Annotated in this window: 45 protein-coding genes (1 of these 45 running past the window's edge); 20 read left to right on the forward strand and 25 right to left on the reverse strand. The window is 73.7% G+C overall.

The window, feature by feature from the left end; genetic code table 11:
• Positions 1-293: 293 nt before the first annotated feature.
• Positions 294-743, forward strand: coding sequence for a PTS glucose transporter subunit IIA (locus OG462_RS09615; protein ID WP_406056396.1), 450 nt, complete (start codon positions 294-296; stop codon positions 741-743).
• Positions 744-823: 80 nt separating this feature from the next.
• Positions 824-2494: a phosphoenolpyruvate--protein phosphotransferase gene (ptsP, locus tag OG462_RS09620; RefSeq protein WP_406056397.1), complete on the forward strand. Its 1671-nt coding sequence runs from the start codon at positions 824-826 to the stop codon at positions 2492-2494.
• A gap of 72 nt (positions 2495-2566) precedes the next feature.
• Here the strand turns inward: ptsP and OG462_RS09625 are convergent, their stop codons facing one another.
• A complete protein-coding gene (locus OG462_RS09625; RefSeq protein ID WP_406056399.1) occupies positions 2567-3466 on the reverse strand; it encodes a hypothetical protein in 900 nt (299 codons plus the stop codon).
• A gap of 23 nt (positions 3467-3489) precedes the next feature.
• Positions 3490-4776: an MFS transporter gene (locus tag OG462_RS09630; RefSeq protein WP_406056401.1), complete on the reverse strand. Its 1287-nt coding sequence runs from the start codon at positions 4774-4776 to the stop codon at positions 3490-3492.
• Positions 4777-4822: 46 nt separating this feature from the next.
• On the opposite strand from OG462_RS09630, the gene OG462_RS09635 reads away from it, so the two are divergent.
• A complete protein-coding gene (locus tag OG462_RS09635) occupies positions 4823-6142 on the forward strand; it encodes an aminotransferase class I/II-fold pyridoxal phosphate-dependent enzyme (protein ID WP_406056403.1) in 1320 nt (439 codons plus the stop codon).
• A gap of 99 nt (positions 6143-6241) precedes the next feature.
• On the opposite strand, the gene OG462_RS09640 is transcribed toward OG462_RS09635, so the two are convergent.
• A complete protein-coding gene (locus tag OG462_RS09640) occupies positions 6242-7849 on the reverse strand; it encodes a serine protease (protein ID WP_406056405.1) in 1608 nt (535 codons plus the stop codon).
• A 121-nt stretch (positions 7850-7970) separates the two neighbouring features.
• On the opposite strand from OG462_RS09640, the gene OG462_RS09645 reads away from it, so the two are divergent.
• Both OG462_RS09645 and OG462_RS09650 read left to right on the forward strand, forming a co-directional pair.
• A complete protein-coding gene (locus OG462_RS09645; protein WP_406056407.1) occupies positions 7971-8852 on the forward strand; it encodes an RNA polymerase sigma factor in 882 nt (293 codons plus the stop codon).
• Positions 8849-9937, forward strand: a complete 1089-nt coding sequence (locus OG462_RS09650) for a CU044_5270 family protein (RefSeq protein ID WP_406056409.1) — start codon at positions 8849-8851, stop codon at positions 9935-9937. The genes OG462_RS09645 and OG462_RS09650 overlap by 4 nt, the downstream gene beginning before the upstream one ends.
• Positions 9938-10085: 148 nt before the next feature.
• Here the strand turns inward: OG462_RS09650 and OG462_RS09655 are convergent, their stop codons facing one another.
• Positions 10086-12056, reverse strand: a complete 1971-nt coding sequence (locus tag OG462_RS09655; RefSeq protein ID WP_406056411.1) for an acetoacetate--CoA ligase — start codon at positions 12054-12056, stop codon at positions 10086-10088.
• A gap of 215 nt (positions 12057-12271) precedes the next feature.
• Between OG462_RS09655 and OG462_RS09660 the strand changes: the two genes are divergently transcribed.
• Positions 12272-14731 (forward strand): TIM-barrel domain-containing protein, encoded by a 2460-nt coding sequence (locus tag OG462_RS09660; protein ID WP_406056413.1) that lies wholly within the window; start codon positions 12272-12274, stop codon positions 14729-14731.
• 198 nt (positions 14732-14929) lie between these two features.
• Here OG462_RS09660 and OG462_RS09665 read toward each other — a convergent pair whose 3' ends face one another.
• A complete protein-coding gene (locus tag OG462_RS09665; protein WP_406056415.1) occupies positions 14930-15466 on the reverse strand; it encodes an NUDIX domain-containing protein in 537 nt (178 codons plus the stop codon).
• A 60-nt stretch (positions 15467-15526) separates the two neighbouring features.
• Here OG462_RS09665 and OG462_RS09670 point away from each other — a divergent pair, with 60 nt between their 5' ends.
• The 3 genes from OG462_RS09670 to OG462_RS09680 all read left to right on the forward strand — a co-directional run bounded on the left by OG462_RS09670 (position 15527) and on the right by OG462_RS09680 (position 18081).
• Positions 15527-16348 carry a M15 family metallopeptidase gene (locus tag OG462_RS09670; protein WP_406056417.1) on the forward strand — a complete coding sequence of 274 codons (822 nt, stop codon included), beginning with the start codon at positions 15527-15529 and terminating at the stop codon, positions 16346-16348.
• 84 nt (positions 16349-16432) lie between these two features.
• Positions 16433-16897, forward strand: a complete 465-nt coding sequence (locus OG462_RS09675; protein ID WP_406056418.1) for a Zn-ribbon domain-containing OB-fold protein — start codon at positions 16433-16435, stop codon at positions 16895-16897.
• A gap of 26 nt (positions 16898-16923) precedes the next feature.
• On the forward strand, positions 16924-18081 hold the full coding sequence (locus OG462_RS09680; RefSeq protein WP_406066447.1) for a lipid-transfer protein: 1158 nt from the start codon (positions 16924-16926) through the stop codon (positions 18079-18081).
• Between the two features lie 136 nt (positions 18082-18217).
• On the opposite strand, the gene OG462_RS09685 is transcribed toward OG462_RS09680, so the two are convergent.
• The 4 genes from OG462_RS09685 to OG462_RS09700 all read right to left on the reverse strand — a co-directional run bounded on the left by OG462_RS09685 (position 18218) and on the right by OG462_RS09700 (position 22829).
• Positions 18218-18823, reverse strand: a complete 606-nt coding sequence (locus OG462_RS09685; protein ID WP_406056420.1) for a GTP-binding protein — start codon at positions 18821-18823, stop codon at positions 18218-18220.
• Positions 18804-19220: a DUF742 domain-containing protein gene (locus OG462_RS09690; RefSeq protein ID WP_406066448.1), complete on the reverse strand. Its 417-nt coding sequence runs from the start codon at positions 19218-19220 to the stop codon at positions 18804-18806. The genes OG462_RS09685 and OG462_RS09690 overlap by 20 nt, the downstream gene beginning before the upstream one ends.
• 91 nt (positions 19221-19311) lie before the next feature.
• The gene (locus OG462_RS09695; protein WP_406056421.1) at positions 19312-19761 is read right to left on the reverse strand and encodes a roadblock/LC7 domain-containing protein; all 450 of its coding nucleotides are present in this window, start codon (positions 19759-19761) and stop codon (positions 19312-19314) included.
• Positions 19758-22829 carry a nitrate- and nitrite sensing domain-containing protein gene (locus tag OG462_RS09700; protein WP_406066450.1) on the reverse strand — a complete coding sequence of 1024 codons (3072 nt, stop codon included), beginning with the start codon at positions 22827-22829 and terminating at the stop codon, positions 19758-19760. The genes OG462_RS09695 and OG462_RS09700 overlap by 4 nt, the downstream gene beginning before the upstream one ends.
• 435 nt (positions 22830-23264) lie before the next feature.
• On the opposite strand from OG462_RS09700, the gene OG462_RS09705 reads away from it, so the two are divergent.
• Positions 23265-23633, forward strand: a complete 369-nt coding sequence (locus OG462_RS09705) for a hypothetical protein (protein ID WP_406056423.1) — start codon at positions 23265-23267, stop codon at positions 23631-23633.
• A gap of 143 nt (positions 23634-23776) precedes the next feature.
• Here the strand turns inward: OG462_RS09705 and OG462_RS09710 are convergent, their stop codons facing one another.
• The 5 genes from OG462_RS09710 to OG462_RS09730 form a co-directional block, all read right to left on the reverse strand.
• Positions 23777-28498 carry a hypothetical protein gene (locus OG462_RS09710; RefSeq protein WP_406056425.1) on the reverse strand — a complete coding sequence of 1574 codons (4722 nt, stop codon included), beginning with the start codon at positions 28496-28498 and terminating at the stop codon, positions 23777-23779.
• A gap of 62 nt (positions 28499-28560) precedes the next feature.
• Positions 28561-29517 (reverse strand): hypothetical protein, encoded by a 957-nt coding sequence (locus OG462_RS09715; RefSeq protein WP_406056427.1) that lies wholly within the window; start codon positions 29515-29517, stop codon positions 28561-28563.
• Positions 29514-30239, reverse strand: a complete 726-nt coding sequence (locus OG462_RS09720) for a hypothetical protein (RefSeq protein ID WP_406056429.1) — start codon at positions 30237-30239, stop codon at positions 29514-29516. The genes OG462_RS09715 and OG462_RS09720 overlap by 4 nt, the downstream gene beginning before the upstream one ends.
• Positions 30236-31780 (reverse strand): hypothetical protein, encoded by a 1545-nt coding sequence (locus tag OG462_RS09725; protein WP_406056431.1) that lies wholly within the window; start codon positions 31778-31780, stop codon positions 30236-30238. The genes OG462_RS09720 and OG462_RS09725 overlap by 4 nt, the downstream gene beginning before the upstream one ends.
• 136 nt (positions 31781-31916) lie before the next feature.
• Positions 31917-32627: a GntR family transcriptional regulator gene (locus OG462_RS09730; RefSeq protein WP_406056432.1), complete on the reverse strand. Its 711-nt coding sequence runs from the start codon at positions 32625-32627 to the stop codon at positions 31917-31919.
• Positions 32628-32739: 112 nt separating this feature from the next.
• Between OG462_RS09730 and OG462_RS09735 the strand changes: the two genes are divergently transcribed.
• From OG462_RS09735 to OG462_RS09745, 3 genes are read left to right on the forward strand one after another with little or no spacing between them, the layout of a single operon-like run.
• Complete coding sequence (locus OG462_RS09735; RefSeq protein WP_406056434.1) at positions 32740-33528, forward strand: LamB/YcsF family protein; 789 nt, start codon at positions 32740-32742, stop codon at positions 33526-33528.
• Complete coding sequence (locus OG462_RS09740) at positions 33525-34160, forward strand: allophanate hydrolase subunit 1 (RefSeq protein ID WP_406056436.1); 636 nt, start codon at positions 33525-33527, stop codon at positions 34158-34160. The genes OG462_RS09735 and OG462_RS09740 overlap by 4 nt, the downstream gene beginning before the upstream one ends.
• Positions 34157-35026: a biotin-dependent carboxyltransferase family protein gene (locus OG462_RS09745; protein WP_406056438.1), complete on the forward strand. Its 870-nt coding sequence runs from the start codon at positions 34157-34159 to the stop codon at positions 35024-35026. The genes OG462_RS09740 and OG462_RS09745 overlap by 4 nt, the downstream gene beginning before the upstream one ends.
• Before the next feature lie 102 nt (positions 35027-35128).
• Here OG462_RS09745 and OG462_RS09750 read toward each other — a convergent pair whose 3' ends face one another.
• The 6 genes from OG462_RS09750 to OG462_RS09775 all read right to left on the reverse strand — a co-directional run bounded on the left by OG462_RS09750 (position 35129) and on the right by OG462_RS09775 (position 44627).
• Complete coding sequence (locus OG462_RS09750; RefSeq protein WP_406056440.1) at positions 35129-38788, reverse strand: hydantoinase B/oxoprolinase family protein; 3660 nt, start codon at positions 38786-38788, stop codon at positions 35129-35131.
• Positions 38785-39603 (reverse strand): SGNH/GDSL hydrolase family protein, encoded by an 819-nt coding sequence (locus tag OG462_RS09755; RefSeq protein WP_406056442.1) that lies wholly within the window; start codon positions 39601-39603, stop codon positions 38785-38787. The genes OG462_RS09750 and OG462_RS09755 overlap by 4 nt, the downstream gene beginning before the upstream one ends.
• 224 nt (positions 39604-39827) lie before the next feature.
• A complete protein-coding gene (locus OG462_RS09760; RefSeq protein WP_406056444.1) occupies positions 39828-41051 on the reverse strand; it encodes a glycosyltransferase in 1224 nt (407 codons plus the stop codon).
• Complete coding sequence (locus OG462_RS09765; RefSeq protein ID WP_406056446.1) at positions 41048-42169, reverse strand: glycosyltransferase family 4 protein; 1122 nt, start codon at positions 42167-42169, stop codon at positions 41048-41050. The genes OG462_RS09760 and OG462_RS09765 overlap by 4 nt, the downstream gene beginning before the upstream one ends.
• Before the next feature lie 393 nt (positions 42170-42562).
• A complete protein-coding gene (locus OG462_RS09770; RefSeq protein WP_406056448.1) occupies positions 42563-43978 on the reverse strand; it encodes a HEAT repeat domain-containing protein in 1416 nt (471 codons plus the stop codon).
• Positions 43979-44234: 256 nt separating this feature from the next.
• Positions 44235-44627, reverse strand: a complete 393-nt coding sequence (locus tag OG462_RS09775; protein WP_406056450.1) for an ankyrin repeat domain-containing protein — start codon at positions 44625-44627, stop codon at positions 44235-44237.
• A 310-nt stretch (positions 44628-44937) separates the two neighbouring features.
• Between OG462_RS09775 and OG462_RS09780 the strand changes: the two genes are divergently transcribed.
• Both OG462_RS09780 and OG462_RS09785 read left to right on the forward strand, forming a co-directional pair.
• Entirely contained in the window at positions 44938-45132 is a 195-nt protein-coding gene (locus OG462_RS09780; RefSeq protein WP_015032212.1) for a hypothetical protein, read from the forward strand.
• 37 nt (positions 45133-45169) lie between these two features.
• Positions 45170-46795, forward strand: coding sequence for a hypothetical protein (locus tag OG462_RS09785; RefSeq protein ID WP_406056452.1), 1626 nt, complete (start codon positions 45170-45172; stop codon positions 46793-46795).
• Positions 46796-46878: 83 nt separating this feature from the next.
• Here OG462_RS09785 and OG462_RS09790 read toward each other — a convergent pair whose 3' ends face one another.
• Positions 46879-48378: a PLP-dependent aminotransferase family protein gene (locus OG462_RS09790; RefSeq protein WP_406056454.1), complete on the reverse strand. Its 1500-nt coding sequence runs from the start codon at positions 48376-48378 to the stop codon at positions 46879-46881.
• A 64-nt stretch (positions 48379-48442) separates the two neighbouring features.
• Here OG462_RS09790 and OG462_RS09795 point away from each other — a divergent pair, with 64 nt between their 5' ends.
• The 4 genes from OG462_RS09795 to OG462_RS09810 all read left to right on the forward strand — a co-directional run bounded on the left by OG462_RS09795 (position 48443) and on the right by OG462_RS09810 (position 51982).
• Positions 48443-49150, forward strand: a complete 708-nt coding sequence (locus OG462_RS09795; RefSeq protein ID WP_406056456.1) for a YitT family protein — start codon at positions 48443-48445, stop codon at positions 49148-49150.
• Positions 49147-49911 carry a glycerophosphodiester phosphodiesterase gene (locus OG462_RS09800; RefSeq protein ID WP_406056458.1) on the forward strand — a complete coding sequence of 255 codons (765 nt, stop codon included), beginning with the start codon at positions 49147-49149 and terminating at the stop codon, positions 49909-49911. The genes OG462_RS09795 and OG462_RS09800 overlap by 4 nt, the downstream gene beginning before the upstream one ends.
• A gap of 70 nt (positions 49912-49981) precedes the next feature.
• Positions 49982-51352, forward strand: a complete 1371-nt coding sequence (locus OG462_RS09805; RefSeq protein WP_406056460.1) for an MFS transporter — start codon at positions 49982-49984, stop codon at positions 51350-51352.
• Positions 51353-51607: 255 nt separating this feature from the next.
• Entirely contained in the window at positions 51608-51982 is a 375-nt protein-coding gene (locus tag OG462_RS09810; RefSeq protein WP_015032218.1) for an RNA polymerase-binding protein RbpA, read from the forward strand.
• A gap of 216 nt (positions 51983-52198) precedes the next feature.
• Here the strand turns inward: OG462_RS09810 and fxsA are convergent, their stop codons facing one another.
• From fxsA to OG462_RS09830, 4 genes are all read right to left on the reverse strand, one after another.
• Positions 52199-52792, reverse strand: coding sequence for an FxsA family membrane protein (gene fxsA, locus OG462_RS09815; protein WP_406056461.1), 594 nt, complete (start codon positions 52790-52792; stop codon positions 52199-52201).
• Between the two features lie 98 nt (positions 52793-52890).
• Positions 52891-53667: a polyprenol monophosphomannose synthase gene (locus tag OG462_RS09820; RefSeq protein ID WP_406056463.1), complete on the reverse strand. Its 777-nt coding sequence runs from the start codon at positions 53665-53667 to the stop codon at positions 52891-52893.
• 503 nt (positions 53668-54170) lie between these two features.
• Complete coding sequence (locus OG462_RS09825; protein WP_406056465.1) at positions 54171-55814, reverse strand: amidohydrolase; 1644 nt, start codon at positions 55812-55814, stop codon at positions 54171-54173.
• Between the two features lie 100 nt (positions 55815-55914).
• Positions 55915-56355 (reverse strand): Lrp/AsnC family transcriptional regulator, encoded by a 441-nt coding sequence (locus tag OG462_RS09830; RefSeq protein WP_073818744.1) that lies wholly within the window; start codon positions 56353-56355, stop codon positions 55915-55917.
• A gap of 225 nt (positions 56356-56580) precedes the next feature.
• Here OG462_RS09830 and OG462_RS09835 point away from each other — a divergent pair, with 225 nt between their 5' ends.
• On the forward strand, positions 56581-56805 hold the 5' portion of the coding sequence (locus tag OG462_RS09835; RefSeq protein WP_406056467.1) for a hypothetical protein. 144 nt of this gene lie beyond the right edge of the window; 225 of the gene's 369 nt are visible here — the first part of the coding sequence; it begins with the start codon at positions 56581-56583; its stop codon lies off the right edge, out of view.

Genomic DNA, 56805 nt, shown 5'->3' on the forward strand with positions numbered 1-56805 from the left:
GTCCCCCTGACCACGTCCCCTGCGAGCATGCAGAGGTGTAGACCACTGGGGTTAGGATCTGGCTTGATAGGTGCTGCCGACCCGCGACTCAAGGCCGCGTTGGGGTCAGGCAGGAGTACGACAGTACATCCCACCGTCAGTCGAGGCAAATCGTTTCCGGTAGTCCCTAGCTCCGCCCAACTGGTACGTCTCGTGCGGAACTAGGACTTCTTATGACTTACGCTTCAGAACAGTACGCCGTCCAGGACAGGTAGTGACGGCGCCACACAATCTCCGCCCCTGGGAGGCTTCCCATGACAACCGTGACGTCGCCGCTTGCTGGACGCGCCATCGGTCTCGCCGCAGTTCCCGACCCGGTCTTCTCCGGTGCGATGGTCGGTCCCGGTACCGCCATCGATCCCGTACGTGAGCCCTCTGAGGCCGTCTCCCCCATCGACGGGGTCATCGTCTCCATGCACCCGCACGCGTTCGTCGTCGTCGACGGCGAGGGCCACGGTGTGCTGACCCACCTCGGCATCGACACCGTTCAGCTCAACGGGCAGGGCTTCGAGCTGCTCGTCCGGAAGGGTGACACCGTGACGCGCGGACAGGCCGTCGTGCGCTGGGACCCCTCTGCGGTCGAGGCCGCCGGTAAATCCCCCATCTGCCCCATCGTGGCCCTCGAGGCCACTGCGGACTCGCTCTCCTACGTCGTCGAAGACGGCGACGTGAAGGCCGGCGACAAGCTCTTCGGCTGGAGCTGAGCCGGTTCGTCCCCGTGACGACCGCGAGTTCGACATTCAACGCGGCGGCAGGTGCCGCCGCTCTATCGGAGACGGGTGAGATGGAGACAACGCTGCGAGGCGTCGGCGTCAGCCACGGTGTGGCGATCGGCGAGGTCCGGCACATGGGCACGGCGGTTCTCGAGCCGCCGGCCAAGCAGATTCCGGCGGACGAGGCGGAGCGCGAACAGGGGCGCGCCCGTCAGGCCGTCGAGGCTGTCGCTGCCGACCTCAATGCACGCGGCAACCTGGCCGGAGGCGAGGCTCAGCACGTGCTCGAGGCCCAGGCGATGATCGCCCAGGACCCGGAGCTCATCGCCGATGTGGACCGCCGGATCGCCGTGGGCAGCACGGCCGAGCGCGGTATCTACGACGCCTTCTCGCACTATCGCGAGCTGCTCGCCGGTGCCGGTGAGTACATGGCCGGCCGCGTCGCCGACCTCGACGACGTACGGAACCGGATCGTGGCGCGCCTCCTCGGTGTGCCGATGCCGGGTGTGCCGGACAGTGACGAGCCGTACGTGCTGATCGCGCGGGACCTGGCGCCCGCCGACACGGCGCTGCTCGACCCCGCGCTGGTGCTGGGGTTCGTGACCGAGGAGGGCGGGCCGACCAGCCACAGCGCCATCCTGGCGCGGGCGCTGGGTGTGCCGGCCATCGTCGCGCTGCCGGGCGCGGGTGAGATCGCCGAGGGCACGCTCATCGCGGTCGACGGTTCGACCGGTGAACTCTTCGTGGACCCGAGCGAGGAGAAGAAGGCGGAGCTGACCCAGGCCGCCGCCGCTCGTAAGGCCGCGCTGGCGACCTCCAGCGGCCCGGGCGCGACCTCGGACGGGCACAAGGTGCCGCTGCTCGCCAACGTCGGTGGTCCGGCGGACGTGCCGGCTGCGGTGGAGGCCGGTGCCGAGGGTGTCGGTCTGTTCCGTACGGAGTTCCTCTTCCTGGACGACAGCAAGCAGGCGCCGTCCGAGGAGAAGCAGATCGAGGCCTACCGCAAGGTGCTCGAGGCTTTCCCCGAGGGCCGTGTGGTCGTGCGGGTGCTCGACGCCGGTGCGGACAAGCCGCTGGACTTCCTGACGCCGGTGGACGAACCGAACCCGGCGCTCGGCGTCCGGGGTCTGCGATCGCTCCTTGACCACCCTGAGGTGCTGCGGACGCAGTTGACCGCGCTCGCCAAGGCCGTCGAGGGCCTGCCGGTGTACCTCGAGGTCATGGCGCCGATGGTGGCCGACCGTACGGACGCGAAGGCCTTCGCCGACGCGTGCCGTGAGGCGGGGCTGCGGGCGAAGTTCGGTGCGATGGTGGAGATTCCCTCGGCCGCGCTGCGGGCGCGCTCGATCCTCCAGGAGGTCGAGTTCCTTTCGCTCGGCACCAACGACCTGGCGCAGTACACCTTCGCGGCCGACCGTCAGGTCGGTGCGGTGTCGCGGCTCCAGGACCCGTGGCAGCCGGCGCTGCTCGACCTGGTGGCGCTGTCCGCCGAGGCGGCGAAGGCCGAGGGCAAGAGCTGTGGTGTCTGTGGCGAGGCGGCCGCCGACCCGCTGCTCGCCTGTGTGCTGACGGGTCTGGGTGTCACCTCCCTTTCCATGGGTGCTGCCTCGATTCCGTACGTGCGGGCGACGCTTGCCAAGTACACGCTGGCGCAGTGCGAGCGGGCCGCCGCCGCGGCGCGTGCCGCGGACTCGGCGCACGAGGCGCGCGTGGCCGCGCAGGCGGTGCTGTCCGGGGAGTGATTCCCGGGGGTGCTTGACGAAGGGGCTTTCCGTCACCGAGGTGGCGGGGAGCCCCTTCGTCGTGTGTGTGGGTCAGTGGTGGGTGGTCCAGTCGTCGTCGGGGTCGGGGTCGAGGGGGAAGCCGGCACGGTGGTCGACGCCCGGTTCCGGGGAGAGTGGTTCTCCGGTGCGGGCGTCGGTGCAGTAGGCGGCGAAGACCTCGGCCTCGGTGAGCGGGGCGAGGGTGCCGCCGGTGAGGCGCCAGCCGTGGAGCCGGTCGCGGTCGCCGGGGGTCGTGGTGCGCAGGACGAGTCCGCCGGGGGCTCCGAGGACGATGCCCGCGGCAAGGACTGCGGTGAACTCGGCGGCTGCGGCGTCCTCCACGGCCGTGGGCGAGGTGGTGCCGTCGGCGTGGAGGACGGCGAGGAGTTGGTCGTCGGCCGCCGGGACGCTGCAGACGAGGTGGTGGGTGCCGGGGCCGGCTGCGTCCAGGAGTCGGGCGAGGAGCCGGGCCGCGCGCTCGAAGGCGGCCCTGCCGATGTCTTTGCCGCAGGTGGCGCAGTCGCCGGTGGTGGCGAGGACGGTGGTGGCGTACTCCCAGGTGGCGTGGCGGACGGCGGTGTCGACCAGCTCGGGGAGAAGGGTACTGAGGGGCTGCCCGGTATAGGTGACGTGGGCGCCGGTGGCGGCGAGGTGGGCGGTGAAGCGGCTGCGGCTGGTGGGGTGGTCGGGGTCGATGGCGGTCTCGGCGCAGTAGGCCGCGTACTCCTCGGGGTCGAAGAGGGTGACGGTGGTGTGGCCGCCCTGCGTGGCGAGGGTCCTGAGGAGGGCCTCGACCTGGCGGAGGTAGGTGGTGTGGTCGTCGAAGGCGAAGGTCCGGTACTGGCGCATGGCCGTGAAGTCGTGCTCGTCGGCGAGGAGGCCGACGGTGCTGGGGACTTCGCGGCGCAGGGCGCGGCGGAGGTTCGCTCGGGTGGTGCCGGTCCGTGTCATGTCTCCCCCTGGTGACGGTCCGATCAGTGCTCACTCACCGTAACCTTCGCCACTGACAGTGACGTCCTGGGGAGGCGTCGGCGGACCAGGCGGTTCTGGGCGGCGCTGGTGGCGACGAGGGCCGCGCCGAGGAAGGGCCAGGCCAGGGGGCCCGCGGAGACGAGGCCGGTCATGAGCAGGGGGCCGACGAAGCGCTGGGTGGACTGGGCGAGGCCGTGGACGCCGAGGTAGGCGCCCTGGGCGTCGTCGGGGGCGAGGGCGACGGAGATCTCCCAGGACGCGATGGTGTGGATCATCTCGGCGAAGGTGAGGACGACGGCCGCGGTGATCAGGGCGGCGATGGCGAGCGTCCGGCCGCCGAGGGCGGAGACGGCGAGGGCGACCGTACCGACGATGAAGAGGATCGCGAGGGGGACGAGCAGGCGGCGGGCGGCGTCGGTGGAGGATCCGAAGCGCGAGAGCGGGACCTGGAAGATCACGACGAGGGCACTGTTGGCGACCATCAGGAGCGGGGCGAGGCCGACGGGGGCGTCGGTGGCGTGGACGATCCAGAGCGGCAGCGCGACCTGGAGGATCGAGTCGTGGAGGTAGAAGACCGAGTCCGCCGCGGTGAAGCCGAGGAAGCCCCGGTCGCGCCAGGGATTGGAGGGCCTGGTCGCGGGAGCGGCATCGGCGGACGCAGCGGCGATCCGGGAGGTGGCGGGGGCCGGGGGTTCGGCGCAGCGGAGGGTGAGCGCCGCCATCAGGAGGTACGAGAGGGCGTCGCCGACGAGGAGGAGGTGGAACGCGGTGGTGGTGCCGACGGCGAGGGCGGCCGCGGCGCCGAGGCCTCCGAGGGTCCAGCCGATGTTGGAGGTGGTGCGGTTGATGGCCTGGTAGCGGACGCGGTCGGGGCCGGCGACCCGGGCGGCGTAGAGCTTGGTGAGGACGTTGGTGGCGCGGTCGGGGAGGGCGCCGGCGGCCGAGAAGAGGACGAGCAGCAGGTAGTCGTCGGTGGTGAGGAGGGCGAGGAGGGCCGCGGCACGCAGCAGTTGGGTGCAGATGATGACGCGGACGAGGGGGAAGCGGTCGGCGAGTCGGCCGCCGAGAGGAGCTCCGGCGATGCCGGCGGCGCCGGAGACGGCGATGAGGAGGCCGACCTCGCCGAGACCGAGGCCGGTGACGTAGGTGAAGTAGAGGGCCATGGCCGTGGACCAGAGTCCGGTGCCGCACTTGTCGATGAAGCCGACGACGAGCATGCGGCGGCCGTCGGGGCCGCCGGGGATGCGGTCCTTGAGGGCTGTTCTGGTGGAGTGGGTGGAGCGGCTCAATGGGTCCCCCTTGCGAACTTCTTTGTATTGATACATAGTTGATTACGTGGCAGCACAATATTCGATCGAAGGCACGACAGCCAAGGGGATCGCAGCTTCCGTGGAGCGGGGCGTGACCGAGGGCGGGCTCTCCCCCGGCGACGCCCTGCCGCCCGTGCGGCGGCTCGCCGACGCCCTGGGGGTGAGTCCGGGGACGGTCGCGACGGCCTACAAGGAGCTGCGGCAGCGCGGGCTGATCGTCACGCGGGGCCGGGGCGGGACGGTCGTCGCCGAGGTGCCGTCGGTGGCCTCCCGACGTCCACCGCGGGTGCCTCAGGGCTTGGTGGACCTGGCCGGCGGGCATCCCGACCCGGCCTTCCTCCCCGTCCTGCGTCCTCCGTCGACGGTCGCCCCGGTGTACGGGTCCCATCGCGCCGCGCCACGGCTCGCGGCGCTCGAAGAGGCGACCCGGCAGTGGTTCGCGCGGGACGGGGTGCCGACGCGGCATGTGACGTTCGCGCACGGGGCGCTCGACTGCATCGCGCGGCTCCTCTCGACGGAGCTGCGGCCCGGTGACGCGGTGGCCGTGGAGGATCCGGGTTTCCACCATCTGCTCGATCTGGTGCCCGCGTTGGGGCTGCGGACGGTCCCGGTGGCCGTGGACGACGAGGGGCTCGTACCGGAGTCGCTGCGGGCAGCGCTGCGGGGCGGGGTGCGCGCGGTGGTGTGCAGTCCGCGGGGGCAGTGTCCGACCGGGGCGTTCTTCACGCGGTCGCGTCGGGACGAACTGGTCGCGGTGCTACGGGAGTTCCCGGAGGTGCTCGTGGTGGAGGACGACCACAACGCGGAGATCGGCGGGGCGGCGGCGTACACCCTTGCGGCTGCGGGGCTCGAACGGTGGGCGCAGGTGCGGACGGTGTCGAAGCACCTCGGGATCGACCTTCGCTTCGCCGGGGTCGCGTGCGACGCGATCACGCTCGCGCGCCACGACGGGCGGATGCTGATGACCTCGGGCTGGGTCAGCCACGTTCTCCAGGAGACGGTGGCCGGTCTGTTCTCCGACGGGGCGGTACGCGCGCTCGTGGCGGCGGGCGAGGAGGCGTACGCCGAGCGGCGCGCGGCTCTGATCGGCGCGCTCGGGGTCCATCGAATCCGGGCGGTCGGGGCAAGCGGGCTGAACGTGTGGGTGCCGGTCCGGGACGAGTCGGCGGTCGTCAACGGGCTGCGGACACAGGGCTGGTGGGTCGCCGCGGGGGCGCGGTTCCGGATCTCCGCCCCGCCGGCCGTACGGATCACGACGGCGACGCTCGCACCCGGGGACGCGGCGCGGCTCGCGGCCGATTTCGCGGAGGTGCTGGGCGACACCCAGGCGACGTACGGGGGGTGACCCGTTGGGGTTCGCCTCCGGGGGGGGGGCGACGGGCAGGCGTGAGCGCTCCGGGAAGGGTGGTCCCTTCCCGGAGCGCTCGGACACGGTCTCGTCAGATCATCGCGTCCGGTAGGCGTTCGTCAGGGTCTGGGTGAGGGTGTTGCCCTGGGTGTCGGTGAGTTCGGCGCGCAGAGAGACGGACCCGCCGGGGCCGGGGGTGCGGAATCCGGCCTGGCCGTCGACGACGGGGACTCGGGTCCAGGTGGTGCCGTTGTCGGTCGACAGGGACACGGTGAGGGAACGGACTCCGCTCGCGGCGGCCGCACCCTGGACGGTGACGGGTACGCGCACGAGGGTTCCCGCCGGGGCGGTGCCGCCGAGGTCAAGGGCCGGGGTGAAGCGGACGGTGCTGAGGGGCAGTGCGGTGGGGCGGGACGCGGCGGCCGACGTGAAGGTCCAGGCAGTGGTGACGCGTCCGCTCGTCGACGTGCCGTCGCCGCGGATCGCCGTGGCTGACAACCGGTACGAGGCCCGTCCCGGCGTGGTGGTGAACGTGGCGCGGCCGGGGTCGCCCTGCTCGGTGCCGATCAGGACCCCGTCGCGGTGGAGCGTGGTGGTGGCGCTGTGGAAGCGCGGGGCGGTCGGCGCGTGGCCCTCGCCGTCGGCGAGCAGCGGCAGGTCGAGGGCGAGGGTGTCGCCGTCGCGGACGCCCGCCGGGCGGGCGCCGGGTGCGGTGTCGAGCGCGGGGCCGAAGACGGCGTTGTCGAAGGTGTGGGTGGTGGTGGCGCCCGCGCGTACCACGAATCCGTTGGCGACGTAGCGGTTGGGCGGGGTCTCGGGGGCCGCGGGTCCGGCGTAGCCGACGTCCCACAGCCCGCGTTCCGGGGTGACGAGGAAAGTCGCTGTGCCGGGCAGCGGGAGGGGCCGGACAAGGCCGACGGTGGGGCCGGCGCTGGGTTGGATGTCGACGAACGCGGTTCCGGTCGCGCCCTCCGGGGCGGCTCCGCGGACCTTGACGCTGGCCAGGGCCGTGGCCTCGGGGTGGCGGACGAGGCCGGTCAGGGCGCGCGCGGAGGTGAAGACGTAGCCGAGCGCGTAGTCGGCGCGGGCGCCGGACCAGTAGGTGTCGATCCACTCGTTGACCGAGCCGGATTCGGCGGTGGGGCCGAGGTGGGCCACGCGCAGGCCGGCGCTCGACATCATGATGTTCGCGGAGCGGGTCGTGCCCTCGTGGGTGGCCTCGACGAACGCCATGCTGTGCAGGTAGCGGGCACCGGACTCCGGCGGCCGGACGTCCACCGGGGCGGTCGTCCGGGCGTCGACGGTGACCGTCGTGTCGTGGTCGAGGTCCAGACGGGGCTGGACGATCCAGTCGGTGCCGGTGGCCGGGTCGGCGCCGTTCAGGGTGGAGTCGAGCAGGTAGCGGCCCTTGGGCAGGCGGACGGTGACCGTGCCGGACGCGTCGTAGGGCGAGGCCGAGGCGTCGGCGCCGGCACCCGAGAGGCCGGTGACGTTCGTCCGGTAGCCGCCGGTGGCGGCGCCCGCACGGTCGAGGTGACGGATGGTCAGCGCGTACGTCTCCGGGGCGGCGGCCGACGCGGTCGCGCCCGGGGGCAGGGCCGTGAGGGAGGTGCCTGCCAGTACGGCGGCCAGGGCCAGGGTGCGCAGGGCCGTACGGCGGGTCGCGCCCCGGGGCGTACGGCTGGACGTCGAGGAATCGTTCATGCCCAGCACTGGGCGTGGCAGGACCGGCGTTCCCGTGACCTGGGCCACACCGGCGAGAGGTGTGGCCCAGGTCACGGGAACCCGGACGAACCAGCGTCCAGTGCCTTGTGTGGAATCACCTATGAGAGATCGTTTCCGCGCCGGGGACCCCTCCGCGCTCGGCGAGGCGTACGACGAGCACGCACGCGTGCTGTACCACTACGCCTTCCGGGTGTGCGGGGACCGGGCGGCGGCCGAGGACGTCGTCTCCGCCGCGTTCCTCGAGGCCTGGCGTTGTCGCGGGAAGGTGCACGCCGAGGGCGGAACTCTGCGCCCGTGGCTGCTCGGCATCGCGACCAACATCATGCGGGGGTCCGCCCGCGAGGCACGGCGGCGGGACGCGGCGCTGGCCCGGATGCCCGAGCGGGGCGTCCTGCCGGACTTCGCCGACGACGTCCTCGCCCGGATGACGGACGGGGAGCAGGTACGGGCCGCCCGCGCCGCACTCGGCAAGCTCCGGCGGCGGGAGAGGGAGGTCTTCACGCTCGTGGTGTGGGCCGGGCTCGACTACGCCGCAGCCGGGGAGGCGCTGGGCATTCCCGTGGGGACCGTCCGGTCCCGGCTTTCGCGGTCGCGCGAACGGCTCCGGAAGCTCGCCGACGCCGAACTGCGCGCCGCCCGGCGCCAGGAGCGCTCCGTCGCGTCGGCGGTCCGCTCGGGCGGGCGGGCGGTTGGCGGCGTCTCCCGGGTGGTCGCCGGATCACGCGGCGAGGGCGAAGGGCCGGGCGGGCAGGCCGTCGCCGTGGCCCTCGGCACTCACGAGCGTGAACCCGTGCCCGTACCCGAATCGGCGCGCGAACCCGTACTCGTACCCGAATCGGCGCGCGAACCCGTACCCGGGCGCGGGCCGGGGTCCGGCCACCTGTCCGGGCCCGATCCAGGGTCCGTCACCGGAGCCGCTTCCGTCCGCCCGACCGTCCACCCGGCCCTCTCGCCCCGACCCACCTCGGAGAAGCAGGCATGAACACCTCCGCCCCCCGCCCTCCGCACACCGCCCCTGACGCGCTCCTGCGCGCCGAGCTCACCGCGCTGCTGCCCCCGCCGCCGGTGGCCGACCTGACACCCGACCGGGACATCGCCCTGCGCCACGCCGTCCTGCGGAACGCCCTGGCCGACGGAGCCGGCGCGGACACCCGCCCGGTCCCCAGCCGCCGGTCGCGCCCCGGGCTCCGGCTGGGCTGGATCATCGCGCCCGTGTCCGCCTGCGCGGTCGTGGCCTGTGTCGCCGTCCTCGCTCCCCAGGACCCGTCGGCCGGGTCCCCGGGCCGTCCGCACGTCGGACAGCCCGCCTCCCCCGACGCCGTACGCGTGCTGTCCCACGCGGCGCTCGCCGCCGCTGCCGCACCCACGCCGGACGCCCGGGCCGAGGGGTACGTGTACGTCAAGAGCCTCGTCGCGCACGCGGGGCGCGGCGCGGCCGGCGGCTCCGCCACGCTGCCGCCCGCCCATCAGCGCGAGGTGTGGCTGTCGGCCGACGGCAGCCGGGCCGGCCTGCTGCGTGAGCCCGGTGCCGCCGACACGACGCTGGGCCCCCGGCTGCCCGTGTACGAGCTGGACCACCGCGGGGCCACGCCCCGGAAGACCACCGCCGAGGCGGCACCTCCGTCCGTCACCAACCCGACGCACACGTACGTGGCGACGCTGCCCACCGAGCCGGATGCGCTGCTGCGGCTGATCCGCGAGCAGACCCGCGGGACCGGAGGTGATCCCGAGCAGCGGGCGTTCACCGCGATCGGGACGCTGCTCGCCGAGACCTGGGCCCCGCCGAAGGTCACCTCCGCGCTGTACGAGGCGGCGGCGCGGATCCCCGGGGTCACCGTGCTGCCGTCCGCCACGGACGCGGCCGGTCGTGAGGGTGTCGCCGTCGCCCGTGCCTCCGGCGGCGAGCAGACTCAGTGGATCTTCGACCGTACGACGTCGGCGTTCCTCGGCGAGCGCACGGTGCTCACCGGGACCACGTCGGCCGGGCGGGCCGGCACCGTCCTCGGTGTCTCGGCGGTGCTCGCCAAGGCGGCGGCCTCCGCACCCGGGGAACTGCCGAAGGCTTAGGGGCACGCCCTGGAGCCGGAGGACGCCGGGGTGGGTCGGAGGACGCCGGCGTAGGGCCGGGAAACGCTCGGGGCCCCGATCCGGTCGGATCGGGGCCCCGGGTCGTGTGGGCGCCTATGGCCTGTCCGACCAGATACGCCGGACAGCCCTAGCCGCGGCGGGTGGCCGCCAGGGTCTCGTAGAAGTGCAGGAGACCGAGGTCGTCGACCGAGCCGGCGTTGACGGCCTTGGCCAGGGGGGTGCCCTGGAGGAGGCGCTTGACCGGGACCTCGATCCGCTTGCCCGTGAGGGTGTGCGGGACGCCCGGGACCTCGATGATCTCGTCGGGGACGTGACGCGGGGACAGTTCGGTGCGGATCGTCCGCTTGATGCGGGCGATCAGCTCGTCGTCCAGAGTGGCCCCCTCGACGAGGTGGACGAAGAGCGGCATCCAGTAGCCGCCGTCCGGCTCCTCCAGGCCGATCACGAGGGATTCTCGGATCTCCGGGAGGCGTTCGACGGCCTCATAGATATCGGCGCTCCCCATCCGCACGCCCTGGCGGTTCAGGGTGGAGTCGGAGCGGCCGTGGATGACGACCGAGCCGTGGTCGGTGATCGTGATCCAGTCGCCGTGACGCCAGACGCCCGGGAACATCTCGAAGTAGCTGTCGCGGTAACGGCTGCCGTCGGGGTCGTTCCAGAAGTGGATCGGCATGGACGGCATGGGGTTGGTGACGACCAGTTCGCCGACCTCGCCGATCACGGGCTTGCCGGAGGGGTCCCAGGCCTGGAGGTCGGTGCCGAGTCCCGCCGCCTGGAGTTCGCCGATGTGGACCGGGAGGGTGGGGACGGCGCCCGCGAAGCAGGAGCACACGTCGGTGCCGCCGCTGACGGAGGCGATCCACAGGTTCTCGCGGACCTCGTCGTGGAGCCAGCGGAAGCCGTCGGGCGGCAGCGGGGAACCGGTGGTGGCGACGCACTTCACCGCCGAGAGGTCGAAGTCGCGGCCGGGGTGCACGTCCGCCTTGGCGCAGGCCATCACGTACGCGGCGGAGGTGCCGTACAGGGTGGCGCGGGTGCGTTCGGCGACGCGCCACTGGGCGGCGGTGTCGGGGTAGCCGGGGCTGCCGTCGTACAGGACGACCGTCGTGCCGGTGAGCAGGCCGGAGACGAGGAAGTTCCACATCATCCAGCCGGTGGAGGTGTACCAGAAGAACACGTCCTCGGCGCCGAGGTCGCAGTGCAGGCCCAGCTGCTTGACGTGCTCGACGAGGATGCCGCCCTGGGACTGGACGATCGCCTTCGGCAGGCCGGTCGTGCCGGAGGAGTACAGGACCCACAGCGGGTGCGAGAACGGGACCTGCTCGTAGACCGGCTCGACGTCGGCGGCGACGAGGTCGGCCCAGTCGAGGGTGCCCTCGGGGGCCGGGGTGCCGAGCAGCGGGATGTGGACGACCGCGCGGAGGGTGGGGAGCTCGGCGCGCAGCTCGGCGACGGTGTCGCGGCGGTCGTGCTCCTTGCCGCCGTAGCGGTAGCCGTCGACGGTGAAGAGGACGACGGGCTCGACCTGCTGGAAGCGGTCGAGGACGCTGCGGGCGCCGAAGTCCGGGGCGCAGGAGGTCCACACGCCGCCGACGGCCGCGGTGGCGAGGAGGGCCACGACGGACTGCGGGACGTTGGGCAGGTAGCCGCTGATCCGGTCGCCCGGCCGGACGCCGAGGGCACGGAGTTCGGCGGCGAGGGAGCCGACCTGGCGGCGGAGTTCGCCCCAGGTGATCGGCGCGGGGTCATGTGTTTCGTCCACATGGAGCAGGGCCGTGTCATGGGGGCGCTCGTCGGCGGCGCGCAAGGCGTGCTCGGCGTAGTTGAGGGTGGCCCCGGGGAACCAGTCGGCGCCGGGCATCGAGCGGTCGCCGAGGACACGCTCGTACGGGGTGGAGAAGCGGATGTCGAACCACTCGACGACCGCCTGCCAGAAGGCTTCGAGCTCGTCGACGGACCAGCGGTGGAGCGCCGGGTATCCGCCCTCGGCCGGGGCGCCGTGGTGTTCGGCGGCCCAGGTCTGGAAGCGGGTGACGGCGGCCGTGGCGATGCGTTCCTCGTCCGGCTGCCAGAGCGGCTCGGTCTGCGCTGATGTCATTGGGGCGGCTCCCTGGCTGTACGCGGGGTCGGCGTGTGTCCCGCGCACGTGCTGGGGTGTGCGCGTGACGCGGCTGACAGGACGATGCCATGTGATCGTCTTTCGCACCAGGGCTGGCCGCCCATGGTCGGGGAGTTGAATATGTGCTCCCACCACGGGTGAACGACAGTTGAACGGAGCCTGTTCCGCCCCAGGTGGGTGGCAGGCTGAGCTGCATGGACGGTCGTGAACTGGTGCGTTCGATGAAGGTGTTCGGCTCGGTGCAGGGGTTGCGGACGGTGCGGGCGGCGTGGCGGCAGCGTCGCACGGACGCGTGGGGGCTGCCGCCGAGGGGTGCGGAGCGGGCCCGGGTACCGGGGCTCGCGACGGGGGCGGAGGCCGCGCCCGGTGGGGGGACCATTCGGTTCGCGCGGTCCTCGCTGCGGATCCGTGTGTCGTCGGGCGGCACCGTGTTCTGGGGGTGGGACGGGGCCGAGCCGCTTCCCTCGTACGCCCTCGCCGGCGAGGCACCGGATGCGGATCCGCGGGCGTCGCTCGAGCCAGACACGGACGGCGGCTGGCGGATCGTGTCGGAGCGGGTGACGGTGGCGGTCTCCCGGCACGGGGCGGTGGAGATCCGGACGCCGGGCGGGGTGATGCTGCGCCGGGACCTGCCGCCGCGCTGGTGGGAGCCGGTGGCGGGTGAGAAGGCGGCCTCCCCGGGGGCGAACGGGGACTCCCCGGAAGCGAACGGGGGCTCCTCGGGTGCGAACGGGGACTCTTCGGCTGCGGGGCCGGTGGGCGCGGGACGTGCCGCCGGGGCGCGCTGGGTGCAGCGCAGTGAGGTGCCGGCGGACGGGCGCTTCTTCGGGCTCGGTGGGCGGTCGGCGGGGCCGCGGCTGCGGGACGGCTCGTACCGCCTCTGGAACACCGACCCCAAGGGGAGTTTCGGCCCCGGGGACGATCCGCTCTACCTCACCATGCCCGTCCAGTTCGTCGTCTCGGACGCGGGGACGCACCTGGCCTTCCACGACAACTCCTGGGACGGCCGGGTCACCCTGGCCGAGGGTGAGGAGGGCGCGGGGTCCGGGCACGACCGGCCGGGGACCAGCGAGGTCCGGATGGGCGGCGGGCCACTGCGCTGCTGGGTGGTGGTCGGCACCCCCGCGCGCGTACTCCACGGCTGGGCGGCCCTCACCGGCGCTCCGGCGCTGCCGCCGGACTGGGCGCTCGGACCGCAGCACGCGCGCTGGGGGTTCGGCAGCGAACGCGAGGTGCGGCGGATCGTTGCCGGGTACCGGGAGCGGGGGCTGCCGCTGTCCGCCGTCCACCTGGACATCGACCACTACGACGGGCACCGGGTGTTCACCGTCGACCGGGAGCGGTTCCCCGATCTGCCGGGGCTCGCGAAGGAGCTGCGGGAGCAGGGCGTGCGGCTGGTGTCGATCGTGGACCCGGCGGTGAAGGCCGAACCGGGGAACGCGGTGTACGACAGCGGGCGGGCGGCGGGGGCGTTCGTCCGCGACGCGCGGGGCAACGAGGTCCACGGGGTGGTCTGGCCGGGCGAGTGCGCCTACCCGGACTTCACCGATCCGGCGGTACGGGAGTGGTGGGGCGATCTCTACGAGGAGCGGCTCCGGCAGGGCTTCGCCGGCGTCTGGCACGACATGAACGAGCCCGTGTCCTTCGCGCCCTTCGGTGACACGACCCTGCCCCGCTCGGCACGGCACGACCTGGACGGCCGGGGCGGAGACCACCGCGAGGCGCACAACGTGTACGGCCTCACGATGGCGCGGGCCGGGTACGAGGGGCTGCGCCGGCTGCGGCCCGACGAGCGGCCCTTCCTCTTCTCGCGTTCGGGCTGGGCGGGCATGCAGCGGTACGGGGGCACCTGGTCGGGCGATGTGTCGACGGGGTGGCCGGGGCTGCGCGCCTCGCTCGCCCTGGTCCTGGGGCTGGGACTGTGCGGGGTGCCGTACTCGGGGCCGGACGTGGGCGGTTTCGACGGCAGCCCGACGCCGGAACTGTTCCTGCGCTGGTACCAGCTGGGCGCATGGCTTCCGCTGTTCCGTACCCATGCGGCGATCGACGCGGGGCGGCGCGAGCCGTGGGAGTTCGGCCCGGAGGTCCTGGAGCACGCGCGCGTGGCGCTGGCCGAACGGGAGCGGCTGCGGCCGTACTTCACGAACCTGGCGCGGCTCGCCCGGATGACGGGCGCGCCGTACGTACGCCCGTTGTGGTGGGGGACGCCCGAGGACCGGGTGCTGCGCGACTGCGAGGACGCGTTCCTGCTCGGTGACGCGCTGCTCGTGGCGCCGGTCCTGACCCGGGGCGCCGACCGGCGGGCGGTGCGGCTGCCGCGCGGACGCTGGTACGACACGGCGACGGGGCAGGCGTACGAGGGTCCCGGGCAGGTGCTGCTCGACGCGCCGCTGTCCCGGGTGCCGGTCCTGGCGCGGGCGGGGGCGGTGCTCCCGGTGCGGGGCGAGGACGGCGAACCGGCCCTGGAGGTCTGGGCGCCCGCCGCCGGGCGGACGGGCGGCGGGCTCGTCGTACGGGACACGGGGGACGGCTGGGAGTCGGCCGAGATCGAGCGGTACCAGTCACGGCTCGTGGACGGTCTGGTGGTCGTCGAGCGGGTGACGGACGACGGCGCAGAGGAGGCCGGGCTGCCGGTGCGGGTGCGGGGGGTGTAACAACCGGGCGGGGGTCGTAGCGATCCGGCGGACGTCGGGTGGGGCCTCGCGGGCGCGCGGCCCCACCCGAAGCCCGGATGCCCGGAAACCCGGATGGCAGGGTGCCCGGGTGCCCCGAAGCCCGGATGGCAGGGTGCCCGGGTGCCCCGAAGCCGGATGCCCTCAGGGCCTGTCCTGCGGGTCAAGGTCGGACACGGCCTAGTGGTACGCCCCCGCGAACCACTTCCGTACCGCCTGCGTGTGGAGCGGGAAGGCCAGATCCTCCGGTGCGTGGAGGACGTGGTGGCCGCTCGTCTCGTTCGTCGGGGCCGAGGCCGGGAGTTCGGCGGCCGGGCGGGGCGGCAGGAGGCCGAAGAGGAGGAGGTGGCCGGCCGGGGAGCTCATCGCGTCGGCGAGGCTCACGTCCTCGGCGGAGGCAGCGATCCCGGTCTCCTCGTGGAGTTCGCGGGCGACGGCGGCGCGCCAGTCCTCTCCGTGGTCGATGAAGCCGCCGGGCAGGGCGACCTCGCCCCGCGCGGGCTCGATGGTGCGGGTGATGACGACGAGGCCCGTGCCCGTTCCGTCCGTGACGGGAAGCAGGGCGACCGCGACGGGAAGCGGGTTGCGGTAGGCGGTGTGGCCGCAGGCCGGGCAGGTGCGGGGCCAGCCGGCGTCGGCCGGGTGGGCGGCGCCGCACGCGGTGCAGTGGTAGGTCGCCTGCGAGGTCGGGCGCGAGGTGGTGTGGGAGTCCTTCACGGGCCGACCGTATGCGATCACCCTTTCCCGGCGCTGCCGGAACTGATAGAGACGGTGCGCATGACAGGACTTGCTTCCGCTTTCCGTACTCTCGCCGTCACGGCCGCGGCCGGACTGCTCGCCGTCACGGGCGCCGTCGCCGCCCCCGCTCCCCCGGCATCCGCCGCGCCGGAGCCCAGGGCGCCACGGGAGTTCGTGGCCCTCGGTTCGGTGGACCGGACGATCCTTCAGGAGATGCGCTACACGACGGCGCACAACTTCGTGGGCGAGCCGGTGGACGGCTACCGGCAGCCGCTGTGCATCCTGACCCGGCCGGCGGCCGAGGCGCTGCACCGCGCTCAGGTACGTCTCCTGGCCCGGGGCTACACGCTGAAGGTGTACGACTGCTACCGGCCGCAGCGGGCCGTCGACCACTTCGTGCGCTGGGCGAAGGACCTGGCGGACGAGCGGATGAAGGGGGAGTTCTATCCGCTCGTCGACAAGTCGAGGCTGTTCGCGGACGGTTACATCGCCGAGAAGTCGGGGCACAGCCGGGGCTCGACGGTGGACCTGACGATCGTGCGGCTGCCGGCGGTGCCCACGCGCGCGTACGTACCGGGCGAGCGGCTCACCGAGTGCTACGCGCCGCAGGCGGACCGGTTCCCGGACAACTCCGTGGACATGGGGACCGGGTACGACTGTTTCGACACGCTCTCGCACACCGACGATCCCCGGATCCAGGGTGCGCAGCGGGCCAACCGGCAGCTGCTCAAGAGCGCGCTCGTGGAGCAGGGCTTCGTGAACCTGCCGGAGGAGTGGTGGCACTTCACCTTCAAGCCGGAGCCGTTCCCCAGCACGTTCTTCGACTTCCCGGTGGCGCGGAGGTCGGTGGCCGGGCACTGAGCCTTTCGCGTGCGGGGCTCCCGTGCCACACTTCTGACGGTTCGTCAGATCAGTGACGGTCGGTGGTAGGCACGGGAGGCCTCGATGGCACGGACACGCAGACCGGTGGTGGCCGGGTGGTTCACCGACGACACCGTGCCGGAGGCGGAGTTCCGGCTGCTCGGCACCCGTTGCACCGCCTGCGCCTCGGTCTTCTTCCCGCGCGCGGACGACGGGTGCCGCAACCCGGTCTGCCCGGGCGACGGGGAGCTCGCCGACTTCCCGCTCTCCCCGCGCGGCCGGGTCTGGTCGTACACCGACGGGCGCTACCGTCCGCCCGCCCCGTACGTCTCCGCTCCGGACGCGCCCTGGGAGCCGTACACCCTCGTCGCCGTCGAGCTGGCGGCCGAGGCGATGGTGGTCCTCGGGCAGGCCGCTCCGGGAGTGACGACGGCCGATCTGGCGATCGGGACGGAGGTCGAGGTGGTGCCCGGGGTCCTCAATGAGGACGACGAGCACATCTGGACCACCTGGAACTGGCGGCCCGTCGCACGGGAGGAGCGGTCGTGAACGACATCGCCGTACTCGGGGCCGGGATGCACCCGTGGGGCAAGTGGGGGCGGAGCTTCGTCACGTACGGGACCGCCGCCGCCCGCGCCGCCCTCGCCGACGCCGGCCTCGACTGGACGGACGTCGGTTCCGTCGTCGGCGCCGACACCATGCGGTGCGGATACCCGGGCTACGTGGCCGGGGCGACGTTCGCGCAGGCCCTCGGCTGGCAGGGCGCGCGGGTCACCAGTGTGTACGCGGCCTGCGCCTCGGGCGCGCAGGCGATCGGGACCGCCCGGGCGCAGATCCTCGCCGGACTCGCGGACGTGGTCCTGGTCGTCGGCGCGGACTCGACACCGAAGGGGTTCTTCGCACCGGCCGGAGGCGAGCGTCCCGACGATCCGGACTGGCTGCGGTTCCGGGTGCTCGGGGCCACCAACCCCGCGTACTTCGCGCTGTACGCGCGCCGCAGGATGGCCCTGTACGGGGACACGCCCGAGGACTTCGCCCAGGTGAAGGTGAAGAACGCGGCTGCCGGCGCGCTCAATCCGCTCGCCCGCTACCGCGCGCGCGTGAGCGCCGAGGAGGTCGCGGCCTCGGCCGTCGTCGCCGATCCGCTGCGGCTCCTCGACATCTGTGCCACCTCGGACGGGGGCGCCGCACTCGTGCTGTCCAGCATGGAGTTCGCGCGCCGCCACGGGCACCCCGACCCGGTGCGGGTCCGGGCCGTGTCGACGGTCTCCCCCACGTACCCCAAGGCAGTGCTCGACCTCCCCGACATCGCGACCGACTCGGCGGTGGCCGTCGCCCCCGCTCCACATTCCTTCCGCGCCTCCATCGCCCGTGCCGCCTACGAGGAGGCGGCGATCGGGCCCGAGGACCTGTCCCTCGCGGAGGTCTACGACCTGTCCACCGCTCTGGAGCTGGAGTGGTACGAGGACATCGGGCTGTGCGCGGCGGGCGAGGGCGCCAAGCTGCTGCGGGACGGGGCGACCGCGCTCGGCGGACGCCTGCCCGTCAACACCAGCGGCGGACTCGCCTCGTTCGGGGAGGCGGTGCCCGCCCAGGCGATCGCCCAGGTCTGCGAGCTGACCTGGCAGCTACGGGGTACGGCGGGCGACCGGCAGGTGCCGGGGGCGCGGGTCGGCATCACCGCGAACCAGGGCCTCTTCGGGCACGGGTCGGCGGTGGTGGCGGTGCGCTGAGGTTCCCCGGTCGACGGAGCTCAGGGCAGTGCACTGAGGCTCCCCCGGCCGACGGAGCTCAGGGCAGTGCGCTGAGGGGTTCCCCCGGTCGGCGGAGCTCAGGAGGGTGCGCTGAGGCTCCCCCGGCCGACGGAGCTCAGGGGGCGACCGTCGCGTGGCTCCGGTCCGCGAGGACGAGGGCGTGCTCGACGACGGCCACGAGGACGTTCTTCACGGACTCGCGGTCCCGGGCGTCGCACATCAGGAGCTCGACCTCGGGGTCCAGGTCGAGCGCCCCGCGGACGCTCTCGGCGGGGAACCGCTGGGCACCCTCGAAGCAGTTGACGGCCACGGTGAACGGAATGCCGCGCCGCTCGAAGTAGTCGATGGCCGCGAAGCTGTCCTCCAGGCGACGGGTGTCCGCCAGGACGACCGCGCCGAGCGCGCCCTGCGCCAGCTCGTCCCAGAGGAACCAGAAGCGGTCCTGGCCCGGGGTGCCGAACAAGTACAGGACGAGGTCCTCGCGGAGGGTGATCCGGCCGAAGTCCATGGCGACCGTGGTGGTCGTCTTGGTCTCGACGCCGTGCAGGTCGTCGACGGGCCGCCCCGCCTCGCTGAGGATCTCCTCGGTCCGCAGGGGCCGGATCTCGCTGACCGCGCCCACCAGCGTCGTCTTGCCGACCCCGAACCCGCCCGCGACGAGGATCTTCAGGGTTACCGGCTCGACGTACGACTGCTTGCGGCTAGAGCGCCCGAAGGCCATTGATCACCTCGCGGAGAATGCTCACGTCCGGCAGCTCGGCCGGCGGAACGGGGCGGGTCACATGGACGAGTTCGTCCTCGACGAGGTCACCGACGAGAACCCGGACCACCCCGACGGGGAGGTCGAGTCCTGCGGCGAGCTCGGCGATCGACTGGGGCTGCTCGGAGCAGCGTTCGACGATCTCCACGTGTTCGGGGGAGAGCGTCTGGTCCCGGCCGGGGTCGTCGGCGGCGGGCTCGGGCACGACCACCGCGATCAGGTCGAGCCGATGGCGGGTGGCGGCGCTCGTCCGGCCGCGGGTCATCGCGTACGGACGGACCACCGGCCCGGCCTCGTCGTCGAACCAGTGGTGGGGGGCGGGGGTCTGGCCCTGGTCCGACGGGTTCGGCCGACTCAGCCGGCCCGACTGGTCGGGCCGGCCCCACCGATTCGACCGGTCCGACTGATTCGGCTGGTTCCGCTCGGTTGCGTCACTCATGCCGTCCCACTCACCCTCCCGCGGGCAGACCGGTCCGGGGGGCCGTCGCCAGGTGGACCCCGACCCGCTTCACCATCAGCGTCATCTCGTAGGCGACCTGGCCGACGTCGGAGTCCGCGTCGGCGAGAACGGCCAGGCAGCTGCCGTCGCCGGCGGCCGTGACGAAGAGGAAGGCGTCCTCCAGCTCGACGACCGTCTGACGGACCTTGCCCGCCTCGAAGTGGCGTCCGACGCCCTTGGCGAGGCTGTGGAAGCCGGAGGCCACGGCGGCCAAGTGCTCGCCGTCCTCCCTGGTCAGGTCCTGAGAGGCACCGGTGGGGAGGCCGTCGCTGGAGAGCACCAGGGCCTTCCGGATGGACGCGACGCGCTGCACGAGCTCGTCGAGGAGCCAGTTCAGCTCGCCGTTCCCGTGTCCGTGGCCGGAGGTGGTGCTGGGTGCTGCGGCGTTCGGTGCGGTCATCGACCGTCCCCCTCGGGTGTCGTTCCAGGTGCTGTCGGGTCGTCAGGGTCGGCGTTGTGCCGTCGCCCGCGCTGCCAGCCACGCTGCATGGCGGCCATGCGCGCGCGTACCTCCTCGGCGTCGCGCTCGAAGGAGTCGGGGTCCGCGGATGCGGAGCCGCCGCTCGTTCGGGCGTCGGCGCGACCGCCCGTACCGCGCTCGGCGGGGGCGTCGGTCGCGCGCAGCTGCGGCGCGAGACTGGCCTGGCGGACGCGGCGGGGCAGCCCGCCGAACGGCTCGGGGCTCTCCGGCGGCACGGGACCCTCCGGTGGTACGGGGACGAGGGTGGGGCCGGTTCCGCGCGGGGACACGGGCAGCTCGTGCTGCCGGCCGTTTCCGCGCGGGGACACGGGCTGGTCGCCCTGCCGGCCGTTTCCGCGCGGGGGCACCGGCGGTTCGTCCTGCCCGGCACCGTGGGCGTGGTGGCCCGCGACGCCCAGGCCGTCGGGCACCCGGCCGAAGCCCTCGGTCACGCGGCCGGGGGCGGGGTGCGCCCGGCCGGTGAGCGGCTGGTCGAGGTCGGGGAGCGCGTGGGCCCGGTCGGGGCCGGCGTCCGCACGGTCCGGGAACGGGTACGGGCGGTCCGGGAGGGAGTGGCCGCGGTCCGGGCCGTCGGCGCCAAGCCCCCGGTCCGGCCCGTCGACACGGTGACCCCTGTCCGGCTCGTCGGCGCCACGGCCCCGGTTCGGCTCGTCGAGGCGGCGGCCGTGGTCCACGACGAGCGTCGGGGTGCGGCGGCGCGGCAGCGGCACGGGAGCGAGGACTCCCCCGTCGGCGGGCGTCTCCTCCTCGCCGTGGCCGTTCGGCCGGTCCGCGGCCTGCTGGTGCTGCTCGCCCGCCGGTGCGAGTCCGGAGCGTCGCCGGCTCCGGGGCCGGAAGAGGCCGCCGCGCTCGCTCTCGGTGTCGAGGAGGTCCGCGGCCCCGTCGAGGAGCACGTCGAACTCGTCGCTGCCGATCGGCCCCTCGAGTTCGACGGGACCGTCGAGCGGTCCGGATGCCTCGGTCGCGTCCGGGACCCTGGCGAGCGCCGGGCGGCGGCTCGGCAGGACGCCGTCGTCGGCCGGCCCGTCCGCGGCCGGGCCGGTGCGCTCCAGGGTCTTGCGGTCCAGGCGGAAGCCGGCGCCCTGCGTCTCGGGCGCGTCGGTGAGCAGCGCGGCCGGGATGAAGACGACCGCCGTGGTCCCCCCGTACGGGGAGGTCTGGAGCGAGACACGGACGTTCTGGCGCTGGGCGAGCCGGCTGACCACGAAGAGGCCGAGCCGGTCGGTGTCCGAGAGCTCGAACTCGGGGGTCTCGGCGAGCCGGAGGTTGGCGTCGAGCAGGGCGTCGGGGTTCATGCCGAGGCCGCGGTCGTGGATCTCCAGGGTGAAGCCGTTGGCGACCCGCTCGCCGAGCACCTGGACGGCGGTGTGCGGGGGCGAGAACACCGTGGCGTTCTCGAGGAGTTCGGCGATGAGGTGGGTGAGGTCCGCGACGGCGGGGCCGCCCACGCCGAGGCGCGGGAGCCGGCGTACCTCGATGCGCTCGTAGTCCTCGACCTCGGCGACGGCGGCGCGGACCACGTCCATGAGCTGGACGGGCTTGCGCCACTGACGGGAGGGCGCGGCGCCGGACAGGATGACGAGGCCCTCGGCGTGCCGGCGCATGCGGGTGGTGAGGTGGTCGAGCCGGAAGAGGTCGGCGAGCTCGTCGGTGTCCTCGGTGCGCCGCTCCATGGTGTCGAGGAGGGTGAGCTGGCGGTGGAGGAGGACCTGGTTGCGGCGGGCGAGGTTGACGAACACCTCGGAGACACCGCGCCGCAGCTCGGACTGTTTGACGGCGGCTTCGACGGCCGCCCGCTGGAGGGTGTTGAGGGCCTGGCCGACCTGGCCGACCTCGTCCTGTCCGTACCCCAGATGGGGAACTTCGGTGCCGACGTCGACCTGTTCGCCCGCGGCGAGCCTCCGCATCACGCTGGGCAGGCGTACGCCGGAGACCTCCTGGGACTCCTTCTGGAGGCGGCGCAGATCGCGGACGAGGTCGCGGCCGATGCGGACGGAGATGACGATCGAGGCGAGCAGGGCGAGGAAGCCGAGGACTCCGGCGACGCCTGCCTTGAGGAGGACGCTGTACGCGGCGGGCTGGACGCGGTCCTGGTAGCGGTCGCCGGCCGCGGTGTTCTCCCTGGCCAGGTCGTCGAGGACGGGGCTGGCGTTGTCCTGCCAGTAGGCGGGGGTGACGGCGCGCGGGCTGTCGGTGGGGCCCTCTTCGATGATCGCGTTCTCGGCGGTGCGCAGCGGCTGGCTGTCGGGGCTGCGCCAGTACTTCTCGAAGCGGTCGCGCTCCGCGGTGGGCAGGAGTTCGAGGTTGACCTCGTAGAACTGCTCGCGGACGGCGACGAGGTCGGATATCTCGCGGATCTCCCGGGCGGTGACGCGGTCCGCGACGAGTGCGGACAGGACGAGTGCGTCTTCGCGGGAGAGCAGCTCACGCGCGCGGGTGATGCCGACGAGCGCGCGGCCCTGCTTGTCCATCTCCACGTTCTCGAGGGCGTGGAGGGTGATGAGGAAGCTGTAGCAGGGGTCGACGAGCCGGTTGTAGAAGTCGAGGGCCTGCATTCGGCCGATGTCGCGTTTCTCCACGGAGCGGCGGAGCGAGGCGAGGCCTTCGAGCGCTTCGAGGAGGGAGGTCAGCCGCTGGGCGGTGACGGGCCGCATCTCCTCGCGTACGCCGGGGTCGGCGGCGTTCGCGCGGATGCGGGCGATCTGGCGGTCGGTGGCCCGGCGGGTCTCGCGCAGGGAGCCCAGGGTGTCGGAGCCCCGGGGGTCGGCGAGGTAGATGAGCGACTGGCGGCGTTCGAGCTGGATGACCCGGGCGGTGTCCTCCAGGGGGTAGCCGACCTTGTCGACGATGTAGCCGACGTCGAGGAGTTGGTCGGCCTCGCGTCCGGTGAGGGCCGTGGCGAAGCCCCACAGGCCGGTCAGGGAGACGAGCGGTACGAGCAGCAACGCCACGATCTTCCGGCGGATGGACTTCCCGCGAAAGCGCATGGCCTCCCCCAGCTCGACCTCCGTGGCCACGGAGGTCCTTCACGTTCGTGACGTCCGGCGTCAACACGCGGCGTCAACCTTGAGATTCAACAAACGGCGGCGTGAGCCTACTACTGCATCACGGCCATCCCGAAGGCATGTCCGGGCTATTTTCAGCCTGTCGAGTGAGCGTTGATCATGAGATGTCCTGCTATTCGGGGAGTTGGGATTGGCCACTGTGGCGTAGGACACCTGATGATGCGCCATTTCTCCGGCCTGCGGAGTTGGCTGGAATTGTGCGTTCCGGTCCCGACCCGGCCACGTTCACCCCAGCTCGGGCGAAACCTTTTCCCTCTCTCGTGCGTCAATAAGTGCGGGGAGGCTTCTGTCCGCGTATAGACGCTCAAGGCGGGCAGCCACTCCTGAAGTCGGTCGGTGGTGGGGAGTGACGGGACAATGGAATACGAGGCGCGGTCGGCACGGCAGTTGTGGGTGGAGGACCAGCGGGCCCGCCGGCGCATGCCGGACCCGGTGCGCACGGCCGCCGTGCGGGCCGTGATGATCACATCGGTGACGCTCGTCCAGGGAGTCGTGGCGTTCTTCAGCTCCGTGACGGGCTCGTGGCTGGCGTTCCCGGTGACCGTCAGCGCGGTGGTCTCCACCGTCGTGGCCACCTGGAGTGTGCTCGACGTCTGGATCACCCGTCAGGTGTGGCGCCAGCGCAACGGTGTGGTGTCGGAGCCGAGCAGCACGGCGCGTCCGCCGCTCCGCGCGAAGCGCGGGGAGAGCCGGGCGGAGACGGCGTCGCTGTCCGAGGCGGCCTGACGGACCCGATGGTCCGGTGAAGTGAAACGGTGAGCGGCCCGGTCCCCTGTCGAGGGGGCCGGGCCGCTCACCGTTGTGCCAGAGCCTGTCCGGCCGATCAGGGTCGACGGCCGCTGCCCCGTCCACGATCCGCCGGACATGCGCTAGAGGGACGCCGCCTGGGTGGGGTTGTCGGACGTGTGGCGGCGGAACATCCTGGTCGCCGTGATCTCGCCGTGGATCGTCTCACCCTCCGCGCCGGACTGCGGCAGACCCGGGCGCAGATGCTCCTCCACGCTGATGTACTTGAGCCCGGCCCGCAGGTCCGCGTCGTTGCGCAGCCGGATCACCAGCGGGAACTCGGCGAGCGCGGTCGTGTCGAACAGGCCCGTCGTGTACAGCAGCTGGACGCCCAGCGCGTCCGACACGGCCCGCTGGAGCTCCAGGAGGTACGTGGCGTTGGCGCGGCCGATCGGGTTGTCGAGGAACAGCGTGCCCGCGTGCCGGTGCTTGTCACGGCCCCGGTCGTTGGAGCGGAGCGCCGCCATCGTGCAGTACAGGGCGATGGCCGCGGTGAGCAGCTGGCCGCCGGAGAAGACGTCGCCCATCTGCCCGACGGGCACCCGCTCGGCGCGCAGCACCGCGTCCGGCTTGAGGATCTCGACCGAGACGCCCTTGGGTTCGAGCGCCGCCTGAACTCCCCGCAGCAGCAGGGACATGCCGTCGCGGCGCAGGTCGGAGTTCTTCTTGACGGCGGCGCGGGTGGCCTCGTCGACGACCTCACCGAGCCGCTCCGCGAGGGTGGCCTGGTCGGGCTCCTCGAAGCGGATCCGCAGGAACTCCTGGCCCGACCACTCCCCGAGGCCCTCGGGGAGCCGGGAGAGCCGCTGGGCGGAGCGGAGGGTCGCGAGGGAGGACTCCACGAGGCCGCGCAGCCGGTCGACGATCGAGTCGCGGTTGCGCTCCAGCTGCTCCAGTTCGTCGGTGAGGACCCGCAGTCGGGGCGCGAAGGCCTCGGCCCACTTGGCGGCGTGCTCGGGCAGCGCGGACGCCGGCAGTTCGCGGATCTGCTGGCGGGCAGGGGTGCGGACCTGCTCGTAACGGGTGGAGTTGGCGTGCCGTACGAGGATGTCGCTCGCCTCTCGCACGGAGGCGTCGGCCGAGGACAGCTCGGCCGTGCAGCCGCGCAGCGAGCGGCGTGCCTCGGCGGCCGTCGTACGGGCCTCCTCCAGGCTGCCGGGGTACGGCTCGGTCTCCTCCCGCTCCTCGTCCGTGTGGTCGCGGAGCAGGTCCCGCAGCAGGGCGGCGGTCTCGTCGAAGCCGCCCGCCGCGTCCTCGGCGGCCCGGTGGTCGCGGAGCAGTCCGGTGTGGGCGGCGCGCGCCGCCTCCAGGGCGTCGGTGCGGGAGGCGAGTTCGGCGGTGGCGGTACGGAGCAGGGCCTGGGCCCGCTCCGCGTCGGCGGGGACGAGGTCCTCGGGCAGCTCGGTGTGCGCCTCGCCGTCCTCGGGGGCGAGCCGCTCGGACTCGCCGCGCAGGCGGCCGAGCTTCTCGCTCGCCTCCGAGGCGCGGGTCTCCAGCATCTGGACGAGGGACTCGGCGCGGGCCGCCGCCGCCTGCCGGGACGGGCCGTCGGCGCCGTCGGTGGACTCCAGGAGCTGTTCGGCGCGGGTGCGGACCTTGTTGGTGAGGCGGTCCAGCTCGGCGAGGGCGGCGGACTCGTCGCTCTCGGCGCGGGCCTGCTCGGCACGCAGGTCGGCGCCGACGCCGACCTTCTCGTACAGCTGGGACGCGGCCCGGTAGGCCTCGCGCAGGGTGGGCAGCGCAGCGCGGGGCGCGGGTGCGTCGCCCTCGGGGAGGCTGTCGGGCGCGCCGGCGATCTCGGCGCGTTCGGCCCGCAGGGCGCGGGCGGTGCGGTGGGCGTCGTCGGCGGAGCGCTGGGTCGCGCGGCGGTCCTCGTCGGCGGCGCGGGCACGCTCCAGACAGGTCTGGGCGCGGGCCTCGGCCTCGGCGGCGTCGTCGGCGAGTTCCCGGAGCTTGGCCTGCCAGGCGGACCGCTCGCGCAGCCGGAACGCGAGGCCCGCGAGGGCGTCGGCGACCCGGCGGGCGCGCTGGGCCGCCTCCTGGCGCTCGTCGCGCACCTGGGCGGCTTCGGCGGCGGCCTCGTCGGCCTCCACGCGCGCGGTGCGGGCCTCGTCGAGGGTCGCGGCCGCGGCCTCCGCGGTCTCGCGCGCGGTCGTGGCGACGGCGGCGAGCTCGGCGAGCATGCCGGGCGGGCAGTCGGCGCGCCAGGAGCCGATCCGGGCGGCGAGGGAGCGGTCGCCGGCGAGGCGGGCCGCGAGGGTACGGATCTCCTCGTCGCGGGCGGCGGCGCGGGCGCGCAGGGCGTGCCGCTCCTCGTCGGCCGCGTGCTCGTCGTGCATGGCCGGGTTCGGCGGTACGAGGAAAACGCTGTGGACGCCGCTGTCCTCGCGCCCGCCGGCGTCCTGCGCCGGTACGGGGGCGAGCAGGGCGGCGGCCGTACCGACGGCCACGGCGGAGCGGGGCAGCAGGGCCGCGGTGCCGAGGACCTCGCGGGCGCGTCCGTACGAGACGGGGTCGGTGATCACGACACCGTCGACCAGCTCGGGGCGCGCGGCGAGGACGCGCGCGTGGTCGGCGGGGTCCACGGCCTGGGCGAGGTAGCGCCAGCCGGGGAGGGCGGGGATGCCGTGCTCGCCGAGGTACTCGACGGTGGCCAGGACGTCGGGGCCCGGCGGCAGCAGGCCTCCGTCGCCGAGGGCGGCGAGGATGCGGGAGTCGTCGGCCGCGGCGGTGCGCAGTTCGAAGAGCTGGCGCTCGGCGGAGGTGACGGCCTGGTCGAGCATGCCGCGCAGTTCGTCGGCGTACCGGTCGAACTCGGTGACGGTGAGCGGTCCCTGGGGCGCGGATCCGCCGGGGGCGCCCTCGTCGGCGGCGGAGTCCCGGGCCTCGGCGTCGCCGTCCTCGGTCTCCGCGAGGGGTGCGGTGGCCGCGCGCTGCCCCGGAAGGGGCGAGCCGGTGGCGGCGGGGAGGCTCAGGAGTTCGGCGAGGCGCTCCTCGCCGGCGAGGAACTCGGCGGCGCGGCGCTCCGCGTCGTAGGCGTTCCCGGCGGCCTCGGCCGCGTCCGCGGCGCGGGCGGCGGCGAGTTCGGCGCGGGACTCGGCCCCGGCGGCCTCACGCGCGCGGTCCGCGGCCGTGCGGGCGGTTTCGCGGGCGGTGTCCCAGGCGGCGACCGTCGTCTTCTCGGCGTCGCTGGCGGCGAGCGCGGCACGGGCGGGGTCGGCGTCGGGTGCGGTGTCGTCGAGCCAGCCGGCCCGTACGGCTTCGGCGGTCTCCTGCTCGACCTCGGCGAGGCGCTGGCGCAGGTGCCCGGCCTCGCTGCGGGCCCGCTGGGCCTCGGTCGCTGCGGCCGTGGCGTCGCGGTGGGCCGTCTCGCCGGCGTCCTGGAGGGCCGTGGAGCGCTCCTCCTCCTCGGCCGCGTGGCGCTCGCCCTCCTCGGCTGCGGCGGAGAGGGCGCGTACGAGGTCGGCGGCGGCTTCGGCGCGGGCCGCGAGGGCCGGGGCGGCGTCCCGCTCGGCCTCGCGGATGGCAGCGGCCACGCGCGCGGAGCGGTCGCCGGCGGCTCGTTGACGGAGGACGACCTCGGCCGCCTGCCAGGCGGAGTGCATGGTGCGGGCGTCGGTGAGTTCGCGGCGCTGGGCCGCGGCGCCCTTCTCGGCGGCGGTCAGCGCCAGGGAGGCATGCCGGTAGGCGAGTTCGGCGGCGATGAGGGCGCCGCGCCCGCGTGCCGTCTCGGCCTCGGCGACGGCGTGTCCCGCGGAGGTGACCTGCTGGGCGAGTTCCGCGCCACGCGCGCGCTCCACGGCGGCGCGGGCGGAGAGCCGGCGGGCCAGGGTACGGGTGCGGCGCTCGGCCGCCGTGTGGATGTCGCGCGCGGTGGAGCGGGTCCCGGCGGCCTCGACGATCCGGTTGAGGAGGTCGACGGAACCGGCCGTGAACTCGCGCTCTGCGGTCAGCTCGGCGCGGCGGCCGAGCTTGTTGCCGAAGCCTCCGACGAGGTCGGCGAGACCGTCGGTGTCCCGGGTGTCGGTGACGGCCCGCAGCAGCAGGTCGGTGAAGTCGGAGTCCTTCTTGACCGCGAAGAGGCCGGCCGCCTCGCCCTCGTCGGCGTTCATCTCGCGCTGGTAGCGGAAGAGTTCGGGGTCGAGACCGAGCTCGCCGAGGTGCTCGTTCCAGCGGTCGTGGATCTCCTCCCAGTACACCTCCAGGTGCGGATACGCCTTGCCCGCCTCCGTGATCGCGTCACGGAAGCCCTTCATGGTGCGGCGGCGGCCCGTCGCGCCGGAGGCGCCCTCGACGGGCGCGCGAACGGAGGTCGCCTCGGCCACGGGGAGGTTGTCCAGGCTGAGTCCGGGGCCGGGACGGAACGAGTACCAGGCCTCGGCGAACTTCCGCGGGTCGGAGGAGACCTGCCGACCGCGCCACTCGCTGGCCTTGCCGACGACGACGAGTTCACCGGTGAGGGTGTGCTGCCACTCCAGGGCGACGTGCCCGCAGTCATCGGCCAGGAGGAACTTGCGCAGCACGCCGGAGCTGGCGCCGCCCAGGGTGTTGCGGTGGCCCGGGAGCATGACCGAGAAGATCAGCTTGAGGAGGACGGACTTGCCTCCGCCGTTCTCCAGGAAGAGCACACCCGCGGGGGCGGGACGGCGCGGCGGGCCGACCGGCTCCTCCTCGAAGAACTCCGCCTGGGTGGGAGCGGGGTGGGGCACGGGCGCGCCGACCCCGCGCAGGTCCAGGACGGTGTCGGCGTAGCGCGCACCGGCGGGACCGATGGAGTACAGGCGGACCCGGGACAGCTCGTACATGGCGAGGGACTCTCGTGCTCTCGTGCTCGGGAAGAACGGTTACGCGGGGCGGTGCTGGGCGGTTACGCGTGCGGTGAGGCGTGGAAGGGCAGGCCCGCGTCGGCCGCGAGTTCCAGGTCGTCGCCGTCGGGCGGCGGAAGGAGGGTCGCGGATCCGTCGCTGACGGGGACGACGCCGAGTTCGAGGAGCTCGGCCATGGCGGCGGAGCCGGCCATGTCGCGGACCTGGAGCTGGTAGCGGGCGGTGGTGCGGTAGGAGCCGCCGCCCTCGTCGCCGGTGCGCTGGAGGAAGCCGGAGTCGGTGAGGAAGGCGGCCGCCTTGCCGACGATGCCGGTGGTGGATCCGGCGAGGCGGCGGGCGTCCTTGGTGGCGCCGGTGGCGCTGCGGCGGGCGTAGATCCGCCAGGCGGCCTCCAGGCCGGGGGCGTCCGATGCCGGGTCGGTGTTCTCGCCCTGCTCCTCGGCACGCTGTTCCAGACGCAGACACGCCTGGCGTACGAACGCGTCGACGCCGTTGACGGTGAGACGGCCGATGTACGCGTCGTCCGCGAGGTCCTCGGGGCGGGGGAAGGCCATGGTGGCCACGGCGAGATGGGCCAGGCCGTGCAGGAAGCGGTCGGCCGAGTCCGTGGAGGCGCGGCGCGCGTAGTCGCCCATGCGGACGGCGAAGACGGAGTCCTCGCCGGCGGTGACGGCCATCCCCGCGCGCGGGGAGACCTCCAGGACGACGAGGCCGAGTCCGGTCGCGACGGCGTCGGCGAGGCGCGCGAAGGCGGGGTCCTCGCGGTAGCGGCGGAGCAGCTCCGCGTACTCGGCATCGCGGGCCGGGAGCAGCTTGGGCTGCAGCCCGAAGGAGACGAGCCGGGCCGCGTCGGAGGCGTCGGCGGGGGTGACGGCGGACGCGGTGGCACCGCCCGTGGAGGCGGCACTCGTGGAGGCGGCGCTCGTGGAGGCGGCCGGGGGCTGCGGGGGCTCCTGCTCGCCCCACGCGTCGGCGTACTCGGCGTGGGTTTCGCTCACGGCTGGGGCTCCTCGGTACGGCTCTCGGTCGGTGGGGGGACGGCGGGGGTCGCGGGTCGGGGTACGGGCAGCGGGACCGGGGTGACGGCCGCGGGGGTGGGGCGGGCCGGCGGCCGCTCGGCGGGGCCGTCCGCGGGCTTGCCCCCCGGTCGGTCCGCCGGTCCGTCCACGGGCTGGTCCGCACGCGTGGCCGGTACGTCCGTGAGCCGCACGGCACGGACGGACGGGGTGTCCCGCCGCCGTCGGGCGGACGGCGAACGGGTGGGCTCGGGCACGGCCACGACTCCGAGCCTGGGTCGGGGCCGGGTGCCGGAGGTCTGTGCGGGCCGGTCCTCGGCCGCCGCGCGCGACGCACCGCCAGGCGGGTCCACGCGGACGGGGCGCACGCGGGGGCCTGGAGTGAGGTCGGGGCGGCGGGTGGCCGGGGCGGCGGGCTCGGGCTGAGCAGCGGCCTCGGGCCCGCCGGACGGGTCCTGGTCCGGCTCGGACTGGGGCTCGGGCTGGGGCTCGGGCTGGGGCTCGGGCTCAGCGGCGGCCTCGGGCCCGCCGGACGGGTCCTGGTCCGGCTCGGACTGAAGCTCGGGCTGGGGCTCGGGCTGAGGCGCCGCCGCCGCGTCCGCGCCGTCGGCCGTCGTGGGGTTCGGCCCCGCCTCGCCCCGTCGGGCGGTCGGTACGACGGCGTCGGCCTCGCTCGTCGTCGGAGCCGGAGGGACGAGGGTCACGAGGCCTCCGTGCGGCCCGCGGCCATGCCCGCCGCGTCGAGCAGCGCCGTACCGACGATGAGGTCGGCGCCGCCGAACTCCGGGTCGTCGAGCGGGGTGCCGTCGTCGACGGCGAAGAGGAGGCGCTCCTCGCCCTGGCGGTAGGCCGTGCCGACCGGGGGGCTCGCCGCGTGTACGGCGAGGAGGGCGACGAGGTACGGCAGGTCGCCGTCGAGCTCGCGTGCCTCGGCCAGCAGGCCGGAGAGGCGCCGTGGGGCGTCGTGCTCCAGGTCGAGCAGGCGCATGGCGCTCGCGAGTTGCTCCTCGCTGAACCGGGAGTCGTCGGGGGTGGCGATGAGGTCGGGCTCGGGCATCTCCGCGCCGAGGTGCTCGCGCTCCACGGGCGGGGTGAGCAGCAGGTCGACGAGGTCGCCGAGGCGGACGGAGGCAGGGGTGCGCAGGCCCGTGCCGCGCGCGAAGAACGCGTCGGTGACCCTGGCGGCCTGCTCGACGGGGAGCGGCAGGGTCGGCGCCACGAGCTGCCCGTACAGGTCGAGCCCGGTGTACGACGTGGGGGCGGCGAAAGCCTGCCGGTCCTGCTCGGCGCGGAAGAGGGGCCCGGCGTCCAGGAGGCGGGACTGGAGCTGGGTGTGGCGCCGGATGCAGTCCTTCACTATGTCGACGAGCTCGGCGGCGCGCCGCTTGTGCTCGGCCGTCTTGGCGTCCGTGGTGGCCTCGGCCTCGTCGCGGGCCTTTCGGATGTTGGTGAGGATCGCGTTCTCGTGGCGGTAGCGGTCGGCGACGTGGTCGAGCGCCTCGGCGATCATGTCGGGCACCGTGTTGAGCCAGTCCACCGCGCGCACGTTGCGCCGGGTGGCCTCCAGGGTCTTGCGGAGGGTCTCGGCGTACTGCACGGTCCGGTAGCGCGCCTGCTCGGCGGCGAGCTGGGCGTCGGCGAGGCGGCCCCGGTTGATGAGGACCTCCAGCTTCACCTCGGCGGCGATCTGGGCGCTGGTGACGTCGGTGTCGAGGGCGCCGACCAGGACGTTGACCGCTTCGTCGGTGGTACGGAGGTAGACACCGCCGCCGTACCCCGGGACCTCCTCGATGAGCTTGAAGTCGTAGTCCCTGCGGACGTACACGCCGTCGGTCCCGAAGGTGCCGTAGACGGCGCGGAAGCCGCGGTCGACGCTGCCGACGTTGATCAGGTTCTCCAGGACCCAGCGGGCCACGCGCTCGTGCTCGGCGGCGGGGCGGGTGGGCGCCTGGGCGGCGACGCGGGGCAGCAGCCGGGAGACGATCTGCTCGTGGTCGGCGCCGGTGTCGAAGTCCATGTTCAGCGTGATGAGGTCGATCGCGGAGAGGGCGACCTCGGCCATCGCGTAGACCGTGTACTCACCGGCCAGGTTCGCCTTGCGCGCGTCCAGGTCGTGGAGCGGGGCGGTGCACGCGAGCGCGCGGAGGCGCCGCGCGAGCCCTTCGTCGGCGGCCGGACCCTGCGCGGGCCGCGGCCCCGCGCTGAGCTGGGGCGGAGCGAGGTCCGTCGAGGCAGGCGAAGTCACGGTGGACAGATTAGGTCCTCGGACTGACAACGGTCGAAACGGCGCAGATGCGACCGGCCTGCGAGGACGGGGGAATGGGGGCCGAGAGGTCGGTCGGCCTCGCTCCGGAAGCCCGGCCGGCCGGGGCCCAGTGGGGTCAGTCCGCCGGGCCGGCCGGGGGCTCGACGGCCCGCGCGTACGCGGCCGCGACCCGGGTGCGGGAGTCGTCGAGGTAGCGGGCGAGGAGGCCTTCGGCCGTGGTCCGCTCACCGGCTCGCAGGGCGTCCAGGATCTCCCGGTTCCGCGCCAGGTAGGGCTCGTGCAGGACGCGCGGGTCGTCGACGACATGGAACGCGAGGCGGAGTTCGGCGAGGACGCCCCGCATCAGCTCGTCGGTACGGGCGCTGCCCCCGAGGGCGACGAGTTCGCGGTGGAAGTGGATGTTGGCCGTGGAGACGCCCTGCCAGTCGTCCGCCCGGGCCGTGGTCTCGCCCTCCACCACGGCGGCGGCGAGGGCGTCGAGGGCGTACGGCGGCCGCCCGAGGCCGCGGACGACGGCGCACTCGACGAGCCGCCGGGTGCGGTAGATGTCGGCCACGTCGTCGGGGGCCAGGACGCGGACGAAGACCCCCCGGTTGAGCTCGTGGACGAGCAGCCGCTCGTGGGTGAGGAGCCGGAAGGCCTCGCGCAGGGTGTTGCGGGACACACCGAGCGCACCGCCGATGGCGTCCTCGGAGAGCCGCGTGCCGGGCGGGAAGTATCCCTCGGCGACCCGGGTGCGCAGGATGTCCGCGACCCGCTCCGCCGTGCTCGTGCGCCCGAGCAGCACGCGGTCGTCGGTCAGGTCCCCGGCTCGGCTCGCTGCCACGGCGCTCCTCGTCGTCATCTTGTCGGATCGTTCAACAATCCTCTACGTTGACGGCATCGTACGGTCCCCCGTGCCGGCCCGGCACCCCCCTCCTCCCTCCTGTGAGGTGCAGATGCGCACGCCCCCGGACCAGCGCCCGGACGAGGCCCTGATCGACCTCAACGCCGATCTCGGTGAGGGCTTCGGCCGCTGGACGCTCACCGACGACGAGCAGCTTCTGTCCGTCGTGACCAGCGCCAACGTGGCGTGCGGCTTCCACGCCGGGGACGCGGCCACCATGCGGCGGGTCTGTGAGCTCGCCGCCGCGCGCGGGGTACGGATCGGGGCCCAGGTCTCGTACCGGGACCTGGCCGGTTTCGGGCGGCGCTCGATGGACGTGCCGGCGGCGGAGCTGGCCGCCGAGGTGGCGTACCAGATCGGCGCCCTGGAGGTCTTCGCGCGGGCGGCCGGCGCGCGCGTCGCGTACGTGAAGCCGCACGGGGCGCTCTACAACCGGGTGGTCCGGGACGAGGAGCAGGCGGCCGCGGTCGTCGAGGGCGTGCTGCTCGCGGACCGCACGCTGCCGGTCCTGGGGCTGCCGGGGTCGCGGTTGCACGAGGCCGCGACGGAGGCCGGGCTGCCGGTCGTCCCCGAGGCCTTCGGTGACCGGGCCTACCGGGCGGACGGCACGCTGGTGCCACGCGGGCAGGTGGGGGCGGTCGTCAGCGACCCGGACGCGGTGGTGGAACGCTCGGTGGCCATGGCCCGGTTCGGGGTGGTCACGGCGCACTGCGGGAGCTCCGTGGCCGTGCGGCCACGGTCGCTGTGCCTGCACGGCGACACGCCGGGCGCCGTGGAACTCGCCCGACGGGTCCGGAAGCACCTCGAGAACTCCGGGGTACGGGTGGAGGCCTTCGCGTGAGGTCCACCGCCCTGCGCGCGTTGCGCGTGGGCGAGCGCGCGCTCCTCGTGGAACTGGCCGGCGGCGAGGAGACGGAGGCGTTCCACGCCGAGCTGCTGCGGCGCCGGGCGGCCGGCGTCCTGCCCGCCGTACGGGAGATCGTGCCGGCGGCGCGGACGGTGCTGCTCGACGGGGTCGCGGACCCGGACCGGCTCGCGGCCGAGCTGACCGGCTGGGAGGTGGGGCCGCTCCCCGCGCGCGTGGGCGAGGCGATCGAGATCCCCGTCCGCTACGACGGGCCCGATCTCGCGGAGGTCGCCGCGCTGTGGGGGGTGTCCGTCGAGGCGGCGGTACGGATCCACTCGGCGGCCGGGTTCCGGGTGGCGTTCTGTGGGTTCGCCCCGGGCTTCGGCTATCTGACGGGGCTCGACGAGCGGTACGGGGTGCCCAGGCGCGCCACTCCCCGTACGGCCGTCCCGGCCGGTTCGGTCGCCCTGGCGGGGCCGTACACGGGCGTGTACCCGCGTTCCTCCCCCGGTGGCTGGCAGTTGATCGGCACGACGGATGTGGTGCTCTGGGACACCGGTCGAGAACCGGCCGCGCTGCTGGCTCCCGGCACTCCGGTCCGGTTCACGGCGGAGGGCGGGCGATGACCGACCGGGCCGTCGCCGTGGTCCGGGCCGGAGCGCTGACCACCGTGCAGGACCTGGGTCGTACCGGGTACGCACATCTCGGCGTGCCCCGCTCCGGCGCCCTCGACCCGGCGGCCGTACGGCTCGTCAACCGGCTCGTCGGCAATCCGGAGACGGCGGCGGTCCTGGAGACCACCGTCGACGGCTGCGCCCTGCGGCCCCGTTGCGCGGTCACCGTGGCAGTGGGCGGCGCGCCGTGCCCGGTGCGGGTGGACGGGCGCCCGGCAGCCTGGGGAACCGCGGTCCGTGTGCCCGCCGGGTCGGTCCTGGAGATCGGCACGGCCACGCGCGGGCTGCGCGCGTACGTGGCGTTCGGCGGCGGGATCGACGTCGAACCGGTGCTCGGCAGCCGCTCCACCGACCTGCTGTCCGGACTGGGCCCGGCGCCGCTGACCGAGGAGACGGTCCTGCCCCTCGGTCAGGACACGGGCGCGACCGTACGGGGACCGGTCGATGCCCCGCCATGGCCGGGCCCGCCCGCCGAACTCGTCCTGCGGGTCCGGTTCGGACCGCGCGACGACTGGTTCACCGCTGCGGCCCTCCGCACCCTCGCCACGCGCGCGTACCGGGTGTCCCCGGCGAGCAACCGCATCGGACTGCGCCTCGAAGGCCCGGCCCTCGAGCGGGCCCTGCCGGGCGAACTGGCGAGTGAGGGCATGGTCCTGGGCGCGGTCCAGGTGCCGCCGGACGGGCGCCCCGTGGTGTTCCTCGCCGACCATCCGACGACCGGGGGCTATCCGGTGGTCGGAGTGGTCCGGGAAGCCGATCTGGGCGCGGCGGCGCAGGCGGTGCCGGGCACGCCGGTGCGGTTCACGCCGGTGCGCTGAGGCCTCTCGCGGCACGGGGTGTCCTGTGGATCAGGCCGGGCCCGCCGGTGCGCTGAGGTCCTTCGCGGCTGGGGGATATCACTCCATGAGAGGCGACAACCCTCACTCCTCCTCGGGCGGCGGGCCGTAGCCCCCGCCGCCCGGGGTGCGCAGGACGAGGACGTCGTCGGGGCCGACCTCCGTGGTGGCGGCGCCGCCGAGCCGCTCGACGGTGCCGTCCGCGCGCTCCACGAGGTTCTCGCCGAGGGCGCCCGGTTCGCCTCCCGCCATGCCGTACGGGGGGACCCTGCGGTGTCCGGTGAGGAGGGCCACCGTCATCGGCTCCAGGAACCGGATGCGGCGCTCCACCCCTCGTCCGCCCCGCCAGCGGCCGCGCCCGCCGCCGTCCTCCCGTACCGCGAAGGAGTCGACCCTGACCGGGTGGCGCCACTCCAGGATCTCGGGGTCGGTGAGCCGGGAGTTGGTCATATGGGTCTGGACGGCATCGGCGCCGTCGAAGCCGTCGCCCGCGCCGGAGCCGCTGGCGACGGTCTCGTAGTACTGCACGCGCGCGTTGCCGAAGGTGAGGTTGTTCATGGTGCCGGAGCCCTCGGCCTGGACACCGAGGGCCGCATAGAGCGCGCCCGTGACGGCCTGGGAGGTCTCGACGTTGCCGGCGACGGTGGCGGCCGGCGGTTCCGGCGCGAGCATGGAGCCGGGCGGGACCCGGACCTCCAGGGGTTCCAGGCAGCCGCTGTTGAGGGGGATGTCCTCGTCGACGAGGGTGCGGAAGACGTACAGGACGGCGGCCATGACGACGGCCGTGGGCGCGTTGGCGTTCCCGGGCAGCTGTGGAGAGGTGCCGGTGAAGTCGATGACGGCGGACCGCCGTTCGCGGTCGACGCGGACGGCGACCTGGATGATCGCGCCCCCGTCGGTCTCGTAGCGGTACGCGCCGTCGTCCAGGCCGGCGACGATGCGGCGCACGGACTCCTCGGCGTTGGCGCGGACGTGCCGCATGTAGGCCTGGACGACGTCGAGCCCGAACTCGTCGACGGTCCTGCGGAGTTCCTCGATGCCCTTCTCGTTGGCGGCGATCTGGGCGCGGAGGTCGGCGAGGTTGGTGTCCGGGTCGCGGGAGGGGTGACGGGCGCCGGTGAGCAGGGCCCGTGTCTCGTCCTCGCGCAGACGACCGTCGCGTACGAGCAGCCAGTTGTCGAAGAGGACGCCCTCCTCGTCGAGGGTCCGGCTGAAGGCGGGCATGGAGCCGGGGGTGATCCCGCCGATCTCGGCGTGATGGCCGCGTGAGGCGACCAGGAAGCGGAGTTCCGGGCCGGAGTCGTCGAAGACCGGCGTCACCACGGTGACATCGGGGAGGTGGGTGCCGCCGTGGTACGGGTCGTTGATCGCGTACACATCACCGGGGCGCAGGTCGCCGCCGCGTCGCCGCAGGACCTCTTTGATGGATTCGCCCATGGAGCCGAGGTGCACGGGGATGTGGGGCGCGTTGGCGATGAGGTTGCCCTCGGCGTCGAAGAGGGCGCAGGAGAAGTCGAGGCGTTCCTTGATGTTGACGGATTGGGAGGTGTTCTCCAGGCGGACGCCCATCTGCTCGGCGATGGCCATGAAGAGGTTGTTGAAGACCTCCAGGAGGACGGGGTCGACGTCCGTGCCGGCCGCCACGCGCGCGGGGCGGGGGGCGACGCGCTGCAGGAGGACGTGTCCGGTGTCGGTCGCGGTGGCCCGCCAGCCGCTGTCGACGACGGTCGTGGCGTCGGCCTCCGCGAGGATCGCGGGCCCGTCCACGGTGTCGCCCGGCCGCAGGTCCGCGCGCCGGTGGAGGGGAGCGTCGTGGGGTGTTCCGGCGCTGAACATCCGGACGGTGGCGTGCAGCGTGGCAGCGCCCTCGCCCTCGCCCTCGCCCGCGTCTGTATCCGCGTCTGTGTCCGCGTCTATGTCCGCGTCCGCGTCGACGACGCGATCGGCATGGACGGGCCCGTGCGGGCCCGCCCTGCCGACGGCCTCCACGGAGACGGCCTCGACGACGAGTGGCCGGTCCATGGTGAAGGCGTACCGCGCACGGTGCACCGCCGTGAACACGGCTTTCAGCTCCTCCGGGGACGCGAGGTCGACCTGGAGGCTCGCGTCGGTGCCGGCGTACCGCAGGAGGACGCGCGCGTACGTCGTGATCGCCTCGTCCGGCAGGCCGTCGGCCCGGAGCTCCGCGCGCGTGCGGTCGGCGAGTTCGGCGCAGAGGGCCGTCACGCGGGCGGGGGTGCCCGGGGCGTCGAGTTCCGCCTCGACGGACCGCTCCCGCATGGCGGTGGCGTCGGCGAGCCCGATGCCGTACGCGGAGAGCACTCCGGCGAGCGGGGGTACGAGCACGGTGTCGACGCCCAGGGCATCGGCGACGGCGCAGGCGTGCTGGCCGCCGGCGCCGCCGAAGCTGGTGAGGGCGTAGCGGGTGATGTCGTGGCCGCGCTGGACGGAGATCTTCTTGACGGCGTTGGCCATGTTGAGGACGGCGATCTCCAGGAAGCCCGCGGCGACCTCCCCGGGGGTACGCCCGCCGCCGACCTCCTCAGCGAGGGCCGTGAACCGCTCCCGTACGACTTCGGCGTCCAGGGGCAGGTCGCCGCTCTCGCCGAACACGGCGGGGAAGTGGGCGGGCTGGACGCGGCCGAGCATGACGTTGGCGTCGGTGACCGTGAGCGGTCCGCCGCGGCGGTAGCAGGCGGGGCCGGGGACGGCGCCCGCCGAGTCGGGGCCCACACGGTAGCGGCGTCCGTCGAAGTGCAGGACGGACCCGCCGCCCGCCGCGACGGTGTGGATGCTCATCATCGGCGCTCGCATCCGTACCCCGGCGACCTGTGTACCGAGTTCACGCTCGAAGGCGCCGGCGTAGTGCGACACATCGGTGGAGGTGCCGCCCATGTCGAAGCCGATGACCCGCTCGTGGCCCGCCTGCGCCGAGGTGCGGGCCATGCCGACGACACCGCCGGCCGGTCCGGACAGGACGGCGTCCTTGCCCCGGAAGTGGGCCGCCTCGCGCAGTCCGCCGTTGGACTGCATGAACATGAGGCGGATCCCGGCGAGTTCGCGGGCTACCTCGTCGACGTACCGGCGCAGGATCGGCGAGAGGTAGGCGTCGACGACGGTGGTGTCCCCGCGCGGGATGAGCTTGATGAGCGGGCTGACCTCGTGCGAGGAGCTGACCTGGGTGAAGCCCGTGTCGCGCGCGAGCGCCGCGATCCGGGCCTCGTGTGCCGGATGGCGGTAGCCGTGGAGGAGGACGACGGCGGCCGAGCGGAGGCCGTCGCGGTGGGCGGCGACGAGCGCCTCGGCGACGGCGGACTCGTCCAGGGGCCGGACGACATGGCCGTGGGCGTCGACCCGCTCGGGGACCTCGATCACGCGCGCGTAGACCGCTTCGGGGAGCACGATGTGGCGGTCGAAGAGCCGTGGCCGGTTCTGGTAGGCGATGCGGAGCGCGTCGCGGAAGCCCTCGGTGACGAGGAGGACGGTCGGCTCGCCGCGCCGCTCCAGGAGGGCGTTGGTGGCGACGGTGGTGCCCATCTTGACGACGGCGATCCGGTCGGCGGGGACGGGTTCGTCGTGTTCGAGGCCGAGGAGGAGGCGGATTCCGGCGACGGCGGCGTCCTGACGCCGGGTGGGGTCGTGGGAGAGCACCTTGCGCGTGACGAGCCGGCCGTCGGGCCGCCTGCCCACGATGTCGGTGAAGGTGCCGCCCCGGTCGATCCAGAACTCCCAGCGCCCGTTCATCTCCCCATTGTGGCCGCGAGGGCGGCGGCGAGGGCGGCGTCCGCGCGCGCGTCGAGGGGCGCGGGACCGGTGCCGTCGGCCCAGTTGCGCAGTTCCGCACCGGCGAGCAGCAGCAGCTGCGGGAGCAGGTCGCGGCTGCGCCGGAGGAGCCAGCCGGTGCCGGCGGTGGCGAGCCAGAGCACGGCCTCCGCGCGGCTCGGCGGCGGCTGGGCGGGCTCCCGCGCGGGCGGTGTGCCGTGGGCGAGTCCCCGGGCGGCGAGGAGCTGGTGGAAGCCCTCGGCGACGGCCCGGTGGCCCCGCTCGCCGGGGTGCAGCCGGTCGGCGCTCCACAGCGTGCGGTCCTCGGTCCAGGTGTCGTCGGCGAGGTGCAGATGGACGGCCCCGTGTCGGGCGGAGAGGGCGTGCACGACGGCGTTGACGGACCGCTGGCGGCGGGCCAGCGGGCGCGCCAGCGGGGGCGGCAGGCCGAGCATCCGGCCGGGATCGGGCAGACAGGCGGTCAGGAGTACGGCTCCGGCGGCGTCGAGGTCGGCGCAGACGCGGCCCAGGTGGCGGGCGAGCACCCCGATGTCGAAGGTGCGGCGCAGGGTGTCGTTGACCCCGACGACGACGGAGGCGAGGTGCGGCCGGAACGCGAGGGCACGGGGGGCCTGCCGGTCGGCGACGTCGGCGCTGAGGGCCCCGCTGACGGCGAGGTTCAGGAAGGCCGTGTCCTGCCCCTCGGCGGCGAGCCCGTCGGCGAGCAGCGGCGCCCACCCCCGCCAGGCGCCGTCCACCCGGTCCCCGACGCCCTCGCTGAGCGAGTCCCCGAGCACGACGAACCGGACGGTGCCGCGGGGAGCCGTTCCGGGGCGGGGCGGGGGTACGCGGACCGGTGCCGAAGCCGAAGCCGGTATCGGGACCGGTGCCGGTGCCGGTATCGGGACCGGTGCCGGTGCCGGTGCCGAAGCCGAAGCCGGTATCGCGACCGGAGCCGGACCCGGGACCGGAGCCGCGACCGGAATCGGATCCGCGACCGGGACGGACGCCTGGTCCGGTGTCATCGGCGTACCTCCTCGGGGCGGCGCGGCTCCGGGCTGGGGAGGGCGTCGTGGGCCCGGAGGAAGGCGGCGACGGAGCGCTCCCAGGTGAAGACCTCCGCACGCGCGCGTGCGGCCCTGCGGCGAGCGGCCTCCGGAGCGACGAGGAGTCCCCGTACGGCGGAGGCGAAGGCGCCCGGGGTGTCCACGGCCGATGCACCCGCGGTGCCGACGACCTCCGGGAGGGCGGAGGAGGCGCTGACGACGACGGGGGTCCCGCAGGCGAGGGCCTCCAGGGCGGAGAGACCGAACGTCTCCGCCGGCCCCGGGGCCAGGCACACGTCGGCCGCCGCCTGGAGGTCCGCCAGGACCTCACGGTCGGCGACGTGCCCGAGGAACCGCACCGGGAGCCGCCGCTCGCGCGCCCGCCGCTCCAGGGCGCCCTTCAGCGGCCCGTCGCCCGCGACCACCAACGCGGCCTCGATGCCCGCGTCCCGCAGCTCGGCGAGGGCGTCCAGGGCCGTTCCCGGCCGCTTCTCGACGGAGAGGCGCGAGCAGAGCAGGAGGAGCACCCGCTCCCCGTCCGCGTACCGGGCCCGGAGCACGGTGCTGCGGCGGCCGGGCCGGCAGCGCTCCAGGTCGACGCCGAGCGGGGCCCGTACGACGTTGCGGGCGCCGATCCGTACGAACTCGCGCTCGGCCCACTCCGTCGTGCAGACGATCCGCGCGAACGCCCAGGCCGTACGGCGGTTGAGCCGGTCCGCCGCGCGGGCCGCGACCGCCGGCGGCACGCCCCAGGTGCGCAGCACCCCGTCCGCGGTCTCGTGGGAGACCATGACCGAGGGCACGCGGGCGCGCCGCGCCCACTCCCCCGTCCACCGCAGGGTCGTACGGTCCGAGACCTCGATCCGGTCCGGGGCGAGCTCTCGGAGGAGATGACGCACCCGGCGCCGGTCGGCGAGGACCCGGTAGCCGCCGGTGCCGGGCAGCACCGGGCCGGGGAGGGTGATGACCCGGCCCTGTTCGGTGTGGACGTCGCTCGCGACATCGCCCGGGGCGATGAGGACCGGTTCGTGTCCGGCCTCGCGGTAGCCGCGGCCGAGCTGGTCCAGGGCGGTGCGGAGGCCGCCCGACGTGGGGGTGACGAAGTTGGCGAGCCGCACGATCCGCAGCCCGCCGCCGCGGCCGTGAACCCCTTCGGCGCCGCCTCCGCCGTGAACCCGGTCGACACGCACGCCGCTCATGCCGCCACCACCGTCCGCTCCCGCAGGACCTCCAGATAGTGCCCGATCAGTTCGTCGCCGAGGGCCTCCCAGGTACGGCCCTCGACGGTTGCCCGGCCGGCGTGGCCGAACGCCGCGCGCAGCTCCGGCGCGGCGGCGAGCGTGGCGACGGCGTCGCGCAGCGCGTCCTGGTCTCCCGCGGGTACGAGGAGTCCGGTACGCCCCTGGTCGACCAGGTCCAGGGGTCCCCCGGCGGCCGGGGCTATCACCGGGACCCCGCTCGCCATGGCCTCCTGGACGGTCTGGCAGAAGGTCTCGAAGGGGCCGGTGTGGGCGAACACGTCGAGCGAGGCGAAGATCCGGGCGAGGTCGTCGCCGGTACGGCGGCCGAGGAACCGGGCGCCCGGCAGGGCGGTGCGCAGCGCGGGCCCGCTCGGCCCGTCGCCGACGACCACCACCCGTACGCCGGGGAGGTCTCCCACTCCGGCGAGGAGATCCACGCGCTTCTCGGGGGCGAGGCGGCCCACGTAGCCGACGAGGAGCTCCCCGTCCGGGGCGAGCTCCCGGCGCAGGGCGTCGTCGCGCAGCTCGGGGCGGAAGCGGGCGGTGTCCACCCCGCGGCCCCAGAGCCGGATGCGGCCGATGCCGTGGGCCTCAAGGTCGCGGACGGCGGCCGAGGACGGGGCGAGGGTGCGGTCGGCGGCCCCGTGGACGGCGCGGAGGCGGCGCCAGGCGGCGCCCTCGCCGGTTCCCACGTAGGTGCGGGCGTAGCCGGCGAGGTCGGTCTGGTAGACGGCGACGGCGGGGATGCCGAGCCGGGTGGCGGCCGTCATCCCGCGCACCCCGAGGACGAACGGTCCCGCGAGGTGGACGACGTCGGCGCGGTGGGCGGCGATGGCCGCGGCGACGCGGCGACTGGGCAGGGCGACGCGTACCTGCGGATAGCCGGGAAGGGGGAGGGAGGGCACCCGGACGACGGCGCAGGGGGCGTCGGCGTCCGCGGCCTGATCGGCGACGGCGGGGGCGATGACGAGCGGGGTGTGGCCCCGCCGGACGAGGTGGCGCGCGGTCTGCAGGGCGCAGTGCGCCACACCGTTGACGTCGGGAGGAAAGGATTCGGTGACGATGACGACACGCATACGGGTGTTGTCGTCGCGTTCGGCGTGTCCCCGCCAACGTCGATCTGGACGGGGAGGGAACGTCCCATGAGCGTTTCGCGCGGGGGCTGCCGCAGGCCGGAAACGATCAAATGCCGGGCGGCACGCTCCCGGCGCTCCCATGGACCTGGACTCGCTTCGGGCTTGAAGACCGGGCTTGTGGATCCGGGCTTGTGGATCCGGGCTTGTGGATCCGGGCTTGTGGATCCGGGCTTGTGGATCCGGGCCGAAGCCCCCGGACACCCCGTACCCCCGACCGGTCCTCCGGGGCGGGGCCACGCGCGGCGGGTTCTCCGCCGGGGGCCGCGCCGCCCCGGAGCCGGGTGACGGGGTCGACCGGGTCCGCCCGGTGGGGCGGGCTGCGACCGGGTCGGGTCAGACCTGCAGGTCCGGCCCTATGCGGTTGCGTACCGCGGTCTGGACCTCGACCTCCTCGGCCGGGTCCGCCGCGAGGCGGCGCAATCGTTCGGCGACGCGCACGTCCCCGGTCTCGGCGTGCTGGGCCGCGACCTCGCGGGTGGTCTCCTCGCAGTCCCAGAGGCACTCGACGGCGAAGCCGCTCGCGAAGGTCGGGTCGGTGGCGGCGAGGGCGAGGGCCACGCGCCCGCGGAGCTGGGAGGAGGCCGTCTCTCGGTAGACGTGGCGCAGCACGGGGGCCGCGCAGGCGATGCCGAGGCGGCCGGCGCCGTCCACGAGCCCGCCGAGCGCGGGCGCGTCGGGGCCTTCGGAACGGATGGTGTCACGCAGCGCGCCGAGGACGGAGGGGGAGTCCTGGGCGGTGCCACGGCAGGCGAGGACGTCGGCGGCGGCGGCGCCGAGGGCGTCGGTCCGGCGGACCCACGCGCGGGCGCGGGCGACGGCGTCCTCCCCGCACATACGGCGGTAGGCGGCGATCGCGGCTTCGGCGGCCTCGCGGGAGTCACCGTCGGCGGCGCCCTCGACGAGGTCGAGGACGGCGGGGTCCTGTGACTCGGCGAGGTGGTGCAGGGCGGCGCCCCGGGCTCCCACCGAGCCGTGCCGGGCGGCGGCGAGGAGCTCGGGCCGGTCCTCGGGTCCTGCGACGGCGGTGAGGCAGCGGGCGGCGGGGCCGTGGAGGACGGCTCCGCGCTCGTACCCCTCCTGCGCCCAGTCGAGGACGGCGCGCACGCTCCAGCCGGGGCGGGGCCCGGCGGGTCGCATCTGTCGCTGCCAGCGGTCGAAGGAGCCCTGTTCCTGGGCGGCCCTGACCCGGGCGCCGACGGCGTCGCGCTGGTCCTCGGCCCACAGGCGCCACGGGCGGGGCTCGAAGGCGTCCCGTACGACGCCGGCCAGCTCGGCGTCGCCCTCGGCGTCGGCCGGGAAGCGGGCCAGCACGGGGACGGCGAGCGCGCGGAGTCCGGTGTCGTCGTCGCGGAGCGCCAGCTCGTCGAGGGCCCAGGCCCAGTTCGTGCCGGTCGCCGCGTACCGCCGGAGCAGCAGCAGGGCGTCCTGGCGTCCGTAGGAGGCGAGGTGCCCGAGGACGGCGAGCGCGAGCCCGGTCCTGGACTCCTCGGTGTCGAGGATGTCCTCGGCGCCGAAGAGGTGCGCCTCGATCTCGTCGAGACCGCCGTGGAGGTCCAGGTAGAGACGGGCGTAGTAGAGGGAGCGGTTCTCGACCTGCCAGTCGTGGCGGGGGTCGTCGAGAACGCAGTGGTTGAGGGCCGCGAGGGCCTCGGCGCGTGGCGCGGCGAGTGCGTGCAGGGTGCCGTCGCCGCGGCCCCGCTGCAGCAGGCCGAGCAGGGTGCCGCTCGGCGCTATGACTGGATCGAACATGGGAAGACGCCTCACATCAAGCTGTCGACACGACCGGGGGATACCGGGATGACCCGGGTCGGGCGGTACATCGCCCGTACGCCTAGGCCGTGCGGCAACATGTCGGGCCGCTTGTCGTCCATCGCCTGCCAGTGACCATCTTCCTCAGCCTCTCGTCGGTGGCCCGTTTTGCCGGGCCCGACGTCATGATGACCCACCCATTTCGCCACCGCGACCACATTTACGACGCCGCTCTCACCTGGGGTTCAGCGCCCGTTCACCGGGATTCGAAGAGCTCGAGGAGTTCGGCCTTGCCGAACATCCGGGCGGTGTCGACAGCGGACGGAGTCCCGGCTTCCGGATTTGCGCCGCCGGCGAGGAGCGCGCGGATCACCGCGTCCTCCCCCTTGAAGACGGCACCGGCGAGCGGGGTCTGGCCGCGGTCGTTGGCACGGTCGGCGTCGGCACCGCGCGCGAGGAGGGCGGAGACCGCGGCGGCGTGGCCGTGGTAGGCGGCGAGCATGACGAGGGAGTCGCCCTTGTCGTTGGTCAGGTTCGCGGGGACACCCGCGTCGACGTAGGCGGCCAGCGCGTCGGCGTCCCCGGTGCGGGCGAGGTCGAAGACCTTGGACGCCAGCTCGATGACCTCGGGGTCCGGAGTCTCGCTCATCGGGTGGGCCCGCCTCTCTCTCCTGCGTTGTCGACCGGTGCACGGCAAGCGCGGCCGTACGAGTGAATCGACAGGGTACTGCCCGTTCGGTGACATGACCTCGCCCGACCGAGGCAAAGATCACGGCAGCCCGCCGCCGGCCGCCTCTCTAGCGCACGCCGGGCATTTCGCCACCCGACAGTCCGTTCGACGTCCGCCGGTCAAGTGAAATCCCCCGTTTTTCACTCGTATGCACCTTTAGTCACATAGATACTTGCTGTGAACTTGGAAGGACTCATGGTGACTGTCCCCTCAACCAGGAGAACAACCAATGATCCTGTCCATCTCAGGCGTGGTCCTGCTCGGCATCATCTGCTTCCTGTTCTTCAAGAAGGACGGGATGAAGGCCTCGCACGCCCTCGTCAGCGCGCTGTTCGGCTTCTACCTCGCGGGTACCGCCATCGCCCCGAGCATCACGGCAGGCGGGCAGAGCCTCGCCGGCCTCCTGGGCGGGATCAAGTTCTGACGCCCTTCAGTCCCTTCCACCACTTCAGGAGTACTTCGTGGCCCGGCGACCACTCCCCCGCATTCTGAGCAGCGGCAGCGCACAGATCGCTCGTAGTCGAGAGATCGCGCGCACGGCCGCCGACAGCGCCACCGACGTGCTCCATCCACTGATCACGGTCTCCCGTGGTCTGCGGAAGCTGGCCGCGACCGCGCGCGCCAAGTGGGCCGCGACCCCCAAGGAGCGGCGTGGTCCTACGCTGCTCCTGGTCGCGGCCTGCGTCCTGGTCGTCGCCCTCATGCCGTACGGGCCGCTCCTCGCGCTCGTCACGCTCATGGGCGCGGCCGCGTGGAGGGGACGCGAGCGCCCGGTCGTCAAGACCGGGCCCGACGACGCGGAGGTCGCCCGGCTCAAGGGCCTGTACGAGGCCCTCGTGCCGTACTTCTCCGTCCCCGAGGACCCGGCACCGCTCTTCGCCCACGGCGGCGACTGGAGCGGCGCCTTCGCGGAGTACGCCTTCGACGAGGACGGGCGTCTCACCCGGCTGAGGATCGCGTACCCGCCGTACTTCACCGACGGCGAGCCCGCCGCACGCGCGCGTATCGAGCAGTTGCTGCACGCCAAGTCCGGGCGCGGCCGTGAGTACCGCTTCGACTGGGACGAGGAGGGCAACCGGCTCGACCTGAGCGTGCTGCCCGCTCTGCCCACCACCATCGCCGCCCAGCGCTTCGTCACCGTGCCGGGCGAGACCGTCCTGGGCTTCACCGACGCGGACGCCGTGCAGCGGACCGTTCCCGTGGTCGCGTCGGACGGTACGGAGGACGCGCCGGCCGTGGTCTGGCGCACCGGCCCCCGCTCCACCGAGCCGCATCTGCTGGTCGTCGGCCAGCCGGGCAGCGGCACCACCTCTCTGCTGCGTTCGATCGCGCTCCAGGCCCTCCCCCACGGCGACGTGCTGATCGTCGAGGGCGGTGGCACCGGCGAGTACGCGTGCCTCACCGGCCGCGACGGGGTCCTGGCGGTCGAGTGCGGCCTCTCCGGCTCGCTGGCCAGTCTGGAGTGGGCTGCGCACGAGACGGAACGACGTCTGATCGCCGCCAACCGGGCCCGGCAGGCGGGCCACCCGGCGCCCGAGGACACCCGGCGGCCGCTGTGGATCCTGCTGGACCGGCCGGGCATCCTCGGTCACCTGGCCGCCGCCGACGGCCGCCCCGACCCGCAGGAGCTGCTCCAGGTGCCGCTGCGGCACGGGCGCGCGGCCCAGGTCACGGTGGTGGTCGCCGAGCAGTTCGACAGCACGGACACGCTGAGCGAGGCGGTACGGAGCCACACGAGGGCCCGGATCGTGCTCGGTCCCGCCACGCCTGACCAGATCGCGGCCGTCCTCGGAGTCGAGCCGCACACCACTCCGACGCCCCAGGTGCCCGCGGGCCGTGGCTACGCGCGCCTGGGCACCGGCCCGGTCCTGCGCCTCCAGGTGCCGGCGACGCCCGACCCGTACGACGACGCGACGAGCGAGGCGCACCGGAAAGCGGTCCTGGAGCTCCTCCCGGAGCGCCGCACGGCGACGACGATGGCGATCGAGACCGTCGTCGCGGCGGCCCCCGAACCGGCCCCGGCGCCCCGAGCCGAGCCGGACCCCGGTCCCGCTCCGCTGCACGCCCCCGTCCCCGCGGAGGGCTGAGCGCCACACGCGCGCGAAGAGGCCGGCAGGGACCCCCCGGGTCCGTACCGGCCTCTTCGCATGACGTGCGAGGACGCGAACGGCTACGCCACGAACGACCGCGGCGGTTCGGTCCCCCCGCCCGCGCCCGACTCGACCAGGCGGGCCGCGGCGGCCAGCCGGGCGGCGGCCTCGTCGGCGACCGGCCCGCCGACCGTGAAGGGCAGCCGGACGAAGCCCTCGAAGGCCCCGTCGACGCCGAAACGGGGGCCCGAGGGGACGCGGACGCCGACCCGCTCGCCCGCCTCGGCGAGCCGGGAGCCGGAGAGGCCGCCGGTACGGACCCAGAGGGTCAGACCGCCGCGCGGCACGGAGAACTCCCACTCCGGAAGTTCCCGGCGGACGGCGGTGACGAGCGCGTCCCGGTTCTCCCGGGCCTGGTCGCGGCGCAGGGTCACGGCCTCCTCCCAGCCGCCGGTCCGCATGAGCCAGTTCACGCCGAGCTGCTCGAGGACCGGGGTGCCGAGGTCGGCGTACGCGCGGGCCGCCACCAGCGAGCGGATGACGTCGGGCGCCGCCCGGACCCAGCCGATGCGCATGCCCGCCCAGAAGGCCTTGCTGGCCGAGCCGACCGTGAGGACGGTGGAGCCGGCCGGGTCGAAGGCGCAGACCGGCCGGGGCATCTCCACGTCGTCGTCCAGATGCAGCTCGGCCATGGTCTCGTCGACGACGAGGACCGTGCCGGCCGAACGGGCCGCGTCCACGAGCTGCCGCCGCTGGTCCTCGTCGGCCAGCGCGCCGGTCGGGTTGTGGAAGTCGGCCACCACGTACGCGAGGCGGGGTGCCGCGTCGCGCAGGACCTGGCGCCAGCGGCCCAGGTCCCAGCTGCCGAGCCCCTCGGACATGGCGACGGGCACGAGCCGGGCCCCGGCCTCCCGCATCAGCTGGAGGATGTTGGCGTACGAGGGGGACTCGACGGCGATGCGCTCGCCGCGCCCGGCGAAGAGGTGGCAGATGGCGTCGATGGCGCCCATGGCGCCGGTCGTGACCATGATCTGCTCGGGCATGGTGGGGATGCCGCGCGCGGTGTACCGGTCGGCGAGCATCTGCCGCAGCGCGGGCAGTCCAGCCGGATAGTCGCCATGCGTGTGCGCGTAGGGGGGCAGTTCCTCCAGGGCACCCTGGACGCCGCGGGTGAGCCAGGGCTCGGGCGCGGGCAGCGCCGCGCAGCCGAGGTCGATCATCGAGCCGAGGGCCTCCGGGGGCAGCGGTTCGAGGCCCCGCGCGGGCAGCGGGTTCCCGGCCGGTACGGCGGTCCAGCTGCCGGCCCCCCGCCGCGACTCCAGGAAGCCCTCGGCGCGGAGCGCCTCGTAGGCCGCGGCCACCGTCGTACGGCTGACGGTCAGGGCGAGGGCGAGTTCCCGCTCGGCGGGCAGCCGGGCGGCGACCGGGACCCGGCCCTCCAGGACGAGCAGACGGATACCGTCGGCCAGGGCGCGGTAGGCGGGCGGCTTACGGGCGCCGGGTCCGGCGGGCCTCGGCTGCTGCGCCTGGAGCTGCCGGGCGAGCTGAGCCGGTCCTACCGCCGAAGTCCACTGGGCCATCGAAATCAGTCCACCTTCCTCGAATTGGCCATGGTTGGCACCCGTTCCCCCGCCACAGAGTGTCATGAGCCAGTCCACTACCACCACCCTGGGGGGAAGTCCCTTGTCCATCGCCTCCGGCCTCCACGGCCGGCACCTCACCCGTCGGCTCGTCCAGCTCTACGTGGGGCTGACGCTGTACGGAGTCAGCTCGGCGCTGCTGGTGCGCAGCGGTCTCGGCCTGGAGCCCTGGGGCGTTCTCCACCAGGGTCTCGCCGAGAAGACGGGCCTGACCATCGGCGTGGTGTCGATCATCGTCGGGGCCGCGGTGCTGCTGCTGTGGATCCCGATCCGGCAGCGGCCGGGGCTCGGCACGGTCTCCAACGTGTTCGCGATCGGTCTGGCGATGGACGGCACCCTGGCGCTCGTCCCGGACGTCCACGGCCTGGCCGGGCGGATCCCGCTGCTCGCGCTCGGCATCGTCCTCAACGGTGTGGCCACCGGTCTGTACATCGCGGCGCGGTTCGGCCCCGGCCCGCGCGACGGCCTGATGACCGGTCTGCACCGGCTCACCGGCCGTTCCATCCGTCTGGTGCGGACGGCGATCGAGGTGGCGGTGGTCGCCACCGGCTTCCTGCTCGGCGGCTCGGTCGGCGTGGGCACGGTGCTGTACGCGCTGGCCATCGGGCCGCTCGCCCAGTTCTTCCTTCGCTGGTTCGCCGTTCCCGAGCCGGACTCCGGAAGCACCGCGGACGCCCCCACGACACCGGAAGACGCCATACTGCGGCGGTGACTCGCGTACGCCACCCCTATCTCGACCATCCCACGCCCCTCCCGTTCGCCCATCGCGGCGGCACGGCGAACGGCCTGGAGAACACCGCGGCCGCCTTCCGCCGGGCCGCCGCCGCGGGCTACCGCTATTTCGAGACCGATGTGCACACGACGGCCGACGGGGCTCTCGTCGCCTTCCACGACGCGACCCTCGACCGGGTCACGGACGCCTCGGGCAGGATCCGCGACCTGCCGTGGGCGGCGGTCCGCGAGGCCCGGGTGGCGGGCAAGGAACCGCTGCCGCTCTTCGCCGACCTCCTGGACGAGTTCCCGGAGGCCCGCTGGAACGTGGACCTCAAGGCCGAGTCGGCGCTGCACCCGCTGGTGAACCTGATCCGCAGGAAGCGGGCCTGGGACCGGGTGTGCGTGGGCTCCTTCACCGAGGCCCGGGTGGCGCGGGCGCAGCAGATGGCCGGTCCCGAGCTGGCCACCTCGTACGGGGTGCGCGGGGTGATCGGGCTGCGGCTGCGCTCGTTCGGCATCCCGGCGGCGGTACGGGCCGGGACGGTGGCCGCACAGGTCCCCGAGCGGCAGGGCGGCATCCCGGTGGTGGACCGCCGATTCGTCCGGGAGGCGCACGCGCGCGGGCTCCAGGTCCATGTGTGGACGGTGAACGATCCGGCCCGGATGAACGCTCTCCTCGATCTCGGGGTGGATGGCATCATGACCGATCAACTGGAGACGCTGCGCTCGGTGCTGACCGAGCGGGGTGTGTGGGTCTGAGCGCGCGTCCCGGGGGCTCCGGGTCCGGATCGCCGGGCCCGGTCACGGGGACGAACGAGGGGGCGCGGCCTTGACCGCTGGAACCACCGAACCGGAGGAGTACGCCACCGATCCCGCCGCGCGCAAGCGGGAGCAGCGGGGCTGGTACTTCTACGACTTCGCCTGCTCGGTGTACTCGACGAGCGTGCTCACCGTGTTCCTCGGCCCGTATCTCACCTCGGTGGCACGGGCGGCGTCCGACGCCGAGGGCTATGTGCACCCGCTGGGGATACCCGTGCGGGCCGGCTCGCTCTTCGCGTACGCCGTGTCGGCCTCGATCGTGGTCGCGGTCCTGCTGATGCCGCTGGTCGGCGCGATCGCGGACCGTACGGGCCGGAAGAAGCCGCTGCTCGCGGCCTCGGCCTATGTGGGCGCGACGGCCACGGCGGGCATGTTCTTCCTGGCGGGCGACCGGTATCTGCTCGGTACGTTCCTGCTCATCGTGGCGAACGCCTCGATCTCGGTCTCGATGGTGCTCTACAACGCCTTTCTGCCACAGATCGCGGAGCCGGACGAGCGGGACACGGTCTCCTCGCGCGGCTGGGCCTTCGGCTACACGTCGGGCGCGCTCGTCCTCGTCCTGAATCTGATCCTCTACTCGGGCCACGACTCCTTCGGCCTCACGGAGGGCGAGGCGGTCCGGATCTGTCTGGCCTCGGCCGGTGTGTGGTGGGGCGCCTTCACCGTCGTACCGCTGCGACGGCTGCGGGACCGGCGGATCGGCCCGGAGGCACGGGAGGGGGCCGGCGGGGGCGCGGTCGGCAGCGGCTGGCGGCAGCTGCGGGCGACCCTCAAGGACATGCGCCGGCATCCGCTGACGCTCTCCTTCCTGCTCGCCTACCTGGTCTACAACGACGGCGTGCAGACGGTGATCTCGCAGGCCTCGGTGTTCGGCTCGGAGGAGCTGGGCCTCGACCAGACCACGCTCATCACGGCGGTCCTGCTGGTCCAGGTGCTCGCGGTGGTGGGCGCGCTCGGCATGGGGCGACTCGCCCGGTCGTACGGCGCCAAGCGGACGATTCTGGCCTCGCTCGCGGTCTGGACGCTGATCCTGGTGGCGGGCTACCTCCTGCCGGCCGACGCGCCCGTGTTCTTCTACTGTCTGGCGGCCGCGATCGGCCTGGTACTGGGCGGGAGCCAGGCTCTGTCGCGCTCGCTGTTCTCGCATCTGGTGCCGCGCGGCAAGGAGGCGGAGTACTTCTCGGCGTACGAGATGAGCGACCGGGGGCTCAGTTGGCTGGGTCCACTCGTGTTCGGTCTCGCGTATCAGCTGACCGGAAGCTACCGGGATGCCATCATCTCCCTGGTGATCTTCTTCGTGGTCGGCTTCACCCTGCTCGCCCGGGTCCCGGTGCGGCGCGCGGTGGAGGCTGCGGGGAACCCCATACCGGACCGAATTTAGACGTGGCAGTGAAAGGGCGGTAGTGTACGCGTTTGGCCTGCCAGGCGGACCGTTACTGCGTGCTGCTTTGGTGAAGACACCGGGTCACATCTGCCGTCAGATGTGACAAAACGGGCACTGGTGGGTACAACAAGGGGCGGCACGACGGGCGACGCATGACCCGGCACGGGAATCTTTACCGCCGACCGGACGTTGACCGGATAACGACGACAGCGACACCTGTCCTGTGGGCGACAAGCCCGGGAGGCACGATTCATGAGTGAGCGAGCTCTTCGCGGCACGCGCCTCGTGGTGACGAGCTACGAGACCGACCGCGGCATCGATCTGGCCCCGCGCCAGGCCGTGGAGTACGCATGCGAGAAGGGCCATCGTTTTGAGATGCCCTTCTCGGTGGAAGCGGAAATTCCGCCGGAGTGGGAATGCAAGGTCTGCGGAATCCAGGCACTCCTGGTGGACGGGGACGGACCTGAGGAGAAGAAGGGCAAGCCTGCGCGTACGCACTGGGACATGCTCATGGAGCGACGCACCCGCGAGGAGTTGGAGGAGGTCCTCGCCGAAAGGCTGGCCGTCCTGCGTTCCGGCGCCATGAACATCGCCGTGCATCCGCGCGACAGCCGCAAGTCCGCCTAGCGGACCCATCGGACGAACAACGCCTCGGGGCCCGGTACACGAACTGTGTACCGGGCCCCGAGGCGTTTCCGTGCCCGGGTTTCCCGTTTCCGTGCTCAGGTCTCCGCTGCCGAGCGTGCCCCGCTCCCCCGTTGTCGAGGGGGCGGGGCACGAGGGGCCGATCAGGGCATCAGGGTCAGGGCATCAGGGTCAGGGCGTCAAGGCAGGGCATCAGGGTCAGGGCGTCAGGGGCGGGCGGTGCTCGTCGGCCCGGCGCGGGCCCTGAGCGGCGTCCTCGCGGATGACCTCACCCTGGACGACCTTGCCGTCCGGGCGGTGGATACGAGCCTGCTGGAAGGCGTCCTGGAGGCTGCCGGGAGACGCGGCGGCCATCCGGCGCTCGGCGGCCCGGTCCGCGTACCGCCCGAGGAGCGAGCGGATCGGCGGAATCAGCAGGAGCAGGCCGAGGGCGTCCGAGACCAGGCCGGGGATCATCAGGAGCAGACCGCCGAGCATCAGGAAGCCGTTGCGGTCCTCCGTGCCGGTCCGCTCGGGAGTCGAGGGCATCGCGCCCGTCTGCGCCGCGGCCTGGGCCTGCTGGAAGGTCGAGCTGAGGTTGCGGAAGGCGCGGCGGCCCGCCCGCTTGACGACGGCGGCACCGAGCACGATGCCGCCGACGAGCAGGGCGAACACGGCCAGTCCGCCCGCCGCGTCCGCCACCACGGTGAGGAGCCAGATCTCGAGGACCAGCCAGGCGGCGACGGCGAGCGGAAGGAACGTACGCGCGCGTGAGCGCTTGGGGGCGAGGGGAGGCGTTGCGCCGGTCGTCATGGTCCCCAGTGTGCCTGGAGCCCCGCCGGAACGTCGTAAAGGCGGGATCAGGACGGGAGATCAGGACGCCGGACCGCAGGCACCCTGGAGCAGCGGCTTCAGGAGGGCTTGCGGCCGAGCATCTTGCCGACCTTCTCCGCCCGCGCCGACAGGCCCCAGCCGGTGACCCGCCACAGCGCCTCGATCACGATGTTCCGGCTCATCTTCGAGTCGCCGATCTCGCGCTCCACGAAGGTGATCGGGACCTCGACGACATGGAAGCCGGCGGCGACCGCGCGGCGGGCCAGGTCGACCTGGAAGCAGTAGCCGGCCGAGGCCACGTCCTCCAGGCCCAGGCCCTCCAGGGTCTCCTTGCGGAAGGCCCGGTAGCCGCCGGTGACGTCGCGGAGCGGTACGTCGAGCATCACGCGCGAGTAGAGGCTGCCGCCCCGGGAGATGAACTCGCGGGACTTCGGCCAGTTCACGATGCGGCCGCCCGGCACCCAGCGGGAGCCGAGGACGAGGTCCGCGCCCTTGAGGGCGGTGAGCAGGCGCGGGAGCTCCTCGGGCTGGTGGGAGCCGTCGGCGTCCATCTCGACGAGGACGCCGTACCCATGCTCGATGCCCCACCGGAAGCCGGCGAGGTAGGCGGCGCCGAGTCCCTCCTTGCCCTTGCGGTGCAGGACGTGCACATGGTCGTCCTCGGACGCGATCTCGTCCGCGAACTTGCCCGTGCCGTCGGGGCTGTTGTCGTCGGCGACGAGGACGTGCGCCTCGGGTACGGCTTCCCGCACCCGCGCGACGATCGGCTTGATGTTCTCCGCCTCGTTGTAGGTCGGAATGATCACCAAGGCCTTGCCGAGCGGGCCGTAACGCCTCTGGCCACCGTCGTTCACTACTGCCCCTTCGGATACATACACAGGCCCCCACCATAGCGAGGTCCTCGGAGTGCTCCGGCGCGGCGGGTCGGCTGAGAGGGGTGGCGCGGCGGTCGGGGCGGGACCGTGCACGCGGGTGGCGCGGCGGTCGGGAAAGACCGTACACGCGGGTGGGGGTGCGGTGCGGGGCCCGTCGTCCTTCGGTCCGACCTGGGATCCGCTGGCGGCGGATCGACCGAGAGCCGTTGTCTACTGAACGTCCGGGCCCCACCCGGGTCGCACCTTCCGCCGGAGAATCCTTCCCTCGCGGCCGAGGCGCGGGCGGCGTTCGGCGAATGCTCGGGGATGCGGTCCGGTCGGACGTCCTGTGGTGGACGCGGAGAACCTACCCGCCCCTGGCGGTCGACTGTCAACACCCGCTTGACCTGCGGAGACTCCCTAAAAGGCCAGGCCGGAGGGGAAGATCCGCAGGTCGGGGACAAGCGTACGGAACGGGGTCCCAGGTGGGACATATCCCTACATCACTCGTTCGGCCGTACGAACACCGGCTGTCCGTGCACGACCGTACGCAGGCAGACCGGGAGGTCGAGTCCGGGGGACAGATCGGGCAGACCGGGCGTCCCGGAGCGGGGGTCGGTGGACCAGCGGGCGACCCGGTCGTCGGGGGCCTGGACGACGAGCTCCTCGGTGCGCCAGACCGCGTAGTCGGCGGGGGCTCCCGGAACCAGCGTCCCCGCGTCGTCCCGGCCCACGGCCCGCCAGCCGCCCCGGGTATGGGCGGTGAAGGCGGCCCGGGCGGAGATCCGGTGCTCGGGGGTGCGGTGGAACGCGGCGGCCCGGACGGTGCCCCAGGGGTCGAGCGGGGTCACCGGGCTGTCCGAGCCGAAGGCCAGCGGCACACCGGCACGCAGCAGCGCCGCGTACGGGTTGAGGGTGCGGGCCCGCTCGGCGCCGAGCCGGTCGGCGTACATACCCTCCTCGCCGCCCCAGAGCGCGTCGAAGGCGGGCTGGACGGAGGCGGTGAGGCCGAGTTCGGCGAAGGCGGCGATGGTCTCGGGGGTGAGCATCTCGACGTGCTCGACGCGGTGCCGGGCGGCCCGGACACGGGCCAGGCCGACCTTCTCGGCGGCGGACCTGACGCCCTCGACCACGGCGGTCACGGCGCCGTCCCCGATGGCGTGGAAGCCGGCCTGGAGGCCCGCCTCGGTGCAGGCCACGACATGGAGGGCGACGGTCGCCGCGTCCAGGTGGGCGGCCCCCGTGTGGCCGGCGTCGGTGTGGTCGGCGTACGGCTCGTGGAGGCAGGCCGTGTGGGAGCCGAGGGAACCGTCGGCGAACAGGTCACCGGCCGCGCCCAGCGCGCCGAGGGCACGGGCCCGCTCGACGTCGAGATCGGCCCAGTAGCCGACGACCCGGGGGCCGGCCTCGTCGCGCGCCAGGTCCAGGAGGCCGGTGAAGTCGTCCTCGGAGGAGATCCGGGGGCCGCCGCACTCGTGCAGGGTGCCGATGCCGAGGGAGGCGGCCCGGCTCCGGGCGGCGCGCTGCGCCTCGGTGCGCTGGAGTGCGGAGACGGCGCCGAAGGCGGCGGCACGCACGGCGTGGTGGGCGTCGCCGGTGAGCGGCCGCTGCCCGTCGTGGAAGCCGTCCAGGTCGCGGACGCCGGGGACGAGGTCGAGGAGGGCGGTGGTGACGACCGCCGAGTGGACGTCGATGCGGGTGAGGTAGAGCGGGCGGCCGCCGGTGAGTTCGTCGAGTTCGGCGCGGGTGAGCGGGCGGCGCTCGGGCCAGCGGGAGGCGTCCCAGCCGTGGCCGATGAGGATGCGGTCCTCGGGGCGGGCGGCGGCGTGGGCGCGGATCAGCTGCGCCGCGTCGGCGAGCGAGGCGGCGCCGGACAGGTCGAGCCCGGTGAGGGCGAACCCGGTGGCGGTGGTGTGCACATGCGCGTCGACGAACGCCGGGGTGACGAGCGCGCCCTCCAGGTCGACCACCTCGTCCACGCCGGTGGCGAAGGCGTCGGCCGCGCCCTCCGAGCCCACCCAGGCGACGTGCCCGCGCTCCACCACCATGGCGGTGGCGAAGGGGTCGGCGGGGCTGTGGACTTCTCCACCGCGCAGCAGCACGGTGCGGTGTTCGGCGGGAGACGCAGCAGGCATGGACTCACTCATGCGACCAGGCTAGGACCTGCCAGGACCCGGTTTGTCCGGCAGGTCCCCCTCGGCGTGCCCGACCGCGGGTGAACGGGCACGTCGGATGCGCCCGGCCGCGTCAGATGCGCGGCGGCCTGGCCTCGTACGGGGTGGAGAGGACGACGGTGGTGCGGCTGGAGACACCGGCCTGGGAGCGGATGCGGCTGAGCAGGTGCTCCAGCTCCAGCGGGGTGGCGACGCGGACCTTGAGGATGTAGTTCTCGTCACCTGCGACGCTGTGGCAGGCCTCGATCTCCGGGATGTCGGCGAGCCGGTCGGGGGTGTCGTCGGGGGAGCTGGGGTCGAAGGGTTTGACCGAGATGAAGGCGGTCAGCGGCAGGCCGACGGCCTCCGGGTCGACGACGGCCGCGTAGCCGCGGATGACTCCGCGCTGCTCCAGGCGGCGGACGCGCTGATGCACCGCCGACGTGGACAGGCCCGTGGCCTTGCCCAGGTCGGTGTAGCTCATGCGCCCGTCCTTGACGAGCAACTCGACGATCTGACGATCCAGCTCCTCCATGCGGTGACCTTATTGCTCCGGACGGGGAGCGGCACCGCCGGGGTCGACCGCTATCGGTCGGTATGGGTCATCACGGGGCACCTGCGACGGGCATGTGACGAACGCCACAGGTTTGCGTCCGCCCTGGGGTACTGCCACACGGTTATGCGGACGGTCGTATGGGAAGTGCTTGCTGTGGTCGAGGCCGTACAGATCCGGCCGACCCACCCGAGGGGGAGATTCTCCATGCAGGAGCCTGTTGATTCGGTCGACACGTCCGAAGAGCTCGACGCGTACGACACCTTTGAGATGTTCCGGGTCATCTGCCCGGAGTGCGTGCAGCCCATCGCGCTGCTCGCGGACGAGGACGTGCTGCCGGAGCACGCGCTCTGCCCGACGCCGTGGAACCCCTTCGTCCTGACGGTCTGCTCGGGCACGGGCCTGTCGGCGACCGAGGCGCGTCCGGCCGAC

The organism is Streptomyces sp. NBC_01077 (genome assembly GCF_045162855.1).
Classification (GTDB): Bacteria; Actinomycetota; Actinomycetes; order Streptomycetales; family Streptomycetaceae; genus Streptomyces.

What these genes read in the sequence shown, in the direction of transcription:
- OG462_RS09615 (WP_406056396.1), top strand. Translation starts at nt 294, where the DNA reads ATGACAACCGTGACGTCGCCGCTTGCTGGACGCGCCATCGGTCTCGCC.
- ptsP (WP_406056397.1), top strand. Translation starts at nt 824, where the DNA reads ATGGAGACAACGCTGCGAGGCGTCGGCGTCAGCCACGGTGTGGCGATC.
- OG462_RS09625 (WP_406056399.1), bottom strand. Translation starts at nt 3,466, where the DNA reads ATGACACGGACCGGCACCACCCGAGCGAACCTCCGCCGCGCCCTGCGC.
- OG462_RS09640 (WP_406056405.1), bottom strand. Translation starts at nt 7,849, where the DNA reads ATGAACGATTCCTCGACGTCCAGCCGTACGCCCCGGGGCGCGACCCGC.
- OG462_RS09645 (WP_406056407.1), top strand. Translation starts at nt 7,971, where the DNA reads ATGAGAGATCGTTTCCGCGCCGGGGACCCCTCCGCGCTCGGCGAGGCG.
- OG462_RS09650 (WP_406056409.1), top strand. Translation starts at nt 8,849, where the DNA reads ATGAACACCTCCGCCCCCCGCCCTCCGCACACCGCCCCTGACGCGCTC.
- OG462_RS09655 (WP_406056411.1), bottom strand. Translation starts at nt 12,056, where the DNA reads ATGACATCAGCGCAGACCGAGCCGCTCTGGCAGCCGGACGAGGAACGC.
- OG462_RS09660 (WP_406056413.1), top strand. Translation starts at nt 12,272, where the DNA reads ATGGACGGTCGTGAACTGGTGCGTTCGATGAAGGTGTTCGGCTCGGTG.
- OG462_RS09670 (WP_406056417.1), top strand. Translation starts at nt 15,527, where the DNA reads ATGACAGGACTTGCTTCCGCTTTCCGTACTCTCGCCGTCACGGCCGCG.
- OG462_RS09675 (WP_406056418.1), top strand. Translation starts at nt 16,433, where the DNA reads ATGGCACGGACACGCAGACCGGTGGTGGCCGGGTGGTTCACCGACGAC.
- OG462_RS09680 (WP_406066447.1), top strand. Translation starts at nt 16,924, where the DNA reads ATGCACCCGTGGGGCAAGTGGGGGCGGAGCTTCGTCACGTACGGGACC.
- OG462_RS09685 (WP_406056420.1), bottom strand. Translation starts at nt 18,823, where the DNA reads ATGGCCTTCGGGCGCTCTAGCCGCAAGCAGTCGTACGTCGAGCCGGTA.
- OG462_RS09695 (WP_406056421.1), bottom strand. Translation starts at nt 19,761, where the DNA reads ATGACCGCACCGAACGCCGCAGCACCCAGCACCACCTCCGGCCACGGA.
- OG462_RS09700 (WP_406066450.1), bottom strand. Translation starts at nt 22,829, where the DNA reads ATGCGCTTTCGCGGGAAGTCCATCCGCCGGAAGATCGTGGCGTTGCTG.
- OG462_RS09705 (WP_406056423.1), top strand. Translation starts at nt 23,265, where the DNA reads ATGGAATACGAGGCGCGGTCGGCACGGCAGTTGTGGGTGGAGGACCAG.
- OG462_RS09710 (WP_406056425.1), bottom strand. Translation starts at nt 28,498, where the DNA reads ATGTACGAGCTGTCCCGGGTCCGCCTGTACTCCATCGGTCCCGCCGGT.
- OG462_RS09735 (WP_406056434.1), top strand. Translation starts at nt 32,740, where the DNA reads ATGCGCACGCCCCCGGACCAGCGCCCGGACGAGGCCCTGATCGACCTC.
- OG462_RS09745 (WP_406056438.1), top strand. Translation starts at nt 34,157, where the DNA reads ATGACCGACCGGGCCGTCGCCGTGGTCCGGGCCGGAGCGCTGACCACC.
- OG462_RS09750 (WP_406056440.1), bottom strand. Translation starts at nt 38,788, where the DNA reads ATGAACGGGCGCTGGGAGTTCTGGATCGACCGGGGCGGCACCTTCACC.
- OG462_RS09760 (WP_406056444.1), bottom strand. Translation starts at nt 41,051, where the DNA reads ATGAGCGGCGTGCGTGTCGACCGGGTTCACGGCGGAGGCGGCGCCGAA.
- OG462_RS09765 (WP_406056446.1), bottom strand. Translation starts at nt 42,169, where the DNA reads ATGCGTGTCGTCATCGTCACCGAATCCTTTCCTCCCGACGTCAACGGT.
- OG462_RS09770 (WP_406056448.1), bottom strand. Translation starts at nt 43,978, where the DNA reads ATGTTCGATCCAGTCATAGCGCCGAGCGGCACCCTGCTCGGCCTGCTG.
- OG462_RS09775 (WP_406056450.1), bottom strand. Translation starts at nt 44,627, where the DNA reads ATGAGCGAGACTCCGGACCCCGAGGTCATCGAGCTGGCGTCCAAGGTC.
- OG462_RS09780 (WP_015032212.1), top strand. Translation starts at nt 44,938, where the DNA reads ATGATCCTGTCCATCTCAGGCGTGGTCCTGCTCGGCATCATCTGCTTC.
- OG462_RS09790 (WP_406056454.1), bottom strand. Translation starts at nt 48,378, where the DNA reads ATGGCCCAGTGGACTTCGGCGGTAGGACCGGCTCAGCTCGCCCGGCAG.
- OG462_RS09795 (WP_406056456.1), top strand. Translation starts at nt 48,443, where the DNA reads ATGAGCCAGTCCACTACCACCACCCTGGGGGGAAGTCCCTTGTCCATC.
- OG462_RS09810 (WP_015032218.1), top strand. Translation starts at nt 51,608, where the DNA reads ATGAGTGAGCGAGCTCTTCGCGGCACGCGCCTCGTGGTGACGAGCTAC.
- fxsA (WP_406056461.1), bottom strand. Translation starts at nt 52,792, where the DNA reads ATGACGACCGGCGCAACGCCTCCCCTCGCCCCCAAGCGCTCACGCGCG.
- OG462_RS09825 (WP_406056465.1), bottom strand. Translation starts at nt 55,814, where the DNA reads ATGAGTGAGTCCATGCCTGCTGCGTCTCCCGCCGAACACCGCACCGTG.
- OG462_RS09830 (WP_073818744.1), bottom strand. Translation starts at nt 56,355, where the DNA reads ATGGAGGAGCTGGATCGTCAGATCGTCGAGTTGCTCGTCAAGGACGGG.